The 57,671-nt window shown below is 66.6% G+C and carries 50 protein-coding genes (1 of these 50 running past the window's edge); 34 read left to right on the top strand and 16 right to left on the bottom strand.

What is annotated here, in order from left to right:
* The 5 genes from QBJ92_RS12845 to QBJ92_RS12825 form a co-directional block, all read left to right on the top strand.
* Positions 1 to 4,405: the 3' portion of a hypothetical protein gene (locus QBJ92_RS12845; protein ID WP_277970098.1), read on the top strand. The gene continues 620 nt to the left of window position 1, outside the view; only the last 4,405 of its 5,025 coding nucleotides appear in the window; its start codon lies off the left edge, out of view; its stop codon occupies positions 4,403 to 4,405.
* Positions 4,405 to 4,935, top strand: a complete 531-nt coding sequence (locus tag QBJ92_RS12840) for a hypothetical protein (protein WP_277970097.1) — start codon at positions 4,405 to 4,407, stop codon at positions 4,933 to 4,935. Before QBJ92_RS12845 ends, QBJ92_RS12840 begins: the two co-directional genes overlap by 1 nt.
* Complete coding sequence (locus tag QBJ92_RS12835) at positions 4,932 to 5,522, top strand: PilZ domain-containing protein (RefSeq protein WP_277970096.1); 591 nt, start codon at positions 4,932 to 4,934, stop codon at positions 5,520 to 5,522. The genes QBJ92_RS12840 and QBJ92_RS12835 overlap by 4 nt, the downstream gene beginning before the upstream one ends.
* Before the next feature lie 92 nt (positions 5,523 to 5,614).
* Positions 5,615 to 6,085 (top strand): transcription antitermination factor NusB, encoded by a 471-nt coding sequence (nusB, locus tag QBJ92_RS12830; protein ID WP_277970095.1) that lies wholly within the window; start codon positions 5,615 to 5,617, stop codon positions 6,083 to 6,085.
* 2 nt (positions 6,086 to 6,087) lie between these two features.
* Complete coding sequence (locus QBJ92_RS12825) at positions 6,088 to 6,264, top strand: DUF4169 family protein (protein ID WP_277970094.1); 177 nt, start codon at positions 6,088 to 6,090, stop codon at positions 6,262 to 6,264.
* Between the two features lie 28 nt (positions 6,265 to 6,292).
* On the opposite strand, the gene QBJ92_RS12820 is transcribed toward QBJ92_RS12825, so the two are convergent.
* Positions 6,293 to 7,072, bottom strand: coding sequence for a helix-turn-helix domain-containing protein (locus QBJ92_RS12820; protein ID WP_277970093.1), 780 nt, complete (start codon positions 7,070 to 7,072; stop codon positions 6,293 to 6,295).
* An 86-nt stretch (positions 7,073 to 7,158) separates the two neighbouring features.
* On the opposite strand from QBJ92_RS12820, the gene thiL reads away from it, so the two are divergent.
* From thiL to QBJ92_RS12760, 12 genes are all read left to right on the top strand, one after another.
* Positions 7,159 to 8,082, top strand: a complete 924-nt coding sequence (gene thiL, locus QBJ92_RS12815) for a thiamine-phosphate kinase (RefSeq protein WP_277970092.1) — start codon at positions 7,159 to 7,161, stop codon at positions 8,080 to 8,082.
* 110 nt (positions 8,083 to 8,192) lie between these two features.
* On the top strand, positions 8,193 to 10,343 hold the full coding sequence (locus QBJ92_RS12810) for a sodium-translocating pyrophosphatase (RefSeq protein ID WP_277970091.1): 2,151 nt from the start codon (positions 8,193 to 8,195) through the stop codon (positions 10,341 to 10,343).
* Positions 10,344 to 10,662: 319 nt separating this feature from the next.
* Complete coding sequence (locus QBJ92_RS12805) at positions 10,663 to 11,445, top strand: enoyl-CoA hydratase-related protein (protein WP_277970090.1); 783 nt, start codon at positions 10,663 to 10,665, stop codon at positions 11,443 to 11,445.
* Positions 11,445 to 13,796, top strand: a complete 2,352-nt coding sequence (gene scpA, locus QBJ92_RS12800) for a methylmalonyl-CoA mutase (RefSeq protein WP_277970089.1) — start codon at positions 11,445 to 11,447, stop codon at positions 13,794 to 13,796. Before QBJ92_RS12805 ends, scpA begins: the two co-directional genes overlap by 1 nt.
* Positions 13,793 to 14,926, top strand: coding sequence for a biotin synthase BioB (gene bioB / locus QBJ92_RS12795; protein WP_277970088.1), 1,134 nt, complete (start codon positions 13,793 to 13,795; stop codon positions 14,924 to 14,926). The genes scpA and bioB overlap by 4 nt, the downstream gene beginning before the upstream one ends.
* Entirely contained in the window at positions 14,917 to 15,279 is a 363-nt protein-coding gene (locus QBJ92_RS12790; RefSeq protein ID WP_277970087.1) for a lysozyme inhibitor LprI family protein, read from the top strand. Before bioB ends, QBJ92_RS12790 begins: the two co-directional genes overlap by 10 nt.
* 55 nt (positions 15,280 to 15,334) lie before the next feature.
* On the top strand, positions 15,335 to 17,467 hold the full coding sequence (locus tag QBJ92_RS12785; RefSeq protein ID WP_277970086.1) for an acetyl-CoA carboxylase biotin carboxylase subunit: 2,133 nt from the start codon (positions 15,335 to 15,337) through the stop codon (positions 17,465 to 17,467).
* 77 nt (positions 17,468 to 17,544) lie between these two features.
* Positions 17,545 to 19,026, top strand: a complete 1,482-nt coding sequence (locus QBJ92_RS12780; RefSeq protein ID WP_277970085.1) for an efflux transporter outer membrane subunit — start codon at positions 17,545 to 17,547, stop codon at positions 19,024 to 19,026.
* Entirely contained in the window at positions 19,027 to 20,424 is a 1,398-nt protein-coding gene (locus tag QBJ92_RS12775) for an efflux RND transporter periplasmic adaptor subunit (protein ID WP_277970084.1), read from the top strand.
* A complete protein-coding gene (locus QBJ92_RS12770) occupies positions 20,414 to 21,169 on the top strand; it encodes an ABC transporter ATP-binding protein (protein ID WP_277970083.1) in 756 nt (251 codons plus the stop codon). Before QBJ92_RS12775 ends, QBJ92_RS12770 begins: the two co-directional genes overlap by 11 nt.
* 190 nt (positions 21,170 to 21,359) lie before the next feature.
* Positions 21,360 to 22,568: an ABC transporter permease gene (locus tag QBJ92_RS12765; protein ID WP_277970082.1), complete on the top strand. Its 1,209-nt coding sequence runs from the start codon at positions 21,360 to 21,362 to the stop codon at positions 22,566 to 22,568.
* 185 nt (positions 22,569 to 22,753) lie between these two features.
* Entirely contained in the window at positions 22,754 to 23,686 is a 933-nt protein-coding gene (locus QBJ92_RS12760) for a 50S ribosomal protein L11 methyltransferase (protein ID WP_277970081.1), read from the top strand.
* 50 nt (positions 23,687 to 23,736) lie between these two features.
* Here the strand turns inward: QBJ92_RS12760 and QBJ92_RS12755 are convergent, their stop codons facing one another.
* Complete coding sequence (locus QBJ92_RS12755) at positions 23,737 to 24,069, bottom strand: EthD family reductase (RefSeq protein WP_277970080.1); 333 nt, start codon at positions 24,067 to 24,069, stop codon at positions 23,737 to 23,739.
* Positions 24,066 to 24,932 (bottom strand): phenylalanine 4-monooxygenase, encoded by an 867-nt coding sequence (phhA, locus tag QBJ92_RS12750; protein ID WP_277970079.1) that lies wholly within the window; start codon positions 24,930 to 24,932, stop codon positions 24,066 to 24,068. Before phhA ends, QBJ92_RS12755 begins: the two co-directional genes overlap by 4 nt.
* Positions 24,933 to 24,978: 46 nt before the next feature.
* Here phhA and QBJ92_RS12745 point away from each other — a divergent pair, with 46 nt between their 5' ends.
* Together QBJ92_RS12745 and QBJ92_RS12740 are read left to right on the top strand one after the other, a co-directional pair.
* On the top strand, positions 24,979 to 25,641 hold the full coding sequence (locus tag QBJ92_RS12745; protein WP_277970078.1) for a TIGR02117 family protein: 663 nt from the start codon (positions 24,979 to 24,981) through the stop codon (positions 25,639 to 25,641).
* Positions 25,638 to 26,342, top strand: coding sequence for an esterase/lipase family protein (locus tag QBJ92_RS12740; protein ID WP_277970077.1), 705 nt, complete (start codon positions 25,638 to 25,640; stop codon positions 26,340 to 26,342). The genes QBJ92_RS12745 and QBJ92_RS12740 overlap by 4 nt, the downstream gene beginning before the upstream one ends.
* 6 nt (positions 26,343 to 26,348) lie before the next feature.
* Here QBJ92_RS12740 and QBJ92_RS12735 read toward each other — a convergent pair whose 3' ends face one another.
* Both QBJ92_RS12735 and QBJ92_RS12730 read right to left on the bottom strand, forming a co-directional pair.
* Entirely contained in the window at positions 26,349 to 26,597 is a 249-nt protein-coding gene (locus QBJ92_RS12735) for a hypothetical protein (protein ID WP_277970076.1), read from the bottom strand.
* A complete protein-coding gene (locus tag QBJ92_RS12730; RefSeq protein ID WP_277970108.1) occupies positions 26,594 to 27,628 on the bottom strand; it encodes a glycerophosphodiester phosphodiesterase in 1,035 nt (344 codons plus the stop codon). Before QBJ92_RS12730 ends, QBJ92_RS12735 begins: the two co-directional genes overlap by 4 nt.
* Before the next feature lie 147 nt (positions 27,629 to 27,775).
* On the opposite strand from QBJ92_RS12730, the gene QBJ92_RS12725 reads away from it, so the two are divergent.
* From QBJ92_RS12725 to QBJ92_RS12690, 8 genes are all read left to right on the top strand, one after another.
* Positions 27,776 to 28,297, top strand: a complete 522-nt coding sequence (locus QBJ92_RS12725) for a 2Fe-2S iron-sulfur cluster-binding protein (RefSeq protein ID WP_277970075.1) — start codon at positions 27,776 to 27,778, stop codon at positions 28,295 to 28,297.
* A complete protein-coding gene (locus QBJ92_RS12720; protein WP_277970074.1) occupies positions 28,294 to 29,268 on the top strand; it encodes an FAD binding domain-containing protein in 975 nt (324 codons plus the stop codon). Before QBJ92_RS12725 ends, QBJ92_RS12720 begins: the two co-directional genes overlap by 4 nt.
* Positions 29,265 to 31,490 (top strand): xanthine dehydrogenase family protein molybdopterin-binding subunit, encoded by a 2,226-nt coding sequence (locus QBJ92_RS12715; protein ID WP_277970073.1) that lies wholly within the window; start codon positions 29,265 to 29,267, stop codon positions 31,488 to 31,490. The genes QBJ92_RS12720 and QBJ92_RS12715 overlap by 4 nt, the downstream gene beginning before the upstream one ends.
* Positions 31,491 to 31,515: 25 nt before the next feature.
* The gene (locus QBJ92_RS12710) at positions 31,516 to 33,723 is read left to right on the top strand and encodes a xanthine dehydrogenase family protein molybdopterin-binding subunit (RefSeq protein ID WP_277970072.1); all 2,208 of its coding nucleotides are present in this window, start codon (positions 31,516 to 31,518) and stop codon (positions 33,721 to 33,723) included.
* Positions 33,724 to 33,843: 120 nt separating this feature from the next.
* Positions 33,844 to 34,776, top strand: a complete 933-nt coding sequence (locus QBJ92_RS12705; protein ID WP_277970071.1) for an XdhC family protein — start codon at positions 33,844 to 33,846, stop codon at positions 34,774 to 34,776.
* A gap of 5 nt (positions 34,777 to 34,781) precedes the next feature.
* On the top strand, positions 34,782 to 35,357 hold the full coding sequence (locus tag QBJ92_RS12700; RefSeq protein WP_277970070.1) for a nucleotidyltransferase family protein: 576 nt from the start codon (positions 34,782 to 34,784) through the stop codon (positions 35,355 to 35,357).
* Between the two features lie 68 nt (positions 35,358 to 35,425).
* Positions 35,426 to 36,187: a hypothetical protein gene (locus QBJ92_RS12695; RefSeq protein ID WP_277970069.1), complete on the top strand. Its 762-nt coding sequence runs from the start codon at positions 35,426 to 35,428 to the stop codon at positions 36,185 to 36,187.
* Positions 36,188 to 36,389: 202 nt separating this feature from the next.
* Positions 36,390 to 37,199, top strand: a complete 810-nt coding sequence (locus tag QBJ92_RS12690; RefSeq protein WP_277970068.1) for a hypothetical protein — start codon at positions 36,390 to 36,392, stop codon at positions 37,197 to 37,199.
* 232 nt (positions 37,200 to 37,431) lie between these two features.
* Here QBJ92_RS12690 and xylA read toward each other — a convergent pair whose 3' ends face one another.
* The 8 genes from xylA to kdpF form a co-directional block, all read right to left on the bottom strand.
* Positions 37,432 to 38,742 carry a xylose isomerase gene (gene xylA / locus QBJ92_RS12685; RefSeq protein WP_277970067.1) on the bottom strand — a complete coding sequence of 437 codons (1,311 nt, stop codon included), beginning with the start codon at positions 38,740 to 38,742 and terminating at the stop codon, positions 37,432 to 37,434.
* A 20-nt stretch (positions 38,743 to 38,762) separates the two neighbouring features.
* Positions 38,763 to 40,217, bottom strand: coding sequence for a xylulokinase (gene xylB / locus QBJ92_RS12680; protein WP_277970066.1), 1,455 nt, complete (start codon positions 40,215 to 40,217; stop codon positions 38,763 to 38,765).
* Between the two features lie 8 nt (positions 40,218 to 40,225).
* Positions 40,226 to 41,335: a glycoside hydrolase family 43 protein gene (locus QBJ92_RS12675; protein ID WP_277970065.1), complete on the bottom strand. Its 1,110-nt coding sequence runs from the start codon at positions 41,333 to 41,335 to the stop codon at positions 40,226 to 40,228.
* 318 nt (positions 41,336 to 41,653) lie between these two features.
* Positions 41,654 to 42,346, bottom strand: coding sequence for a response regulator (locus QBJ92_RS12670; protein WP_277970064.1), 693 nt, complete (start codon positions 42,344 to 42,346; stop codon positions 41,654 to 41,656).
* Between the two features lie 10 nt (positions 42,347 to 42,356).
* Entirely contained in the window at positions 42,357 to 42,944 is a 588-nt protein-coding gene (kdpC, locus tag QBJ92_RS12665) for a potassium-transporting ATPase subunit KdpC (protein WP_277970063.1), read from the bottom strand.
* Positions 42,945 to 42,955: 11 nt separating this feature from the next.
* On the bottom strand, positions 42,956 to 44,977 hold the full coding sequence (gene kdpB / locus QBJ92_RS12660) for a potassium-transporting ATPase subunit KdpB (RefSeq protein ID WP_277970062.1): 2,022 nt from the start codon (positions 44,975 to 44,977) through the stop codon (positions 42,956 to 42,958).
* A gap of 11 nt (positions 44,978 to 44,988) precedes the next feature.
* Positions 44,989 to 46,692 (bottom strand): potassium-transporting ATPase subunit KdpA, encoded by a 1,704-nt coding sequence (kdpA, locus tag QBJ92_RS12655; RefSeq protein WP_277970061.1) that lies wholly within the window; start codon positions 46,690 to 46,692, stop codon positions 44,989 to 44,991.
* A 13-nt stretch (positions 46,693 to 46,705) separates the two neighbouring features.
* The gene (kdpF, locus tag QBJ92_RS12650) at positions 46,706 to 46,795 is read right to left on the bottom strand and encodes a K(+)-transporting ATPase subunit F (RefSeq protein ID WP_277970060.1); all 90 of its coding nucleotides are present in this window, start codon (positions 46,793 to 46,795) and stop codon (positions 46,706 to 46,708) included.
* Here kdpF and QBJ92_RS12645 point away from each other — a divergent pair.
* Together QBJ92_RS12645 and QBJ92_RS12640 are read left to right on the top strand one after the other, a co-directional pair.
* Positions 46,794 to 46,949: a hypothetical protein gene (locus QBJ92_RS12645; RefSeq protein ID WP_277970059.1), complete on the top strand. Its 156-nt coding sequence runs from the start codon at positions 46,794 to 46,796 to the stop codon at positions 46,947 to 46,949. The two genes, kdpF and QBJ92_RS12645, sit on opposite strands and share 2 nt — an antisense overlap.
* A 242-nt stretch (positions 46,950 to 47,191) precedes the next feature.
* A complete protein-coding gene (locus QBJ92_RS12640) occupies positions 47,192 to 49,819 on the top strand; it encodes a sensor histidine kinase (protein WP_277970058.1) in 2,628 nt (875 codons plus the stop codon).
* On the opposite strand, the gene QBJ92_RS12635 is transcribed toward QBJ92_RS12640, so the two are convergent.
* The gene (locus QBJ92_RS12635) at positions 49,816 to 51,297 is read right to left on the bottom strand and encodes a lipopolysaccharide biosynthesis protein (RefSeq protein ID WP_277970057.1); all 1,482 of its coding nucleotides are present in this window, start codon (positions 51,295 to 51,297) and stop codon (positions 49,816 to 49,818) included. The genes QBJ92_RS12640 and QBJ92_RS12635 overlap by 4 nt on opposite strands.
* A gap of 248 nt (positions 51,298 to 51,545) precedes the next feature.
* Here QBJ92_RS12635 and QBJ92_RS12630 point away from each other — a divergent pair, with 248 nt between their 5' ends.
* A complete protein-coding gene (locus tag QBJ92_RS12630; RefSeq protein ID WP_277970056.1) occupies positions 51,546 to 52,643 on the top strand; it encodes a glycosyltransferase family 4 protein in 1,098 nt (365 codons plus the stop codon).
* A 16-nt stretch (positions 52,644 to 52,659) separates the two neighbouring features.
* Here QBJ92_RS12630 and QBJ92_RS12625 read toward each other — a convergent pair whose 3' ends face one another.
* Together QBJ92_RS12625 and QBJ92_RS12620 are read right to left on the bottom strand one after the other, a co-directional pair.
* Positions 52,660 to 53,754, bottom strand: coding sequence for a glycosyltransferase (locus QBJ92_RS12625; RefSeq protein ID WP_277970055.1), 1,095 nt, complete (start codon positions 53,752 to 53,754; stop codon positions 52,660 to 52,662).
* A gap of 106 nt (positions 53,755 to 53,860) precedes the next feature.
* Positions 53,861 to 54,460, bottom strand: coding sequence for a transglutaminase-like cysteine peptidase (locus QBJ92_RS12620; protein ID WP_277970054.1), 600 nt, complete (start codon positions 54,458 to 54,460; stop codon positions 53,861 to 53,863).
* Positions 54,461 to 54,907: 447 nt separating this feature from the next.
* On the opposite strand from QBJ92_RS12620, the gene QBJ92_RS12615 reads away from it, so the two are divergent.
* From QBJ92_RS12615 to QBJ92_RS12600, 4 genes are all read left to right on the top strand, one after another.
* Entirely contained in the window at positions 54,908 to 55,459 is a 552-nt protein-coding gene (locus tag QBJ92_RS12615; RefSeq protein WP_277970053.1) for a polysaccharide biosynthesis/export family protein, read from the top strand.
* A 40-nt stretch (positions 55,460 to 55,499) separates the two neighbouring features.
* Positions 55,500 to 56,009: a hypothetical protein gene (locus tag QBJ92_RS12610; protein WP_277970052.1), complete on the top strand. Its 510-nt coding sequence runs from the start codon at positions 55,500 to 55,502 to the stop codon at positions 56,007 to 56,009.
* Positions 56,006 to 57,322 (top strand): outer membrane beta-barrel protein, encoded by a 1,317-nt coding sequence (locus QBJ92_RS12605; RefSeq protein WP_277970051.1) that lies wholly within the window; start codon positions 56,006 to 56,008, stop codon positions 57,320 to 57,322. Before QBJ92_RS12610 ends, QBJ92_RS12605 begins: the two co-directional genes overlap by 4 nt.
* A gap of 31 nt (positions 57,323 to 57,353) precedes the next feature.
* On the top strand, positions 57,354 to 57,671 hold a 318-nt coding region (locus tag QBJ92_RS12600; RefSeq protein ID WP_277970050.1), incomplete at its 3' end, for a Wzz/FepE/Etk N-terminal domain-containing protein.

Raw genomic sequence — 57,671 nt, 5'->3', positions numbered from 1 at the left:
CTATGTGTTCGATTCGGCCACCGGCGCGCTGATCGACGGCGCGACGGTGTCGCTGCTCGACGACAACGACCAGCTCGCGATGGTGTTCGGCGACGATGGCGTCAGCCGCTACCCGGCGACCGTCATCAGCGGTGCGCAGGCGACCGATGCGAGCGGTCGTCTCTACGATTTCCCGCAGGGGAATTACCGTTTCCCGCTTGTCGCGCCCGGCGTCTATCACCTGCGGATCGTCCCGCCCGGGGTCTATACGGCGCCGACCACGCGGTCGCTGACCGACCTCACCGCCTTGCGCGACCCCAAGGGGCTGCCGTTCATCCTGAACGACGCGTCCTTCGGCAAACGCTTCAAGATCGACACCCCCAACCCCTTCTATTCGGACATTCCGCTCGATCGCGCCGGGCCGAGCGCGCTGTTGCTCGCCAAGACCGCATCGGTGCGCGAGGCGTCGCCGGGGGATTTCGTGCAATATCTGGTGAGCGTGACCAACCGCGGCACCGACACCGCGCGCAACGTTCATCTGACCGACATCCTGCCCGCCGGCCTGCGCTATGAGCGCGGATCGACGCGTGGCGCGAGCGAGGCCGTGCCCGGTGCGGACGGGCGCACGCTCGATTTCGCGATCCCGCCGATCCCGGTCGGGCAGCGCGTCGACATTCGTTACGTCGTGTCGATCGCGCCGGGCGCGCCGACCGGCGAGGCGCTCAACCGCGTCCTTGCGGCGGGCAGCGCGGGCGCGACCAGCAACGAGGCGGCGGCATCGGTGCGGATCACGCCGTTGCTGTTCACCAGCGGCTTCACGCTGATCGGCCGCGTGACCGAAGGCGGCTGCGGCGATCCCGACAGCGGGCGCGTCGGTATTCGGGGAATCCGGCTGGTGCTCGAGGACGGGACCTTCGTCGTCACCGACAAGGACGGCTATTATCACGTCGAGGGCATCCGCCCGGGCCGGCATGTCGTCCAGCTCGACACCAACAGCCTCCCCGCCTCGCACGAGCCGGTCGCCTGCGACAGCGACACGCGCACCGCCGGCAGCGCGATCTCGCGCTTCGTCGAGGCCGAAGGTGGGCTGCTCAAGCGCGTCGATTTCCAGCTCCGCCTGACCGGCGTGAAGGCCGCCGCCGCCAATGCCCTGCCGATCACGGTGGCGAGCGACAGCGTGGCGGCGGGTGACCGCGACTGGCTGACCGGGCAAGCGGCGGGGACCGAGATCCTGTTCCCGACCGCCGACACCAACCCGCGCGCACCGGTGACGCGGGTCGCGATCAAGCATCTTCCCGGCCAGCGGGTGGCGCTGAGCGTCAACGGGACGCTGGCCGACGTGCTCAATTTCGACACCACCGACACCAGCCCGGACAAGACCTTCGCGGTGTCGCGCTGGTCGGGGCTCGGGCTCAAGGACGGCGACAACCGGATCGTCGCGCGCGTGCTCGACGACTCGGGGCGGCTCGTCACCACGCTGGAACGCACGGTCCATTCGTCGACCGCCGCCGTCCGCGCGACCTATGCCGCCGCGCAGAGCCGGCTCGTCGCGGACGGGCTGACGCGGCCGCTGATCGCGGTGCGGGTGACCGATCGCGACGGCCGCCCGGTCCGCGACGGGACCGTCGTCCCCTTCACCGTCGACCAGCCCTACATCGCCGCGCTCGACGCCGACCTGGCGCAGCAGCGCCCGCTCGAAAGCCGTGGCCGCGCCGCCGCGACCGCGCGCGTCACCGGCGACGACGGCCTCGCGTTCATCGCGCTCGAACCGACGACGCAGGCTGGCGCGGTGCATGTGTCGGTCGCGCTGGCGGAGAAGGAGCAGGTCCACACCAGCGACATCCGCGCCTGGCTGTCGGGCGTGGCACGCGACTGGATGGTGGTCGGCTTCGGCGCGGGGACGCTCGGCTACGATACGCTCAAGGCGCACAGCCGCATGCTCCCACGCGGGATGCGCGGCGGGGTCGTCACCGACGGGCAGCTCGCCTTCTACGCCAAGGGCCGGATCAAAGGCTCGTGGCTCGCGACGATCGCTTATGACAGCGACCGCAAGATCGACCGGAGCCGTGGGCTGCTCGGCACGATCGACCCGGATCGCTATTACACCGTCTATGGCGACGGCTCGCAGCAGGGCTATGACGCCGCGACCCAGCGCAAGCTGTACCTGCGGCTCGAACGCCGCAACCTGTACGCCATGCTCGGCGATTTCGAGACCGGGCTGACCGACACGCAGCTCACCCGCTACAGCCGCACGCTCAACGGCGTGAAGGCCGAATATCAGGGCAATCGCATCCTGTTCAGCGCGTTCGCGGCGAACACCGACCAGCTGTATGCGCGCGACGAGATCCAGGGCAACGGCCTCTCCGGCCCGTATCGCCTGTCGGGCCGCGACATCGTCCCCAACAGCGACAAGCTGCGGATCGAGACGCGCGACCGGATCCGGCCCGAGCTGATCCTGTCGGCCAAGACGCTGACTCGCCACATCGATTACGACATCGACGCGAGCGCAGGCACGATCCGCTTCCGCGAGCCCGTGCTGGGCCGCGACGGCGCGAACAACCCGGTGTTCATCGTCGTGGATTACGAAACCGAAGGCCGCACGCGCCAGCTTGCGGCGGGCGGGCGCGCCGCGATCCGGCTGGCGAAGGGGCGCGCGCAGATCGGCGCGAGCCTGCTGCGCGACGAGAGTGCGGGCAACGCGACCGTCGCCGGGATCGACCTCAAGGCCAAGCCGACCGCCAACACCGAGATCCGCGGCGAAATCGCGACCGGCGGGCGGCTGGGCATCGGATCCGGGCGTGCGTGGCTGGCCGAGGGCGAAGTTCACGTCCGGCGCGCCGACGTGCTCGTCTATGGCCGCAGCCAGGACCGGAGCTTCGGGCTCGGCCAGCAGAACGTGGTCGAGGCGGGGACGCGCAAGTTCGGGATCGACGGGCGCGTCGCGCTTGCCGACAAGCTCGCGCTGACGCTGACGGCGTGGAACGCGACGCAGCTCGACACCCCCGGCGCGCGCACCGCCGCCGAGACCCGGCTCGAATATCGCCGGACGCACGGGACGCTGTTCATCGGCGGGACCTATGCCGACGATCGCGGGATCGACGGGCAAGCGCGGCATTCGCGGCTGCTGACGCTCGGCGGGACGCAGGACCTGTTCGGCGGCAAGCTGGTGATCGGCGCGCAGGCGCAGATCGCGCCGGGTGGCGACAAGGAGAGCGTCGACTTCCCGCTCCGCCAGCAACTCACCGCCGCGTTGCGGGTGCGCGAGGGCATCCGCCTGCTCGCCGGCTACGAGATTTCGCAGGGGCGTGATTTCACCGCCAACACCGCACGCGTCGGGTTCGACGTCGCCCCCTGGTCGGGCGCCAAGCTGATGAGCACGCTCAACCAGCAGGCCGCAAGCCAGGCGGAGCTGCCGGTCGGCAACACCGCGTCGACCGGCGGCGAGAACGGCCAGCGGACCTATGCGCAATATGGCCTCAACCAATCGATCAAGCTCGGCAAGCGCTGGACCATGGACCTGACGCTCGACGCCAACAGCACGCTGCGCGGGCGGGTGCCGACCGGCGCGCTGGTCAACGCCTTCGCGAGCACCGCCAACACGCCGATCGCGGGGCAGTACGGCAATGACGGCGACTATGTCGCGGCGACGCTCGGGGCGGGCTATCGTGCCGAACGCTGGTCGTGGAACGGCCGTGTCGAATATCGCCGGTCTGACCAGAGCAACCGCTGGACGATCAACACCGACGCGCTGCGCTCGCTCGGCCAGGGCCGGACGCTGGCGGCGAGCGTGCGCTATTCGGACCTGACCGACACGCGCGGCGCGCGCGCCGCCTTCGGCACCGCCGACCTTGCGCTCGCGCTGCGCCCGCAGGACAGCCGCTGGTCGCTGCTCGAGCGGCTGCAGGTCCGCAACGAACATGCCGATGCCGGGATCACCGGCACCAACGTGATCGGCGTGCCCGCCTTCGGCGGCGGCTTCCAGTCGACGCTGCGGCTGATCAACAACGTCGCGGTCAACTATCGCACCGGGCCGGAAGGCGCGGGCCATGGGTTCGAGGCAACGGTCTATTATGGCGCGAAATGGGTGCGGGGCGCGTTCGGCGAGGACGATTACACCGGCTATATCGACGTGATCGGGTTCGATCTGCGCCGCGACCTGGGCCGCCGCTTCGACATCGGGGTGCAGGGTTCGGTCCAGCACGCCTGGGATCGCGGTAGCATCGCGTTCAGCGGCGGGCCGTCCGCGGGCGTATCCCCTGCCAAGAACGTGTGGGTTTCGGTCGGCTACAACATCACCGGCTATCGCGACCGCGATTTCGAGGCGGATCGCTACACCCGCTCGGGTGCCTATGTCACCGCGCGGCTCAAGTTCGACCAATGGTCGCTCGGGCGCGCGGGTCGCACGATCTTCGGGGGGGCGAAGTGATGCGGCGGATGATGGCCGGTCTCGCGGCGCTGGGTGTTGCCATCTTGCCCGCTGCGGCACGCGCGGATCCGCTGACCGTGACCAAGACCGCGGCGGTCGTCTCGGACCAGATCAGCACCGTCGCGCCCAAGGCGCTTCCCGGCGCGACGGTCGATTATCGCGTATTGTTCAGCAACCCGTCGGGCAACCTGCTGACCCCGGTGCGCAACATCACCATCGACGACGTCTTGCCGACGCGCGTGGTGCTGCGCGTCGCGGATATTGCCGCTGCGGGGAAGGGGCCGGTCGAGTTTCTCGACGGCAGTCTGCTGGGGCTCGGGCTGGGGGGCAGCGGGCTGAGCTGCGGCTTCACCTCCTATGCCAGCACGACCGACTGCATCGACTTCTTCGACGGGACGAGTTGGAGCTACGTCCCGAGCCCCGACGCCGACGGCTATGACGCGCGGGTCCGCGCGATCCGGGTCAAGCCGGTCACCACTTTCGCAACCAACGGTTCCTTCCAGATCCGATACAGGGTGAAAATCCAATGACCTACATGCCACCGATCGCGAAAATGGGCATTGTCGCCGAACGCCGCGAGGACCAGCGCTACCGGCGTGTCCTTGCGACCGGCAAGCTGATCCTCAACGATTGCGAGATGTTCTGCTTCGTCCGCGACTTGTCGGTCGGCGGCGCCAAGATCGAGACGCTGACGGTGCCGCCGATCGGGCAACGGCTCGTCTTCGAGATGCGTGGGCTCGGCCCGTGTAGCGCGCGCGTCGTGTGGAACCGGGAGCATCTGGTCGGGCTGGCGTTCGATACGCCGCAGGATCTCGCCACGGTGTCGGATCGCGGAACGCGGCAGGGCTATTGCGCGCGTGCGCCGCGCTTCGCGACCGATCGGCTCGCGCACCTGCGCGTCGCGGGGGCGACGGTCGCGGTCGAGCTGGTCGATCTGAGCGCGGGTGGCGCGCGGCTCCGCGGGGTCGAGGGGCTTCGCTGCGATACGCCCGCCAGCCTGATCTTCGATCACATCGCGCCGCGCCCGGGTTTCATCCGCTGGGCGCGCGACGGCGACGTCGGGTTGCAATTCACGCCCATCCTGGACTTGCCGACGCTGATGCAGATCCTGCGCTGACGACGCCGCCGATGCGGGGGGCTTTGGGCGCTTGGCCCCCCGCGTAAAACCCACGGTTCCCGTCCGCGGCTTTTTCGCTTAAGGGCCGCGCAATGTCTTCCCATTCCACTCCCCGCACCGCCCCGCGCTCGAAGGCGCGTGCCGCCGCTCGCCTTGCCGCCGTCCAGGCGCTGTACCAGCACGACATGGAAGCCACCGCGATCCCGGTGCTGCTCCACGAATTCCACAATCACCGCCTCGGCGCGACGATCGAGGATGCCGAATATGCCGAGCCCGAGGTCGATTTCTTCGACGACGTGGTGAAGGGCACGACCGCGCGCCTGTCCGAGATCGACACCGCGATCGCGGGCAAGCTGGCGGCGGGGTGGAACCTCGCGCGGCTCGACAAGGCGATGCGCGCGATCCTGCGCGCGGGGACGTATGAATTGCTGGCGCGTGCGGACGTGCCGACCGGCGCGGTCATCACCGAATATGTCGACGTCGCGCACGCGTTCTTCGACAAGCGCGAGTCGGGGTTCGTCAACGGCCTGCTCGACGCGATCGCCAAGGACGTGCGCGGCTGAGCATGGCGGAGGTGATCAACCTCCGCCGCGCGCGCAAGGCCCGCGCGCGCGATGCGGCGGCGGAAGGGGCCGCCGTCAACCGCGCCGCGTTCGGGCGGACCAAGGCGGAGCGCGATGCCGCGGCGGTCGAGGCCGAGCGGCAGGCGCGGCTGCTCGACGGAGCGAAGCGCGAGGAGTGAGCCCTCGCGCCCGATCTGCCAGCGATCGCTAGTCGATGGTCACTGCGACGATGCGCCAGCCGCCGTCTTCCTGTTCGAGCGTGACCGTCTCGATCGCCTCCGCCTTGTTCGCGAAGGCGGTGCGGAACTTGACCACCTGATAGCCTTCCGGCGGCGCCGGGAAATATTGCTGGCTCTCCAGCACACGCGAAACCATTCCGCCGAGCGGGACCCGCGCCGTGTTCGACGCCGCCGTCCACATCTGGACCGAGTTGACCTTGCGGAAGGCCTTGCCGGTCAGGCGATAGCTGTCGTCCCAGCGGGACTGGTCGAGCAGCGCCAGCCAGTTGCGCGCGGTGTCGACCACCGCTGCATTGGGTGCCTTGGCGCTATCTGCTGGGGGCGGCACGGGGGGCGCACTGTGCGGCATTGCGAGAAGCGCAAGGAGCGCGAGGGCAAGCGTCATGACGAGGACTCCGATCAGCATTGCGGGGCGGCGCACGGCCGGCCCGACGCCCTTGCCGGGCGCCTCGTCCTGATCCGGCGCGGAGGAGGGCGCGTCTTCCCCGATTTGCGTGTCCCCGGACAATTCGGGGGTGGGCGGCGCGCTTCGCTCGCCCTCGGCTTCGAACAGGATTCGCGCGGCCTCGCGGCTGCTCGACACCGCCATCTTGCGGCGCGCATCGCGCAGGCGTTCGTTGATCGTGTGGACCGAGAGGTTGAGGCTCCGCGCGGTGGACTTGGCGTCATGACCGCGCACGATCAGCCGAAGGGTTTGCTTCTCCTTCTCGGTAAGCGTGCCAATTCCGTCTCTTGCCGTCATGGTCATGGCGAAGACCCTAGTTGCGGGGCGTGGCGCGGCTACCCCGAAAAATTCGTACCTGCAGGGCTGGCACTCCCGCTAGACCCCATTGCATGACCGAAGCCGAATTCCTCGTGGCGCTGCGCCGCCTCCCGCTCCATCCGGGCGCGCTCGACCTGCGCGACGATGCGGCGCGGCTGGGGGATCTGGTGCTCACCACCGATACGCTGGTGGAGGGAGTGCATTATCTTCCCGACGATCCGGCGGGGGACGTGGCGTGGAAGCTGGTCGCGACCAACTTGTCCGATCTCGCCGCCAAGGGGGCGGTGCCGCTGGGGGTAATGCTCAACTATCCGCTGCGGGCGGTACCGTCTTCGCCGGAGGGGGCGGGACACTGGGACGCCGCTTTCCTCGAAGGCTTCGCGCACGCCCTGACGATGCTCGCCGCGCCGCTCCTTGGTGGCGATACCGTATCGCTGCCGGCGCATGCCCCCCGAGTCATCACGCTGACCGCGATTGGCCAGGCCAGCGCCGCACCGATCCGGACCGGCGCGCGCGCCGGGGACATGCTGTACGTGACCGGTACGATCGGGGACGCCGGGGCCGGACTCAGCGTGGCGCAAGGGACGGTCGGTCCCGCCGCGCTGCTCGCCGCTTATCGCCGCCCGGAGCCACGTCTCGTCGAAGGTCGTGCTCTGGCCGGCGTCGTCACCGCGATGATGGACGTTTCCGACGGTTTGCTGATCGACGCGCAAAGGATGGGCGCGGCAAGTGGCCTTGCCGTCACGGTCGATCTTGCCAAAGTCCCGCTCTCCGACGCCTATCGCACCTTTGCCGGGGATGACCGCGCCGCCAGGCTCGCAGCAGCGACGGCGGGGGACGATTACCAGCTGTTGTTCGCAGCCCCCCCCGGCGTCGCTGTCCCTTGTGCGGCGACATGCGTAGGCCTGTTCGCCGCCGGCAATGGCCTGATGCTCGTCGATGAAACCGAAGCCGTTCCGATCCCCGGCAATCTTGGGTTTCAGCACAACCGGTAAGCCCAAGCCGCGCGCGCTTGCCAACCCGTCCTCCACCTGTAGGATGACCCCCAAGAGCGGGGACGAGACCGCAGTCACGATCCTTGCCAACCCTCAGGGAAAGGAAACGCATGACGATCGTCTATGCCGCCATCATCTGTGGCCTGATCGCCGTCGCTTACGGCGCGATCACCAGCCAGCAGGTCCTCCGAGCGCCCGCGGGCAACGAAAAGATGCAGGATATCGCCGCCGCGATCCAGGAGGGGGCGAAGGCCTATCTCGGGCGGCAATATCGCACGATCGCGGTGGTCGGTGTCATCGTCCTGCTGCTGGTGTGGGTGTTCCTCGACGGGATGCGGACGCCCGTCTCCGCGCTGAGCTTTGCATTGGGCGCGGTGCTGTCGGGCGTGGCGGGGTATGTCGGGATGAACATCTCAGTCCGCGCGAACGTGCGGACCGCCGAGGCGGCGCGGACCTCGCTCCAGGGCGGGCTGACGATGGCGTTCCGCTCGGGCGCGGTGACGGGGTTGCTCGTTGCGGGGCTCGGGTTGCTGTCGATCTCGGGGACGTTCCTGTATCTCGCGGGGCCGAACGGTGCCGACGCGGGCGCGCCGGTGGTGGTCAAGGCGCTGACCGCGCTGGCGTTCGGCGCATCGCTCATCTCGATCTTCGCGCGGCTGGGCGGCGGCATCTTCACCAAGGCGGCGGACGTCGGCGCGGATCTGGTCGGCAAGGTCGAGGCGGGAATTCCCGAGGACGACCCGCGCAATCCCGCGACGATCGCGGACAATGTCGGCGATAACGTCGGCGATTGTGCGGGGATGGCGGCGGATCTGTTCGAGACCTATGTCGTCACGATCGGCGTGACGATGATCTCGGTCGCGCTCGCGCTCAAGAATGCGGATCATTTGCTGAGTGTGATGACGCTGCCGCTGATCGTCGGTGGGGTGTGCATTTTGACCTCGATCCTTGGCACCTATGCGGTGCGGCTTGGGTCGGGCACGATCATGGGGGCGCTCTACAAGGGGTTCTGGCTGAGCGTGGGCCTGTCGATCCCGGCGATTTATATCGTCACGCGCTACACACTTGGGGACATGGATGCGCGGATCGGCGGCAACGCCTTCCTTGACGCCGCCACCCCCGAAGCGATCGCGGGGATGGCGGCGACGAGCTTTACCGGCATGCAATTGTTCTGGTGCATGATGATCGGGCTGGCGGTGACTGGCTTGCTGGTGTGGATCACCGAATATTATACCGGCACCAACTTCCGCCCGGTCCGCTCGATCGCCAAGGCGTCCGAGACGGGGCACGGCACCAACGTGATCCAGGGGCTCGCGATCAGCCTCGAATCGACCGCGCTGCCGACGCTGGTGATCGTCGTCGCGGTGATCGCGGCGTATCAACTGGCGGGGGTGATCGGGATCGCCTTCGCCGCGACCGCGATGCTCGCGCAGGCGGGGATGGTGGTTGCGCTCGATGCGTATGGACCGGTGACCGACAATGCGGGCGGGATCGCCGAGATGGCGGGGCTGCCCGATGACGTGCGGCATCGCACCGATGCATTGGACGCGGTCGGCAACACCACCAAGGCGGTGACCAAGGGGTATGCGATCGGGTCGGCGGCGCTAGCAGCGCTGGTGCTGTTCAATGCCTATACGTCGGATCTGGCGCGTGATTTCCCGACGCTTACGGTCAATTTTGCTTTGTCCAACCCTTACGTCATCGTCGGGCTGCTGCTCGGCGCGTTGCTGCCCTATCTGTTCGGCGCGATGGGGATGACCGCGGTCGGGCGCGCGGCGGGCGCTGTCGTCGAGGAGGTCCGCGCGCAGTTCCGCGACAATCCGGGGATCATGCTCGGCACCAGCCGCCCGAATTATGCGCGGACGGTCGATCTCGTGACGCGCGCGGCGATCCGCGAGATGATCGTGCCGTCGTTGCTCCCGGTGCTGTCGCCGATCCTGGTGTATTTCGTGATTACTTTCGTCGCTGGGCAGGCCGAGGGGTTTGCTGCCTTGGGCGCGATGTTGCTGGGCGTGATCGTTTCCGGGCTGTTCGTTGCGATCTCGATGACGTCGGGGGGCGGCGCGTGGGACAATGCCAAGAAGTTCATCGAGGATGGCAATTACGGCGGCAAGGGGTCCGAGGCGCACAAGGCGGCGGTGACGGGGGATACGGTGGGGGATCCGTATAAGGATACCGCGGGGCCGGCGGTGAATCCGATGATCAAGATTACGAATATCGTGGCGTTGCTGTTGCTCGCGGCGCTGGCGGCGGCGGGGTGAGGGGTGCGTGTCGTCCGCCCTGCCCCCCGGCGAAGGCGAGACCTTTGCAAGGCAATCGAAGGTTTGATCGTGCCCCCTTGCCCCACAAGCTGCCGTCATGCTGAACTTGTTTCAGCATCCACCGCGCAACGGGCTCAGTCCGGACTCGTGGAGGGCTGGATCCTGAAACGAGTTCAGGATGACGGACAGTTTTGCAAACCTCTCGTCTTCGCGGGATGACGGAAGGAGGCGGCGATCCCGTTTTCTTCAACCAATGGATTTGCGTGAACAAAGCCCCGCCTTACGCTACCACGCGGCCAACGTTTCCAAGGACAAACCGATGCCCGACCCGATGATCCAGACCGAGCGGCGCGGCGATGTGCTGATCGTGACGCTCAACCGCCCGGACCGGCTCAACGCCGCCCCGCCGCAGATGTTCGCGGACCTCCGCGCCGCGCTCGCCACGCTCGACGGCGCACGCGCGGTGCTGATCGCGGCGGCGGGGCGGGGGTTCTGTTCGGGCGCCGACGTCGGCGGCGGCGCGCTCGGGAGCGACGACCCCGGCAACACTACCTTCAAGGCATTGACCGAAGCGTATAACCCGACGATCGCCGCGATCGCCGACCTGTCCGTCCCCGTCGTCAGCGCGGTGCGCGGGCCCGCCGCCGGGATCGGGTGCAGCCTCGCGCTCGCCGCCGATTTCTGCGTCGCGAGCGAGGCCGCTTATTTTCTCCAGGCGTTCGTCAACATCGGGCTCGTCCCCGATGGCGGCGCGTCGTGGATGCTCCCGCGGCTGATCGGCCGTGCGCGCGCGACCGAGATGATGCTGCTCGGCGAACGCGTTCCTGCTGAAAAGGCGCTCGATTGGGGGATGATCCACAAGGTCGTGGCCGACGACGTGCTCGATGCCGAAGCGGTCGCATTGGCGGAACGGCTCGCCGCCGGGCCGACCGTCGCTATGGGGCTGATCCGGCGCCAGATCCGGCATGCTTACGAAGCCGATTACGCTGCGGCGATGCTGCAAGAGGCCGAAAACCAGCGGCATGTCCGCGGGACCGCCGATTCGATCGAAGGCGGCATGGCCTTCTTGCAGAAACGAAAGCCACAGTTCACAGGAACCTGATGGTAGAGATTGAAACCAATTCGGGTGAGGATGCCGGCAGCACGCCGGCCCCGCGCGATCTTCCCGAGCCGAGCACGCGCCCGACGCTGGACGCCTGGGCGGCGGCGGCGGCGAAGGAGGTCAAGGGCAGGGACCTGACCTGGCACACGCCCGAAGGGATCGACGTCAAGCCGCTGTACACCGCGGCGGACGTGGCGGAGATCGACCCCGGTCTCCCCGGCTTCGCGCCGTTCACGCGCGGCGTGCGCGCGTCGATGTATGCGGGGCGGCCGTGGACGATCCGGCAATATGCGGGGTTCTCGACCGCGGAGGCGTCCAACGCCTTTTATCGCCGCAACCTGGCCGCTGGGCAGAAGGGGCTGTCGGTCGCGTTCGATCTGGCGACGCATCGTGGCTATGACAGCGACCATCCGCGGGTGACCGGCGATGTCGGCAAGGCGGGGGTCGCGATCGACACGATCGACGATATGAAGATCCTGTTCGACGGGATTCCGCTCGACAAGATGTCGGTCTCGATGACGATGAACGGTGCGGTGATCCCGATCCTCGCCTTCTTCATCGTCGCGGGCGAGGAGCAGGGCGTGCCGCAGCATCTGCTCGACGGGACGATCCAGAACGACATCCTCAAGGAGTTCATGGTCCGCAACACGTATATCTATCCGCCTGCGCCGAGCATGCGGATCATCTCGGACATCATCGGTTATACGTCGGCGCATATGCCGAAGTTCAACTCTATCTCGATCTCCGGCTATCACATGCAGGAAGCGGGCGCGACGCAGCTTCAGGAGCTGGCGTTCACGATCGCGGACGGGCGCGAGTACGCCAAGGCGGCGATGGCGTCGGGGCTCGACCTCGATGCGTTCGCGGGACGGCTGAGCTTCTTCTTCGCGATCGGCATGAACTTCTTCATGGAAATCGCCAAGCTGCGCGCAGCGCGCAAGCTGTGGCACCGCGTGATGACCGATCTCGGCGCGAAGGACGAACGCTCCAAGATGCTGCGGACGCACTGCCAGACGAGCGGCGTCTCGCTGACCGAGCAGGACCCGTATAATAACGTGATCCGCACCACGGTCGAGGCGATGGCGGCGATGCTGGGGGGGACGCAGTCGCTCCACACCAACGCACTCGACGAGGCGATCGCTTTGCCGACCGACTTCTCCGCACGGATCGCACGCAACACGCAGATCGTGCTGCAGGAAGAGACGGGGATGACCAAGGTCGTCGATCCCCTGGGCGGCAGCTATTATATCGAGAGCCTGACCGAGGAACTCGTTGAGAAGGCGTGGGAGATCATCCAGCGCGTCGAGGCCGAGGGCGGGATGGCGCAGGCAGTCGCGGCGGGCTGGCCCAAGGCGATGATCGAGGAAGCGTCTGCCGGTCGTGCCGCGCGGGTCGACAAGGGCGAGGACGTCATCGTCGGCGTCAACAAGTACAAATTGTCCGAGCAGGACCCGATCGACATTCTCGACGTCGACAATGTTGCGGTGCGCGAGGCGCAGATTGCGCGGATTGCACGGTCGAAGGCCGGGCGTGACGAGGCGAAGTGCCAGGCGGCGCTGAACGCTTTGCGCGAGGGTGCGCGCAAATCCTCCCCCGCCATGGCGGGGGAGGGGGACCGTGAGCATTCAGCGAACGGTGGAGGGGTCGATCCGGGCGCGGCACCTGCGGCAGAACCCCTCCACCACCCGGCTGAAGAAGCCGGGCGGTCCCCCTCCCCCGTTGGGGGAGGATCTAATTTGCTCGCACTGGCGGTCGAATGCGCTCGCCAGCGCGCCACGCTCGGTGAGATTTCTTCCGCGATGGAGGATGTGTTCGGACGCTACGATACCGTGCCGACGCCGGTTTCGGGCATCTACGGCGGCGCGCATGAGTTCGACGCGGCGTGGCAGGGGCTGAAGGAAGGCGTCGTCTCGCTCGAGACGCGCAATGGCCGTCGCCCGCGGATGCTCGTCGCGAAGATGGGGCAGGACGGGCATGACCGCGGCGCGAACCTCGTGTCGTCGGCGTTCGGCGATCTCGGGTTCGAGGTGGTGCCGGGGCCGTTGTTCCAGACGCCCGCCGAGGCCGCCGCGCTCGCGATCGCGCGCGATGTCGACGTGGTCGGCGCGTCGTCGCTCGCGGCGGGGCACAAGACGCTGATCCCCGAGCTGATCGGGCATCTGCGCGAGGCGGGGCGCGGCGACATCAAGGTGATCGCAGGCGGGGTGATCCCCGCGCAGGATTATCAGGTGCTGCGCGATGCGGGCGTGCGGGGGATTTTCGGGCCCGGGACCAATCTGGTCGAGGCGGCGGGCGAAGTGTTGCGATTGCTGGGGCATAACATGCCCCCGGTTGAGGGAAATGTGGAATGACTGATGGACTGACCGCCGTTCGAAGCCCCTCCCCCTTGGGGGAGGGGTTGGGGTGGGGCCGTGCAGCGGACTCAACCGACGTCGGGCTCGGTGAGACTTCCCCCACCCCCATCCTCTCCCCTGAAGGGGAGGGGCGGACCAGGAACGACTGGACGCGCCAGGAAATCGCCGCGTTGTTCGATCTTCCCTTCGACGAACTGATGTTCCGCGCGCAGACCACGCACCGCGCGCATCATGCCGCGGGGCAGGTGCAGCTGTGCACTTTGCTGTCGATCAAGACCGGCGGTTGCCCGGAGGATTGCGGCTATTGCAACCAGTCCGCCAGCGCCGACACCGAGCTGAAGGCCAGCAAGCTGATGGACGTCCGCGCTGTCCTGCAATCCGCCGCGCAGGCGCGCGACGCGGGGTCGCAGCGGTTCTGCATGGGCGCGGCGTGGCGCAACCCCAAGGACAAGGACATGCCCGCGATCATCGAGATGGTGCAGGGCGTCCGCCAGATGGGGATGGAAACCTGCATGACGCTGGGCATGCTGACGCCCGCCCAGGCCGAGCAGCTCGCCGATGCGGGGCTCGATTATTACAACCACAACATCGACACGAGCCCAGAGAAATACGCCGAGGTCATCACCACGCGAACCTTCCAGGACCGGCTCGATACGCTCGAGCACGTCCGTGAAGCTGGCATCAACGTGTGCTGCGGCGGGATCGTCGGGATGGGCGAGACGCGCGGCGATCGCGTCGGCTTCATTCATGCGCTCGCCACTTTGCCGCGCCACCCGGAGAGCGTGCCGGTCAATGCGCTGGTGCCGGTCAAGGGCACGGTGCTCGGCAACATGCTCGCCGATACGCCGCTCGCCGCGATCGACGAGATCGAGTTCGTCCGCACCGTCGCGGTCGCGCGGATCACGATGCCGCTGAGCATGGTGCGCTTGTCCGCTGGGCGCGAGAGCATGTCCGATGCGACGCAGGCGCTGTGCTTCATGGCGGGCGCGAACTCGATCTTCACCGGCGACAAGCTGCTCACCACGGGCAATGCCGGCGACGACAAGGACGCCGCGTTGCTGGCCAAGCTCGGGCTTGTCCCGATGGTTGGGGAAGAACCGATGCGGAAGGAAAAGACATGCTGTTGATCACGTTGCTGATGGCCACGGCCGCGCCGGTCCAGACTCAGGCGGCGATGAACCGCACCGCCGGGTCGAGCTATGCGCAGGCGGATGCCGGGATGACCGCGCAGTGGAAGCGGACCTACGCGTACATGAAGCGCCGCGACGCGCAGGACACGTCGCGCGGCGGCGGGTTCGGTTATGCGGGCGCGCTGCTCGAGAGCCAGCGTGCTTGGCTCAAGTTTCGCGACACGCAGTGCGTGATCGAGGGCGGGCAATATGCGGGCGGGTCGGCGCAGGGCATGACGATGGCGGCCTGTCGGACCAGCATGACGCGGGCGCGCACCGCGCAGCTCAAATCGATGATCTGGTACCAATAACGATCAGTCCGCACCCGGCATCCGGTCGGGGAGACGGCACAGTTTAGGGCGAGCGATGTTCAAGAAAATCCTGGTTGCGAACCGCGGCGAAATTGCCTGCCGCGTGATGCGGACCGCAAAGAAGATGGGGATCGCCACGGTCGCGGTCTATTCCGACGCGGACGCGCGCAGCCCGCATGTGCTGATGGCGGACGAAAGCGTGCGTCTTGGGCCGCCGCCGGCGGGCGACAGCTATCTGCTCGCCGACCTGATCCTGCTTGCGGCCAAGGAAACCGGCGCGGACTGCATCCATCCCGGCTACGGCTTCCTGTCCGAGCGCGAGAGCTTTGCGCGCGCTTGCGCCGATGCCGGGATCGCGTTCGTCGGGCCGCCGCCCAAGGCGATCGCCGCGATGGGGGACAAGATCGAGTCCAAGAAGCTCGCCAAGGCGGCCGGCGTCAACGTCGTCCCCGGTTTCCTCGGTGAGATCGCCGACACCGAGGAAGCGGTGAAGATCGCCACCGACATCGGCTATCCGGTGATGATGAAGGCCAGCGCGGGCGGCGGCGGCAAGGGGATGCGGCTTGCTTATGCCGAACAGGATGTTCGCGAGGGCTTCGAGGCGACAAAGCGCGAGGGCCTGGCGTCGTTCGGCGATGATCGAGTGTTCATCGAGAAGTTCATCGAATCGCCGCGCCATATCGAAATCCAGGTGATGGGCGATCAGCACGGCAACATCGTCTATCTCGGCGAGCGCGAATGTTCGATCCAGCGGCGGCACCAGAAGGTGGTCGAGGAAGCGCCGTCGCCGTTCGTCACGCCGAAGATGCGTAAAAGCATGGGCGAGCAGGCGGTCGCGCTCGCGCGTGCGGTCGGGTATTTTTCGGCGGGGACGGTCGAGCTGATCGTCTCGGGCGCGGATACGACTGGCGAGGGGTTCTACTTCCTCGAGATGAATACGCGGCTGCAGGTCGAGCATCCGGTGACCGAGGCGGTGACCGGGCTGGATCTGGTTGAGCTGATGATCCGGGTGGCGGCGGGTGAGGCGCTGCCGTTTTCGCAGGACGATGTGACGCTCAAGGGGTGGGCGATCGAGAACCGGGTTTATGCCGAGGATCCGTATCGCGGGTTCTTGCCGAGCACGGGGCGGCTGGTGCGGTATCAGCCGCCGGAAAGTGTGGGGACGCCGTATGCCGCGCTTAGCCCCTCCCCCTCGGGGGAGGGGTTGGGGTGGGGCCGTGCAGCGGACTCTACCACCGGCAGTCTCGGTGAGACCGCCCCCACCCCCTACCCCTCCCCTGAAGGGGAGGGGCAAGAAGGAGAAGAGGGAGCTTACGTTCGTGTCGACGATGGCGTGCGCGAGGGGGGCGAGGTCAGCATCTTCTATGACCCGATGATCGCCAAGCTCATCACCTGGGCGCCGACGCGCGAGGAAGCGATCGACGAGCAGATCGCCGCGCTCGATGCGTTCGAGATCACCGGCCCCGGCAACAACATCGACTTCCTATCCGCGTTGATGCAGCACCCGCGCTTCCGGTCGGGCACCATCACGACCGGGTTCATCGCCGAGGAATATCCCGACGGCTTCCACGGCGCGCCTGCATCGCCCGAGCTCATCCGCGACTTGTCCGCGATCGCTGCCTTCGCCGCGACCGCCGAGGCGGATCGGGCGCGCCGCATCGACGGCCAACTCGGCAAGCGGCTGCGCCCGCCCGCGCAATGGGCGGTCAAGATCGGCGAGGCCACGCATGTCGTCGACATTTCGACCGACGGCGTCACGGTTGATGGCGAAGAGCTGGATATCGCGCTGGAATACACCCCGGGCGACCGGATGGTGCACGCCGAGATCGAGGACACCGACCTGAGCGTGAAGATCGTCCGCACGCGCGGCGGCTTCCGCCTCACCACGCGCGGCGCGAGCCATGATGCGCGCGTACTTCCCGCGCATGTCGCACCTTTTGCGCAGCATCTGATCGAAAAGATCCCGCCCGATCTGTCCAAGTTCCTGCTGTGCCCGATGCCGGGCCTGCTGATGCGGCTCGACGTCGGCGTGGGCGACAAGGTCGAGGCGGGGCAACCGCTCGCGGTAGTCGAGGCGATGAAGATGGAGAACATACTGCGCGCCGAAAAGGCCGGGACGGTCAAGGCGGTCAACGCCAAGACCGGCGATAGTCTGGCGGTCGACGCGGTCATTCTCGAAATGGAATGACAGAAACGGGCCCCGCCGCGACACATTGCGACAATTAATCGATGGACCGCGACCGGTGTGTTAGTCACACAGGACGTATGCGGCTTCGATCCCTCCTGTTGCTCTCGCTGACGGTGCCGATCGCGGCGTGTACGGTCGGTCCGGATTACCATCCGGCGACCCCGACGGCGCTGGGCGTGCCCGATACCTATTCGGTCCCGCTTCCGGCGCAGGCGAGCGGCGACCTGACCGCGTGGTGGACTCGGTTCGACGACCCGCTGCTCACCAGCGTGGTCGAGCGCGCGCGCGCCAACAATCTCGATATCGCGCAAGCGGTCGCGCGGTTGCGGCAGGCGCGCGAGGCGCTGGTCCAGTCGCGCGCGCAATTGTTGCCTACGGTGAATGGCTCGTCGGGCTATACCCGCTCGCAAAGCATCGTCGGCGGGACGACCACCTTGCCCGGCGGGGCGACGGTCATCACCGGGCGCGGATCGGGCGATACGCTGTCGCTCGGGCTCGACGTGCAATATCAGGTCGGCCTGTTCGGCGAGGTCCGGCGGACGGTCGAAGCGAGCCGCGCGCAATATGAGACGTCGGGCTATGATCTGGCGACGGTGTTGCTCTCGACCGAGGCGGAGGCGGCGCGCAACTACATGTTGGCGCGGCTGTATCAGGCGCAACTCGCCAATGCGCGGGCGTCGCTGCGCGTGCAGGACGACAATCTCGAGATCGCGGGCTTCCGGGTCCAGGCCGGGCTGGTGTCCTCGCTCGACGCCGAACAAGCGCGTTCGCAGCGCGCCACCACTGCCGCGACGATCCCGACGATCGAGCAGAATTACAACGCCGCGGTTTCGCGGATCGGCGTGCTGACCGGGCAGGCCCCGGGCGCGCTCAAGGCCGAGCTGGCGGCAACGCGATCGATCCCGACCGGCCCGGACAGCGTCGCGGTTGGGGTGCCGCTCGACACGCTGCGCCAGCGTCCCGACGTTCGCGCCGCCGAACGCCAGCTTGCCGCGACCACCGCGCAGATCGGCGTAGCGAAGGCGCAACTCTATCCCGCGTTCGCGATCAGCGGGAGCCTGTCGACCGACGCCTCCAAGATCGGCAATCTGTTCCAGACGATTGCCGGGCAGGTGTTCGCCGGGCTGACGCAGGCGATCTTCAACGGCGGGCGGCTGCGGTCGCAAGTGCGGAGCAGCGAAGCCGCGGCGGACGGGGCGTTCTCGGCGTACAAGTCGACCGTGCTGCAAGGGCTGGAGGACGTCGAGAACGCGGTCGTCGCGCTCGATTCGGCCAAGCGCCGTGCCGAACAGTTCACGATTGCGCTCGATGCCGCCAACACCAGCGCGATCCTGTCGCGCAGCCAGTATCGCGCGGGGCTGACCGATTTCGTCACGCTCAACACGACCGAAACCGCGCTGCTCAACGCGCGCAACGGATTGAGCCAGGCGCAATCCGACCGCGCGACCGCGTTGGTGCAACTGTTTCTCGCGCTCGGCGGCGGGTGGGACAGCCGCGCCGATCCGACCGCGCTGATCGCACCCCCCGCGTCCAACCCCATCGTCCGGCAGGAACGCTAAATGGCCACCACGCCCCCGACCGCACCCAGCCCCGATCTGGATGCCTTCCTCGGCACCAAGCTCGTTCCCGCGTGGAAGCGTTGGGGCAAATGGGTCCTGGTCGCGCTCGGCGTGATCCTGCTGCTGCTGGCGCTCAAGAGCTGCTTTGCCGGCGACGCCAAGCCCGAGTACGCGACCGCCGCGGTCGAACGCGGCGCGCTGTCGGTCAGCGTGTCGGCGACGGGGAAGCTCGCGCCGACCAATCAAGTGCAGGTCGGGTCGGAATTGTCGGGGCTCGTCACCAAGGTGGTGGTCGACGTCAACGACCGGGTGACCAAGAACCAGCCGCTCGCGCTGGTCGATCCGTCGCGGTTCCAGGATGCGGTCAATCAAAGCCAGGCCGCGCTCGACGCGGCGGTCGCCACGGTCGCGCAGAATCAGGCGACGCTGGCGCAGGCGAATGCCACGCTGTCGCGGTTTGAGGAAGTCAGCCGCCTGTCGGGGGGACGCGTGCCCGCCAAGACCGAGCTCGACCAGGCACGCGCCGACCGGGATCGCGGGATCGCCAACGTCCGCGCCGCGCAGGCGAACGTGGTGTCGGCGCGCGCGACGCTCTCGTCCAACGCGACGCAGTTGGTTAAGACGGTGATCCGCTCGCCGGTCAACGGCGTCGTGCTCGCACGGCAGATCGAACCGGGGCAGACCGTCGCGGCTTCGTTCAGCACGCCGACGCTGTTCGTGATCGCCGAGGACCTCAGCCGAATGAAGCTCGCGGTCGCGATCGACGAGGCGGACGTGGGGTCGGTCAAGGAAGGGCAAAACGCGACCTTCACGGTCGATGCCTTCCCGGGGAAGACCTTCCCGGCGGATATCACGCGCGTCGATCTCGGGTCGAACCTCAGCGCGTCGACCAGTTCGTCGGGCAGCACGACGACCACCACCTCCACCGCGGGGCAGGTCGTTTCGTACAGCGCGACGCTTTCGGTCGCGAATGCCGGGCTGCAGTTGCGCCCGGGCATGACCGCGACCGCCGATATCGTGACGACCGCCAAGCCCAACGTCCTGCTCGTCCCCAACGCTGCCTTGCGGTTCAAGCCCACTGATACCGGGGCGTCGAGCGGCGGCAGCGGGATCGCGGGAGCGCTGGTTCCCCGTCCACGCCGTCGTGGCGGCGCGGGCAGCGGCAAGGGCGAGACGGTCAAGCGCGGGGGCGCGCAGACAGTCTATGTGCTTGCCGCAGACGGGACGCCAAAGGCGGTCGACATCACCACCGGCGAAAGCAATGGATCGATGACCGAAGTCCTCGGCGGTGCGCTCAAGCCCGGCGACAAGGTGATCACCGGACAGCTTGCGAAGGATTCCACTGGCGGGGCGAGCGGGCAACGGCGGCGATCGGGCGGGCAGGGCGGTGGCCAGTAATTCCGCCTCCCCGGCGGTGTCGGAAGCGGCTGCGGTCGCGCCGATCATTTCGCTCCGCGACGTTACCAAGCGCTACGGCGACGGCGCGACAGCGTTCCTCGCATTGAAGGGGATCGACCTCGACATCGCGCAGGGCGACTTCGTCGCGGTGATGGGTGCGAGCGGATCGGGCAAATCGACCACGATGAACATCCTCGGCTGTCTCGACGTCCCCACGGGGGGGACGTTCGCGTTCAAGGGCGTCCATGTCGAGACGCTCGATCGCGACCAGCGCGCGTTGTTGCGGCGCAAGTATCTGGGGTTCGTGTTTCAAGGGTTCAATTTGCTCGCACGGACCACCGCGCTCGAGAATGTCGAACTGCCGCTGCTGTATCGCGGCGACGCCAAGGGCGCGCGGCGGGCGGCGGCGATGGCGGCGCTCGACAAGGTGGGCCTCGCGAACTGGTGGGACCATACGCCCGCCGAACTTTCGGGCGGGCAGCAGCAGCGCGTCGCGATCGCGCGGGCGATCGTCACCAGTCCGGCGGTGCTGCTGGCGGACGAGCCGACGGGGAACCTCGATTCGGAGCGTTCGGTCGAGATCATGGAATTGCTGGCGGGGCTCAACCGCGACAGCGGGATTACGGTGATCATGGTGACGCACGAGCCCGACATGGCGGCGTTCGCGCGGACGATCGTGCATTTCAAGGACGGGCTGGTGGAGCGGATCGACACGCAGCATCATCAGGGCGAGGTGGCGTTGTGACGTGCGCAACGCAAAAGCCCCTCCCCTTCAGGGGAGGGGTTGGGGTGGGGCCGTTCCGCGAGCCTAGAGCGATGTGGATGCTGGACTGCCCCACCCCCAACCCAGTGTCGGGTGAAGGATGCCCCGCATCCTTCAGGCCATGCCGGGGGCATGGCCGACCCGACACTCCTGAAGGGGAGGGGCTAGAGTAATGTTCGGCACAACCCTCTCCCTCGCGCTGCGCTCGATCGCGCGGCACAAGCTGCGCTCGTTCCTCACCACGCTCGGGATCATCATCGGCGTTGCGGCGGTCGTGACGATGGTCACGCTCGGCAAGGCGACGACCGCTGCCGTGCAGAAATCGATCTCTTCGCTCGGCACCAATATCCTCCAGGTCCGTCCCGGACAGGGGTTCGGACGCGGTGGCGGCGGCCCGCGTCCGCCCGATTTCAAACCACAGGATGCGATCGCGATCCGCGATCAGATCGCGGGCGTCACCGCGGTCGCCGCGCAGGCGGGGACCACCGCGACCGCGATCTACGAGGGCGCGAACTGGTCGACCACGCTCAACGGCACGACCAACGCCTATTTCCAGGTCCAGCCGTGGCCGCTGACCGAAGGCCGGTATTTCACGCCGGCGGAAGAAGCCGCGGGCAAATCGGTGTGCATCATCGGCAATACCGTCAACACCAACCTCTATCGCGGCGGCTCCCCGCTCGGCACGCGGATGCGGATCGGCGGGATTTCGTGCGACGTGATCGGACGCCTGTCGGCGCGCGGGCAGGCGGGGTTCGGCGGCGATCAGGACGATGTGGTGATCATGCCGCTCAAGGCGGTGCAGCGCCGCTTTACCGGGTCGACCGATCTCAAGCTGATGCTGGTCGGGGTCGACCAGGCCTATGCGACATCCGCGGTGCAAGCGTCGATCGAAGATCTGCTGCGTGAACGTCGCAACATCACCGGCGGCAAGGACGATGACTTCAACATTTTCGACACCGCGCAGATCTCGGCGACGCTGACGCAATCGACGACGCTGCTGACCGGGATCGTCACCGCGGTGGCGGGGATCAGCCTGGTTGTCGGCGGGATCGGAATCATGAACATCATGCTCGTCTCGGTGACCGAACGGACGCGCGAGATCGGCATCCGCTTGGCGATCGGCGCGGTGGCAGGGGAGGTGCTGTTGCAGTTCCTGGTCGAGGCGATCGCGCTGTCGATGCTCGGCGGGGTGATCGGGCTGGTCGTTGCGCAGGTCGCGGTGCTGTCGCTGACGGGGGTGATGAAAGTCGATTATCTGTTCGACCCGCAGATCAACATGATCGCCTTCGCCATCTCGGCGGTGATCGGGGTGGTGTTCGGCTATTTCCCGGCCCGCCGCGCCGCCGCGCTCAACCCGATCGACGCCCTCCGCCACGAATAGCCGCGCGCAGCGCAACAACCTTCTCCCGCTTCTCTTCGCGGCTTTGCGCCTTTGCGCGAGTCCCTCTTCTTCTCCTTCGCCGGGAAGAAAAAGAAGGATTGATCACGCAAAGGCGCAAAGGCGCTAAGAGAAGAAGGGGGTTGGGGACGCTTGCGCGTCGGTTCGTGCGCGGGCAGGAGCGGGCAATGACTAGCTGGAAATTGAGCCTGCCCTGCACCCGCGCCGAGGCCGAGGCGATCGATGCCGCCGAGGACATTGCGGACGGCGTCGTGCTGATGACGACCGAACTCGAGGAGGACGATCGCGAGCATTGGCGGCTCGACGCCTATCTCGAGGCCGAGCCCGATGCCGCGACGATCGCCGCGATTCAGGCGCTCGTCCCCAGTGCGGTGGCGGTGGTGCCCGAGATCGAGGCGCTGCCCGAAGAGGATTGGGTAACGCTCAGTCAGCAGGGACTCGAGCCGATCACCGAGGGGCGCTTCGTCGTCCATACCAGCGTGCATCCGGTGGACGTGCCCGTCGGCGGACGGGCGTTCCTGATCGACGCCGGGCAGGCGTTCGGAACCGGCCATCACGCGACCACGTCGGGCTGTCTCGCGATGCTCGACCGGATGGCGGGACAAGACGTCACGCGGGCGATCGACATCGGCACCGGGACGGGTCTGCTCGCTTTCGCGGCGCGGCATCTGTGGCCGCAGGCGGAGATCGTCGCGACCGACATCGACCCGCGCGCGATCGTCGTCACGCGCGAGAATGCCGAGCGCAACGCGGTCGAAGCGATCGACCTGATCGTGGCGGACGGGACGCTCGACGACGGGATCGTTGCGCGGGCGCCGTATGATCTGGTGATCGCCAACATCCTGGCGGGACCGCTCGTCTCGATGGCGCCCGAGATCGCCGCGATCGCCGCGCCGCGCGCGACGATCGTGCTGGCGGGGCTGCTGGAGACGCAACGTGCCGACGTGGTGGCTGCGTTCACGGCGTGCGGTTGCACGCTGGAGGAGACCGATCGCCGCGGCGACTGGAGCGTCCTGCGGCTCGTGGCAGGGGCGGAGCGCCATGTTCCGACCGCGCCGATCGACCCCAAGGGTCGCGATGGCTGGGCGCTGGACCTGTAGCGTCCGGAGGCGTGCTCCGCGTCCCCTTTGGCGGGACGCGGATCAGACCGTCAGCCGATCACTTCGCTGATCATCTGCTTGGGCTTGGCGTCGGTGAAATTGGCGACGTCCCCGAAAATTTCTGCGGCATGCGGGCCGGTCATCGCCTGCTGGACGTCGCCCATCGTGGCAAAGGACAGTTCGGCGACGATGATGAACGGCGGCGGGCTTCCATCGGGCCCCGGCATGCCCTTGAGCACGCGCGTGCCCGACAGCTCGGCTTTCCAGCGTTCGCGGACCAGCGGCATGTGCTGGTCGAGATAATAATCCTCGTCGAACCGGCCCGCCGATTCGTACAGCACGCTGACGACGATCATGGTGGTTTCCTTGTGCGTATCGGTCATTTTTTTCCTAACGCGTAAGCCTGCGTTCCGGTGGTGATCATCGTATCCTGCGGCAGAATTTCTGCGACGGGAATGTCGGGCAAGGTCGCGAGCGTGCGATACAGCGGTGCGAAATCGGTCTCCACCGTCACGCGCAGCAATTCCTCGAAGCTCGGAATAACGAAATAATTCTGCTGGAAGTCGTCGATGCGATAGTCCGTGCGCATCACGCGTTCCAAATCGAAGGCGATGCGGTTCGGGCTCGCGTCATCGAGCGCGAAGCGGCTTTCGGCGAAGCTCGATACGATTCCCGCGCCATAGATGCGCAAACCCTCAGGCTCGGCGATCAACCCGAATTCGACCGTGTACCAATAGAGCCGCCCGAGATATTTGAGCGCGTCGAGCCCATGCGCGCGCTGCCCGCCGCGGCCGTAGGCCGCGAGATAATCGGCGAATACCGGATCGGCGAGCATGGGCACATGGCCGAACACGTCGTGAAACACGTCCGGTTCCTGGAGATAGTCGAGCTGATCGGCGCGGCGGATGAAGTTGCCGGCGACGAAACGACGGTTCGCCATATGGTCGAAGAACACGTCGTCCGGCACCAGGCCCGGCACCGCGACGACCTGCCAGCCGGTGAGCGCCATCAACCGTTCGGACAGTTCCTCGAAATCGGGGATGCCCGGTTTGGACAGCTTCAGTACATCAAGCCCGCGTAGATACGCGTTGGAAGCACGTCCCGGCAGCAGTTTTGCCTGGCGTTCGAACAAAGTATCCCACACGCGGTGGTCTTCGTCGGTAAACGCGCTCCAGTTCTGCGGAATGGTCCAGTCGGCATTGGCCCCCGCGGGAGGGGCGTCGAGAACATGCGTATCATCGGTCATACATCGCCTCTATCATAGCGATTGCTGCGGTTGAAACAGGAAGCGAATGCGACAGTTACGCCTATCGGTCGGAGCCGGCCTCCTCATCCTGCTTCTTGCGCTGGGGAGTTACGGCATCGCGGGTCTGGTCGGCGGCATGATCGCGACCAATAGCGGCTCGGTGCGCCCGGCGGACGGTATTCCGGTGATCGTCGAGAGCAACGGAGTCCATACCGGGCTGGTTCTACCCAAGGTCGCAGCGGGTGTGGATTGGCGCGGTGTGTTGCCGGCGGGGGATCTCGCCGATCCGCGTTATGCCGCTTATGACCACGTCGCGATCGGCTGGGGCGACCGCAAATTCTACGTCGAGACGCCGACCTGGGCGGACGTCCGGCCGATGACGGTGCTATGGGCGGCGCTTGGAAGCGGGCAAACCGTCATGCACGTCGAGCATATCGCCCCGCCTCAAGCAGGGGCCGATTCGCGCGTCGTCTTGCTGCGCCCGGAGGAATATCGCCGCTTGGCCGCGTTCATTCGCGCGAGCTTCGCGCCACGCGGCTGGCATCGGACGGGATACGGGATGGATGATGCCTTTTACGCCGCGGTCGGCCATTATGACGCAATCCACACCTGCAACGACTGGACAGGCGACGCCTTGCGCGCGGCCGGCGTGCGGATCGGGGCGTGGACGCCCTTTGCGATGACGGTGCTCGAATGGTTCCCGGCGTGAAGCCGCCCTCTCGCTTCCTCTGGGCAGCTGAGTTGCCGCGCGCCGCGTTCGGGCTGGCGTCGTTGCTGGGCGCGCGCCGCAAGCTCGGCACCGCGCCGCGCGGAGACGGGCGGCCGGTTCTGCTGCTTCCGGGGATGATCAACAGCGATCGGTCGATGGCCGTGCTGCGGCGGTACCTGCGCCACCTCGGCTATCGCGCGGAGGGCTGGGGGCTGGGGCGGAACCTCGGGGTGCGGGCGATCGGCTATGAGGGGACGCTGCTGCTCGACCGGATCCGTGCACTGCATGCCGAAACCGGCAAGCCGGTCACGCTGATCGGGGTCAGTCTGGGCGGGATCATGGCGCGCTATGCCGCGCACCGTCTTCCATCGGAAGTGGCTGAAGTCATCACGATCAGCTCGCCCTTCGCGGGATCCCCCCGCGCGACCAACGTGTGGCGCACGTTCCAGCTGTTGACCGGCGAGCAGATCGATTCCCCCTCGGTGCTGGCGCAACGCAAGCTGGTGGCCGAGCCGCTTCCGATGCCGTCGACCGCGATCTGGAGTCGCAGCGACGGCTTCGTCAACGGCATGATCTGTCACGATGCAAACGGGCGGACGATCGAGGTTCGCAGCAGCCATGTGCTGGTGCAACTGCGCCCCGAAGTGCTGCTCGCGGTTGCGCGCGTGCTTGGGGAGAGCGTGCGTACGTCCGCCGCCTGATCCCGATCAGCAGTCGTTCCGGCGCTCCTCGCGGCATTCCCGCTGCGCGCGCTTGCGCTCGCGGCCTTCGCGTTCCTCCTGCTTGCGCATCTTCTTGCCGTAATTGCGGTCGGCTTCGGACTGGCTGGTCGTCGTCCAGTCGACGGTCTTGCCGACGGCCTTGACCGGGAAGGTGACGATGCTGGCGGCGGTGCGGACGCAGCCTCCGGCAAGCAACGGAAGCATCGCGGTGGCGAGCAACAGGCGGTAGTTCATCGGTTTTCCTTCACGGCGTCGCGGACCTTTACCCCAATTCCGGGGAAATCGGTGAAGAAACCGTCAATACCGAGCGCCAGATAGCGACGCATTGCCTCCTCAATCTTGCCATGCGTGGCCAGATCGACGCCGTTTTGCAGGCTTTTCGGCAGGAAGACATTCTCCGCGCGGAAGGTCCAGGGGTGGAGCCGCAGCCCGGCGGCATGCGCATCTGCCACCAGCGTCGTCGGGGCAGCATCGCCATTCTGGATCATCGCGAGCCCGGGACCGATCCCGTAAGCATAGCTTGCAACGGTCTTGAGCCCGGCGGGGGTGACCATCGCGGCATAGCTGGGGGTGGCGCGGTCGGCGGGGCCGCCGCTTGCGTCCATCAGCTGGATCAGGCGCAGTCCGGTCATGCCGTGCAGCCGTTTCAGATTGTCCACCTCGAACGACTGGATGAACACCGGATCGGTCGGCTTGCTCCATCCGGCGGCCTTGAGTTGCGCGATCAGCAGGGCTTCCATCGGATGGCCTATGCTCGCGAAATAGGTCGGATGCTTGGTCTCGGGATAGATGCCGACGACCCGCCCGCCGACCGAGTGCCGCTTGGCCAGCGCAATCACTTCGGCCAGCGTGGGGACTTCGAACTGGCCGTCATATTGGACGTTGTCGGGACGCAGCTTCGGCAACCGCTCGACCGCGCGGAGCGTCTTGAGCTCGGCAAGCGTGAAATCCTCGGTGAACCAGCCGGTGTGGCTCTCGCCATCGATCAGCTTGGTCGTGCGGCGCGCGGCGAATTCGGGGTGGGTCGCGACGTTGGTCGTGCCGGTGATGTCATTCTCGTGGCGCGCGACGAAGACATTGTCCTTGGTGAGGACGAGGTCGGGCTCGATGAAATCAGCCCCTTGGTCGATCGCAAGCGTATAAGCGGCGAGGGTATGTTCCGGGCGCAACCCGCTGGCGCCGCGATGCGCGATCACGATTGGCGGGGAGAGCGGGCGGGCGAGCGGTTGCGGCGCAGGAGATTGCATTGGCGCACCGTGCGCCATTGCGGATGCCACCGCCAGCAGCGACAGTGCCGCCAGCCGCGTCACCCCGCGCCGAACGGGGCGAGAATAAAGCCGAAACCCGCGCGTTTCTGCGGAAACCAATTCATTCATGTTCGTTAACCCGTACTGAAAAGGAGGCGCTGCCCCATGCAATTTACCATCAACGGCGAAACCCACGACGTCGAACCCGATATCCGCGCATCGTTGCTCGACGTGCTGCGCGAACACGTCGGTCTGACCGGCACCAAGAAGGGCTGCGACCATGGCCAGTGCGGTGCGTGCACCGTTCTGGTGAACGGGCGCCGGATCAATTCGTGTCTCACGCTCGCGGTCATGCATCAGGATGATGACATTCTGACGATCGAAGGGCTTGGCAGCGCGGACAATCTGCATCCGATGCAGGCGGCGTTCGTCAAGCATGACGGCTATCAGTGCGGTTACTGCACCCCCGGGCAGATCTGCTCGGCGGTCGGGATGCTCGACGAGGTCAAGAAGGGCTGGCCGAGCCATGTCAGCGACAAGCTCGACAGTGTTTCGCTTAGCAACGACGAGATTTCGGAGCGGATGAGCGGCAACCTTTGCCGTTGCTCGGCCTATCCCAACATCGTGGATGCGATTTCAGAAGTTTCCGGGCTGACGCCCGCGCAGAAAGAGGCGGCGGACGCATGAAAACCTTTGCCTATAGCCGGGCGGAAAGCCCTGAAGCCGCGGTCGCCGCGGGTGGTCGCTTCATCGCGGGCGGGACCAATCTGCTCGACCTGATGAAACTGCAGATCGAGACGCCGGAATCGCTGGTCGACATCAGCCGGCTCGACCTTGCGAAGATCGAGGAGCGCGAGGATGGCGGTCTGACGATCGGCGCGCTGGTTCCCAACAGCGACCTTGCCGCCGATCCGCGCGTGATCGCGGGCTATCCGGTGCTCAGCCGTGCGCTGCTCGCAGGGGCATCGGGTCAGTTGCGCAACAAGGCGTCGACCGGGGGTAATTTGCTCCAGCGGACGCGCTGCTATTATTTCTATGACAAGGCGACTGCCTGTAACAAGCGCGAGCCGGGCACCGGTTGCTCCGCGATCGGCGGGGTCAACCGCATTCTGGCGATCCTCGGCACGAGCGAGCATTGCATCGCGACGCACCCGAGCGACATGGCGGTCGCGATGCGGGCGCTCGATGCGACGATCGTCACGTTGAAGTCAGATGGTGATCGCCGCCGGATCGCGATCGGCGAATTCTACCGGCTTCCGGGCGACACGCCGCAGATCGAGAACGTGCTCGAGGCGGGCGAACTGATCACCCACGTCGAATTGCCGACGCCGCCCAAGGGTGAGCAGCTGTACCGCAAGGTGCGCGATCGTGCGTCCTATGCGTTCGCGCTCGTTTCGGTGGCCGGGATCGTCTCGGTCGAGGACGGCAAGATTGCTTCCGCGGCGCTCGCGTTCGGTGGTCTCGGCCCGATGCCGTGGCGCGACCCTGCGGTCGAGGCTGCGCTGATCGGGCAGGCGCCTTCGGATGCCGCGTTCGCCGCGGCGGCCGATGCGCTGCTCAAGGATGCCAAGGGCTATGGCACCAACGATTTCAAGATTCCGCTTACGCGCCGCACCCTGATTGCGAGCCTGCGTGAGCTGACGGGAGTGTCCGCATGAGTACCACCAACGCACTGAAGATGGACAAGCCGGTTCCCGACAGCTTGCTCGATACGAGCACGCAGGGGATCATTGGAAAGCCGCTCGACCGCAAGGAGGGGCCGCTCAAGGTCTCGGGCGCGGCCACCTACGCCGCCGAATATCAGATCGAGAATCTGGCGTACGGCGTGCTGGTCGGTGCGCCGTTCGGCAAGGGCAAGATCACCGGGATCGATTCGGATGTTGCCAAGGCCTTGCCGGGCGTGATCGACGTGGTGACGGATTTCGACAAGTTCCTCACGACGCCCGCGCAGGGACTGGCCCCCAAGGCACCTCAGGGCGTGGAGAACGTTCAGTATTTCGGCGAAATCGTCGCGATCGTACTGGCGGAGAGCTTCGAAGCCGCGCGCGATGCAGCGCAGCAGGTCGTGATCAACCACGAAGCGGCGGACGATGGCCGGTATGATTTCGAGGCGCTGAAGGGCGAGGCCGAAAAGCCCGCCAAGGGCGATATTCCCTCGCATTTCTCGCAGGGCGATCTCGACAAGGCGATGACCGATGCGCCGGTGACGCTCGACGTCACCTTTACCACGCCGAGCCAGAACAGCGCGGCGATGGAGCCGCATGCCAGCATCGCGACCTGGGATGACAGCGGAATGCTGACGCTTCACGGTTCGTATCAAATGCCCGGGAACGACGTGGAACAGCTCGCGGCGGCGCTGGGTGTCAGCAAGTCCAAGGTGCGGATCGTCGCGCGCTATGTCGGCGGCGGCTTCGGGTCGAAGCTCGGCATTGCGCCGGAATCGGTCGCTGCGGCGCTTGCAGCCAAGGCGCTCGGTCGCCCGGTCAAGGCGGTGATGGCGCGCCAGCAAGTGTTCGATGCGACTGTGCGCCGGTCCAATACCGAGCAGCGGATTCGTCTCGCTGCGACCGCGGACGGCAAGCTGACCGCGATGGGGCATGAAACGCTGACGTCGAACCTGCCGGACGATGATTATTTCGAGCCGACGGGTCAGGCGACGCACTTTATGTATGCGGCCGAAAACCGCGAGATCAACCACGACATCGTCCGGCTCGACTGGTTGTTGTCGGGTTCGATGCGCGCACCGGGTGAAGCGGTCGGGATGCTGGCGCTGGAAGGCGCGATGGATGAGCTGGCGGAAAAGCTCGGGATCGACCCGATCGAGTTTCGCAAGATCAACGAGCCCGAGATGGACCCCGAAAAGGGTGTGCCGCATTCGTCGCGTGAACTCGTGCGGTGCATGGACGTCGGTGCGACCAGCTTCGGCTGGGACAAGCGCAACGCGACCCCGGGAACGCGCCGCGAAGGCGAGTGGCTCGTCGGCATCGGCATGGCAGCAGCAGCGCGCGCGAACATGCTCCAGCCTTCGGAAGCGCGGGTTACCTTGTCCGCGACGGGGCGTGCGACGGTCGAAACCGACATGACCGACATCGGGACGGGAACGTACACGATCCTCGGGCAGATCGCGGGTGAAGTGCTCGGGCTTCCGCTCGAACATGTCGACGTCGAGCTGGGGGACACCAATTTCCCGACCGCAGCGGGGTCGGGCGGATCGTTCGGCGCCGGGTCGAGCGGGACCTCGGTGTATCTCGCCGCGGAAGCGATCCGCGAGAAGATTGCCAAGGCGATGGGGGTCGATGTCGACGCGCTGACGCTCAAGGACGGCCATGCGGTCGCCGACAATCGGCGCGTGCCGCTCGGTGAGCTGGCGGGCGAGGGGATCGTCGCGATCGGCTCGATCAAGCCGGGCAAGCAGGAGAAGGAAAAGACCCAGTCGTCCTACGGTGCGCATTTCGCCGAAGTTGGCGTCAATGCGGTGACGGGCGAAGTCCGTGTCCGCCGGATGCTCGGGGTATTCGCGGCTGGGCGCATTCTCAATGCAAAGACCGCGCGATCGCAGTGCCTTGGGGGCATGACCTTCGGGATCGGCACTGCGCTGACCGAGGATTTGATCCACGATCCACGCAACGGGAAGTTGGTGAACCGCGATCTGGCGGAATATCATCTGCCGGTGAACGCGGACGTCCCGCAGCTCGAAGTCGAGTTCCTCGAGGAACGCGACATCCATGCCAACCCGATGCACGCCAAGGGTATCGGCGAGCTGGGGATCTCGGGCGCAGGTGCGGCGATCGCGAATGCGGTGTACAACGCCACTGGCATCCGTGTGCGGGACTACCCACTTACGCTCGATAAGATCTTGGAAGGCCTGCCCGAACTGTAAGGGCAGGCCGCGCGCGGGGAACATCATGGCCGATTTCAAAATGGACGCCGATCACTCCGGTCTCGCGCTGGAGCGTGGCGTCCAGGGGGTGCTCGGCGCCGGGCTCGACCGGAGCGAGGGCGCGCTCAAGGTCAGCGGTGTCGCGCGCTATGGCTATGAACATCCGCTCGCGGGGGAGGTAGCGTACGGCTATCTGATCACCGCACCCGCTGCCAAGGGTAGGATCACCGGCTTCGATACCGATACCGCGCGGGGTTTGCCGGGGGTTCTCGACGTGATCGTCGACGACCCCCGCATTCCGCGTCAGGCCGCCGCCTTCGTCCCTGCGCACGCCGGCAACGACGAAATTGACCATTGGGATCAAATCGTTGGCGTCGCAGTCGCAACCAGCTTCGAGGCAGCGCGCGACGCGGCGAAATCGGTGACGATGACGATCGCGCCCGAACAGGGACATTTCGATACGATGGCGGGGGTCGGCGATGCCAGCGGTCCGCCGAAGGACTCGCGCCTGCAGGATATGGCCAAGGGCGATATCGACGCGGCGATGGCCGATGCCGCGGTGACGATCGACCAGGTTTATACCACGCCGAATCAGGTACATGCGGCGATGGAGCCGCACGCGTCGGTCGCGGTGTGGGAGGGCGACACGCTCACGCTCCATTCCAGCTTGCAGATCCTGCATGCCGCCAAGGGCATTCTGGCAAAGTCGGTCGGGATCGAAGCGGACAAGGTTCGTATCCTATCGCCTTATATTGGCGGTGGTTTTGGCGGGAAAATGCTCGGGCCGGAGGCGGTGCTTGCGGCGATCGCGGCGCAAAAGGTCGGGCGCCCGGTGAAGATCGCGATGGCGCGATCACAGCTGTTCCACAACGTCTATCGTCGCACCGATACGCATCAGCGGATCCGCTTAGCCGCTGATAAGGATGGCAAATTGACCGCGCTGGCGCATGACAGCGTGGTGAGCCAGGGGCCGGATGGCGGGTTCATGGAGCCGGTCGCGCTGGGGTCGATCGCCTTGTACGATGCGCCGGTGCGGCACTTCACGCACAAGATCGTCACGCTCGACATGGTGCAGGCGGGCGCGGTGCGCGCGCCGGGTGAGGCAGTCGGGATGCTCGCGCTCGAGACCGCGATCGATGAGCTGGCCGAGGCGCTCGGGCGCGATCCCATTGATTTTCGCAAACTTAATGAGCCGCCGGTCGACCCGATGACAGGCGCGCCGTTCTCGACACGCGCGCTGGTGGAGTGTCTCGACAAGGGCGCGGAGCGGTTCGGCTGGGCCAACCGTGCGTCGCAGCCGGGGCAAGTGCGCGACGGCGAATGGCTGATCGGGATGGGGATGGCGGCCGCGGTCCGGATCAACCTGCTGGTCGATTCACAGGCGCGCGTGACGCTTTCGCCCGACGGACGCGCGCGAATTGAGACCGATATGACCGATATTGGTACCGGAACGTACACGATTCTCGGCCAGATTGCGGCGGAATCGCTCGGTTTGCCGATGGATTGCGTCGACGTGATTCTGGGCGATACCGATCTGCCGCCGGGCGCCGGATCGGGCGGGTCGTTCGGCGCGGCGAGCGCCGGATCGTCGGTCGCGCTCGCGTGCGAGGATATCGTCGCGACGCTCGCCGAGCGGATGCAGGCGGACCCCAAGGACATGACGCTCAAGGACGGCCATGCGATCGCGGGCAACCGCCGGGTGCCGCTGTCCGAGCTGGTCGGGAGCGAGCCGCTCGCGGCGCTCGGCAAGATTAGCCAGGGGAGCAATGCCAAGACCTTCAGCCAGGCCGCGCACGGCGCGCAATTCGCCGAGGTCGCGGTCAACAGCGTGACCGGCGAAGTCCGCGTGCGGCGGATGCTCGGTGTGTTCGAGGCGGGGCGGATCCTTAACGCCAAGCTTGCGCGGAGCCAGGCGATCGGCGGGATGATCTGGGGGATCGGTTATGCGCTGATGGAAGAAGCGGTGCTCGACCAGCGGCACGGCGCGTTCGTCAATCATGACCTCGGTGAGTATCACATCCCCAGCCATGCCGACGTGCCGCCGCTCGACGTGCTGTTCGTCGAGCATATCGACCGGCACGCCAACCCGATCGGGGTGAAGGGGCTGGGCGAATTGTCGATCTCGGGCGCGGGGGCCGCGGTGACCAACGCGATCTACAATGCGTGCGGGGTGCGGGTGCGCGATTTCCCGTTGACGCTCGACAAGATCCTCGGCGGATTGCCGGATATGTGATTTCTCCCTCTCCCGCTTGCGGGAGAGGGGCGGGGAGAGGGCAGGGCGAGAAGGGCGACGGTGGGTAACCGGCACGCCCCTCTCCCCGGCCCTCTCCCGCAAGCGGGAGAGGGAGTAGAGATGGCTGACAATGATTCCGTGCTGAATGCCGCCACCCAGTGGAAGGGCGCACCGCTCGCGCTCGCCACCGTAGTGTCGACCTGGGGCTCCGCGCCGCGTCCGCGCGGGAGCCATATGCTGGTCCATGCGGATGGGCGGTTTGAAGGCTCCGTGTCGGGCGGGTGCGTCGAGAACGACATCCTCACGACCGCCGCCGAGGTGATCGCGGGCGCGCCGTTCCAGCTCAAGAACTACGGCATCGCGGATGCCGCCGCGTGGGAAGTCGGGCTACCGTGCGGGGGCGAGATCTCGGTGCTGGTCCAGCCGGTGTCGGCGGAAGGCTTCGACCCCGAACTGTTCGACCGGATCGCCGAAGCGCGCGATGACGGCAAGGCGTTGCAGGTCGTGACCGATCTCGCGTCGGGCCAGAGCTCGCTGCGCCCGCAGGAGGGCGCGGCGTTCGTCAACCGCTATGATCCCCCGCGCCGGTTGCTGATCGTCGGCGCGGTGCAGATCGCGCAGGCGCTCGCGGGGCTGACGCGCGAGATGGGGATCGCGACGACCGTGATCGACCCGCGTGCGCGCTTCCTCACCGAGGAGCGATTCCCCGGCGTCACGCTCGACGATCGCTGGCCCGACGAGGCGGTCGAGGCACTCGATCCCGGCCCCGCAACCGCAGTGGTAACGCTCAGCCACGATACCAAGATCGACGATCCCGCGCTGATCGCGGCGCTGGCGCATCCGACCGCCTATGTCGGGGCGCTCGGCTCGCGCCGAAGCCATGCCGCGCGGCGCGAGCGGCTTGCGGCGGCGGGCGTGTCCGAGGCGGACCTCGACCGGATCGACGCACCGGTCGGGATCGACATCGGCGCGGTCGGCCCGGCAGAAATCGCGCTGTCGATCGCGGCGGCGATGGTCGGCGCGTTCAATGCGGATCAGCGCAAGAAGGGATGACCGCGATGCTGACCCCCGAACAGTGCGTGCTGATTCTCCTCGCGGCGGGGCGATCGGTGCGGTTCGGGGATGTGGACAAGCTCCAGCAGGACTTCCTCGGCAAGCCGCTCGCCTTCCATGTCGTGACTGCGCTGGAAGCGATGCCGTTCAAGGCGCGGCTGGCGGTCTGCTCGGGGTCGGACCTCGACTTTGCCAGCCGTGGTTACCGCGTGATCCACAATGACGATCCGGGGGACGGCATGTCGGGCTCGGTCAAGCTCGGCGTAGCGGCGGCGCGCGAGATCGGGTGCGAGGCGGTGGTGATCGCGCTAGCGGACATGCCGCGCGTGACCGCAACGCACATCTACCGACTGCTGGAGGCGGCCGCGGGACGGGATGCGGTGATCGCATCGAGCAACGGCGTGCATCCGACGCCGCCTGCGGTGTTCGGGGCGGATCAGTTCGAGGCGTTGCTGACGCTGGAAGGCGACGAAGGCGCGCGCGCGATGGTGCGGGCGGGGCGGCACGTGATCGCGCCCGAAGCGGAGTTGCTCGACGTCGACCGGCCCGAGGATCTGGCGCGGTTGCGCAGCTTGCGGTGAGGTAGGCCGCGTAACTCCGGTGTAGCCGATCGCGACCCTGATGCCGTAGGGTCCCCGTGTCGCGGCCGATGGCGATCCCACAGGCGCGCGATGCCGACGGTCTCAACGACGAGTATGCCATGCGCCGTTTTCTTGCTTTCCCCGCGATCAGCCTCGCCCTGCTCTCCGCGTGCAGCCACAAGCCGCGGATCGTCACGGCGCTCCCACCGCCGCCCGTGCCTGCGCCGCTGCAACCGACCATGCCGGCCGGGGCCTATGTCGGCATGCGGACTCCCCCGCGCATGAGCGATGGCCGCTATCTCACGCCCAATCGCAATCTTTCCGCCGACGGCACGGTCTGGCATTTGCGGGCTGCGCTGAACGTCGCCGCGCTCGCGTGCCGGGGGGCGGACGAAGACAGGATTGTGGCGAGCTACAATGCGCTGCTGACCCGTCAGAAAGCGCTGCTCCAGACGGCGCAGGCGCGGCTGTCCGCCGAGTATAAGGCGCAAGGCGGCGCGTGGCAGGACCGCTACGATGACCAGATGACGCGGCTCTACAATTTCTTCTCCCAGTCCCAGGTCCGCGAGCCCTTCTGCCGCGCCGCCGCCGCCACCCTCGCCGACAGCGCGACATCGACGCCAGCGACCTTTCCGTCCTTTGCTTCGGACCGTCTGCCGGTGCTCGAGAAGCCTTTCACGGATTTCTTCGCCGCCTATGACGCGTGGCGCGCCGCAAGCGTGCCGGCCAACCGCATGGCGAGCATGGGGGGTGCGCCGGGGGCTTCGGCCTCGGGCGGGGGGCAAACGGGTTCGGCGATGGTTGCAACAGCCGCGCGGCGAGGGAAGTGAGACGGGCGTTGCGCGTTTTGCGCGCGACGGTTTCCGAACAGCTCGTCACGACGTCTGGAATTGGCGGATCGGGGAATGAGGCGTTCTGACTGGAAACGCCCAGATGCGGACGTCGTCGCCCAAAATCATGATGCCCGAAAGCGGTTGTCCGCGAAGTTGCAATGAAGTCTGTTTTGCAACGCCTAAATAGGTAGGAGGCAGAATGCAGATCGTTACGATGTCATCAAAATGGGGCGTTCAACTGGAAGGGGATACATTCAACCTCACGAACCTCGCGAGCAAGATCAACCACTCGATCAAATCCCCCGCCAGCTTCTTTTTCGCGATGATAAATAATGTTCATGTTCTTCGGACTCAAAGGTGGGGCGGGGCGGCGACGGCAATAGACGCGTTCCAGTTGGCGGTCGGTGACATAAACCTAATTAGGGGCTGTTTAGACGCTATCGACGGATGCCATGCGATCGAGCCCGGCACTGTGTATAGGTTTAAAGCTGATGGACGTTACGACATGTCTCGGCAAACACACCTACTATCGATCTTTGCCCACAAGCGGATGGAGGACTGGGCTAGCCCGGACGAGTTCAGCGAGCTGCTCGCAAAAGCAGAAAGCGATCGCAGGCTCCGAGCAGCTTTTTCCGACCTGACACCAGACACACCTTGGATCGACATCTATCGGTCGTGGGAGTCCCTCAAAGATTTCCACGGCGGCGAACATAAGATGCATCGGGCGTTCAAGGCGGAACAGAAGCGCATCAAGCAATTGACCCGGACAGCGAATAGCTTCCGGCATGCTAAAGCTTACAATGTCGTCCCCGATCCAATGCCGCGTGAAGAAGCGATTATCTATTTAAAGGATCTCCTGCTGCGAACCGCCGTCGTGCGTGGCGTTCCGCCCGTATCTCAGGCTTTTGAGCCGGGGCAACAGGTGCAATTGACGAACTACGAACCGGACCCGGGCCAGCCTGCGTCGCTGAACAAATTGTCCCTCGGACGTCCAATTAACAATATATAGTTATCGTATAATGGTTCGCTTTTGCACGACCACCGACCAGCCTCCACCAGCTCGCGTCCCTTTTCAGTCGGCAGCGAGGATACGGTGCGGACGGGTAGGAAACGCCCATCGTCGTTCATCCGCGCGAAACGAACGGGTCAAGCTGAAGTCCTCGCTCGCCGACCACCGCAAAAAAAGGGCCGCGAGCATGTCTGCTCGCGGCCCTTTCCGTTTGCCCGATCGGGGCGACCGATCAGATGAAGCGGTTGATCAGATTCTCGATCCGCTCCTGGCGACCCGAGCGCGGCTGCGGGTCGATGCTGTGCTCGACCGCGAGATCCGCGATGCCTGCCAGATCGAGACCACCGACCTTCTGGCCGAAGTCCGCATCCCAGCCGGCATAGCGCTCGGTCTTGATCGCATCGAGGCGACCGTCCTCGATCAGTGCTGCCGCATTGAGCAGGCCCTTGGCGACGACGTCGATCGCGCCGACATGACCGTGGAACAGGTCGACCGCGTCCATCGACTGACGGCGGACCTTGGCGTCGAAGTTGAACCCGCCGGTGGTGAAGCCGCCCGCGCGGATGATTTCGAGATTGGCGAGCGTCAGTTCCTCGACCGAGTTGGGGAACTGGTCGGTATCCCAGCCATTCTGCGGATCGCCGCGGTTCGCGTCGATCGAGCCGAAGATGCCGAGCGCGGCAGCGGTCGCGATCTCATGCTCGAAGGTGTGGCTGGCGAGGGTCGCGTGGTTCGCCTCGATGTTGACCTTCACTTCATTCTCGAGGCCGTAGCGCTTGAGGAAGCCGTACACCGTCGCGGTGTCGAAATCATACTGGTGCTTGGTCGGCTCGAACGGCTTTGGCTCGATCAGGATCGTGCCGGTGAAGCCGATCTTGTGTTTATGCTCGACGACGAGCGACAGGAAGCGCCCGAAATTGTCGAGCTCGCGCTTCATGTCGGTGTTGAGCAGCGTCTCGTAACCCTCGCGACCGCCCCACAGGACGTAGTTCGCGCCGCCGAGGCGATGCGTCGCTTCGAGCGCGTCACGCACCTGCATCGCGCCGAACGCGTACACTTCCGGGTTGGGGTTGGTAGCACCACCGGCGGCGAAGCGCGGGTGGCTGAACAGGTTGGCGGTGCCCCACAACAGCTTGCGGCCCGACGAGGCCTGGAGCTTCTCGAGATGATCGACCGCTTCTGCGAAGTTGCGGCGATGCTCGGTGATGTTGGCGGCATCCGCCATCACGTCGACGTCGTGGAACGCGTAGAAGGGGATGTCGAGCTTGGTGAAGAAGTCGAACGCGACTTCACGCTTGGCCGCCGCTGCTGCCGCGTCGTTCGCGCCTGCATGCCACGGGCGGTTGAACGTGCCGCCACCGAACACGTCCGACCCCGGCCAGCAGAAGGTGTGCCAGAAGCACGCGGCGAAGCGCAGATGGTCTTCCATCCGCTTGCCCATGACGACCCGGTCCTTGTCGTAATAGCGGTACGCCAGCTCGTCGTCGGTCTCGGGCCCCTTGAAGCTGATCTGGGGGATGTCGGCAAAGAAATCATTGGCCATTGGGGCGCTCCTTCGAAAGGTCAGTTGGATGCGGTGAGGGGGGAAATTGCGGCGTAGGCGGCACGGAACGCAGCTTTCTTGGGGGCGAGCCGTGCGGTCAATTCCGCATTGGGGGTGATGCGGTGCGAAACGGGTGGGGCGACGCAAACCTCGGCTGGGGTGCCGCCGTCGACCGCGAGTTGCGCGAGCCGCGCCGCGCCGAGCGCGGGGCCGACTTCGCCGCCCTGGAGATAGACGAGGGGTACGTCCATCGCCGCCGCGAGCGTCTCGCCCCAGTAGCGCGAGCGGGCGCCGCCGCCGATGACCGCGAGTTCGGCGACTTCGGTGCCCGCTTCGCGCAGCACGTCGAGCCCGTCGGCGAGCGCGAAGGCGACGCCTTCGAGGACCGCCTGCGCGAGCCGGTTGGCGTCGGTGTCATTGTCGAGGCCGTAGAACGCGCCGCGGACCTGCGCATCGTTGTGCGGCGTGCGCTCGCCCGAGAGATAGGGGAGGAAACCCTCGGGACCGTTCGCGACGCCAGCCGCCTCGGCGCGCTGGAACAGTTCGGCGGCGCCGGTCGCGCCGGTGAGGCGGGCGACCCAGTCGATGCACGAGGCGGCGCTGAGGTGGACCGACATCTGGTGCCACATGTCGGGCAGGCAGTGGCAGAACGCATGGACCGCGCGCGCCGGGTTGGGGCGGAACTGATCGTTGGCGACGAAGATCACCCCCGACGTGCCGAGCGACAGCAACGCCTTGCCATCGGTGACGACGCCGACGCCGGCAGCACCACCGGCATTGTCGCCAGCGCCACCCGCGACCGGGACCTGCGGAATGCCCCAGGCTTCGGCGATGTCGGCGCGCAGCGTGCCCGCAACGTCGGTGCCCTCGACCAGCCGCGGCATCTGCGCCTCGGTCAGCCCGCACGCGGCGAGGAGCGTCTCGCTCCAGCGGCGGCCCGCGACGTCGAGCCACAAGGTGCCCGCCGAATCCGACATGTCGGAGGCCTTCTCGCCGGTCATCCGCAGCCGGACGTAATCCTTGGGAAGCAGGACGGTCGTGACTTGCGCGAAGATCTCGGGCTCGTGGCGGCGGACCCATTCGAGCTTGGGGGCGGTGAAGCCCGGCATCACGATGTTGCCGCCGACCGTACGGAAGTCCCCCGTCGCCTCTTCCAGCGCGGCGCATTCGGCGAAGGAGCGTCCGTCGTTCCACAGGATCGCGGGACGCAGGGGCTTGTCGTCCGCGCCGAGCAGGGTCGCGCCGTGCATCTGCCCGGCGAGCCCGATCCCGCGCACCGAACGCCGGACGCCCGGATCGATCGCGAGGACCGCGGCGCTGGTCGCCTTCCACCAATCCTCGGGGTCCTGTTCGGACCACAAAGGCTGGGGACGCTGGACGGTCAGCGCGGCGACGCCCTGACCGACGACCGCGCCATGGGTGTCGAGGACGACGGCCTTGACGCCCGACGTGCCGATATCGATTCCGAGAAACATCGCCTGCCTTACTTTACCAGCGGATCGATCGTCTGGATCGTGCCGTCCGTGTTGAAGCGGAGTTCGGTGACCTTGACGTTGCGGAGGTGGTTCTTGTTGCTCAGCTGGGTGTCCGCATAGAACAGCCACCATTTGCCACCGGTCTGGATGATCGAATGGTGCGTCGTCCAGCCCTGCACCGGCAGCAGGAAATGCCCGCGATAGGTGAACGGACCGTACGGGTTGGTGCCGGTCGCATAGTTGAGGAAGTGCGTGTCGCCGGTCGAGTAGGTGTAGTAATATTGCCCGCCGCGCTTGAACACCCACGACGCCTCGAAGAAGCGCTTCTCATGGTCGCCGCCAAGGATCGGCTTGCCGTTCGCGTCGAGGATCACCGCGTCGCGTGGCGTTTCGGCGAGGCTCTTCATGTCGGGGTTCATCCGCGCGACCTTGCCGGTCAGCGCGGGCTGCGTGTCCTGCCCGAGATCGGTATCGCTGCCGTTGGGATCGAACTTGCCGTCCTTCCAGCGCTGGAGCTGGCCGCCCCAGATCCCGCCGAAGTACATGTACGCCTTGCCGTCGGTGTCGGTGAACACCGCCGGGTCCATCGAGAACGCACCCGCGATCGGCTTGGGGTCGGCCTTGAACGGACCCATCGGGTTCTTCGAGGTCGCAACGCCGATCATGAACTTGCCGAGGCCGTTCTTGTCCTTGGTCTTGTCACGCGCCGGGAAGTACAGATAGTACATTCCGTTCTTATAGGCGGCGTCGGGCGCCCACATCTGCTGCGAGGCCCAGGGGACCTGCTTCACGTCGAGCGCGACCGGGCCGATCGTGACCTTGCCGCCGATCCGGTCCATCCGCAGCACGCGGTAGTCGCGCATCGCATATTGGTTGCCGAGATCATCGTCCGCGGTCGGAGTCGGGATGTCGTGGCTGGGGTAGACGTAGATCTTGCCACCGAACACGTGCGCCGAAGGGTCGGCGGTGTAGATCGAGGTGACCAGCGGCTGCGACAGGAAACCCTTGGGGTCGGACGGCGTCGCGGCGGAATGATCCTGCGCGAGCAGCGCCGCACCGGATGCCAGGCCAACCACGGCCAAGCCGCTTGCCGCGGCTAAAAACAGGCCTTTCTTCATCGCACTTCTCCCGAATCTCGCGCTCGTTGGCGCGGGTTGGGGCAAAGGTAACGCTACCAAGATGGTTCGACAAGGATATTCGACGGGGGCGGGCTTGTGGTTGGTGTCGCCTGCTCTTCCGGCATCGCCGCGCAGGCGCAATCTTCGTATGAAGGCGAACGGCGACTTGATCGTCACCTGCGCCCCAAAGGTTGCCGTCATGCTGAACTCGTTTCAGCATCCACCGCGCAACAGGCAGAGTCCGGACTCGCGGAGGGCTGGATCCTGAAACACGTTCAGGATGACGGACGGTTTAGCAGAACGGGTACCGGGCACCGTCTACCGTTCCCCCGTCGCCAGCCGATACCCCACGCCGGGTTCGTTGATCAGCAAGCGCGGCGCGGCGGCGTCTTCCTCCAGCTTCTGGCGCAGACCGCGGATCACGATCCGCAGATAGTCGACGTGCATCTGGTGCGCGGGGCCCCAGACCGTGCGGAGCAACTGCGTGTGGCCGATGACGCGGTCCGGGCGCTTGGCGAGTTCCGCCAGCACGTCATATTCCTTGGGGGTCAGGTGGACGGTGTCGTCGCCGCGCCGGACGCGGCGATGGTCGAGGTCGATCTCGACATTGCCGGCCCGGACCAGCACGCGTTCGGCCTGAGTCGACAGCCGGTGGCGGAAAGCGGTGCGCAGCCGCGCCAGCAATTCCTCGGTATCGAACGGTTTGGAGACGTAGTCGTCCGCGCCCAGATCGAGCGCGGCGACCTTTTCGCTGGTGTCGTCGCGCGCCGACACGACGATGACCGTCGCTTGCGAGCGGGTCTTGATCAGCTGGATGAGCTCGAGCCCGTCGCGGTCGGGCAGGCCGAGGTCGAGCAGCACCGCGTCGGGTTTGGCGATGTCGACCAGCGACAGCCCCTCGCGCGCGGTGCCGGCTTCGGACACGCCGTAACCGGCGCGTTCCAGGGCGACGCGCAGCAACCGGCGGATGTGCGCGTCGTCCTCGACGATCAGGACTTTCTGGGCAGGCATGGCAGGCGTGTTACGGCCGCTTGGTCATTCGGTCGAGCGCAAGGTTGAGCGCGAGCACGTTGACACGCGGTTCGCCGAGGAACCCGAGCAACGGCGTCTCCGCGGTCTGCGCGACCAGCGCGCGCACCTGGGCTTCCGCGATCCCGCGCGCCTTGGCGACGCGGGCGGTTTGATAAAAAGCCGCCTCGGGGCTGATATGGGGGTCTAGCCCCGAGGCGGAGGTCGTCACCAGATCGGCGGGAACAGTTGAACCTGGTGCCGTAACTCTTGCAGCGGCGATGTCCGCCGAAACTCGATCGACCAGCGCCTTGCTCGTCGGACCCAGGTTCGAACCGGACGAAGCGGCGGCGTCATAGCCCTTGCCGGCCGCGGACGGGCGGCCGTGGAAATAGCCCGCGCCGGCAAAGCCTTGGCCGATCAGCGAGGAGCCGATCACGGTCCCCTTTGCGTTGCGGAGCAGGCTGCCGTTGGCGGCGGACGGCGCGATCACCTGGCCGAGGCCGGTGAGCGCGAGCGGATAGAGGATGCCCAGCAGCAGCGCGAACAGGAGCGTCAGCACGATCGCGGGGCGAAGCGCGGATTTGAAATCGGTCAGCATGGTGCAGATCCTCAGGCGAGGTGGAGGCCGGCGACGACGAGGTCGATCAGCTTGATCCCGATGAACGGCGCGATCAGCCCGCCGAGGCCGTAGATCGCGAGGTTGCGGGCGAGCAGCGGGCCGGCCCCCATCGGGGTGTATTTGACGCCCTTCAGCGCGAGCGGGACGAGCAGCGGGATGATCAGCGCGTTGAAGATGATCGCCGACAGGATCGCGCTGTTGGGGCTGGACAGGCCCATCACGTTGAGCACGCCCAATCCGGGGTACAGCGCGATAAAGATCGCGGGGATGATCGCGAAATATTTGGCCACGTCGTTGGCGACCGAGAAGGTCGTCAGCGCGCCGCGCGTCATCAGCAACTGTTTGCCCAAGCCGACGATCTCGATCAGCTTGGTCGGATCGCTGTCGAGGTCGACCATGTTGCCCGCCTCGCGCGCAGCCTGGGTTCCCGTGTTCATCGCCACGCCGACATCGGCCTGGGCGAGGGCGGGGGCGTCGTTGGTGCCGTCCCCGCACATCGCGACGAGCTTGCCGCCTTGCTGTTCCTTGCGGATCAGCGCAAGCTTGTCCTCGGGGGTGGCCTCGGCGAGGAAATCGTCGACGCCGGCTTCGGCGGCGATCGCGGCGGCGGTGAGCGGGTTGTCGCCGGTGATCATCACCGTGCGGATTCCCATCCGGCGCAGCTCGACGAAGCGTTCGCGCACGCCCGCCTTGACCACGTCCTTGAGCGCCACCGCGCCGAGCAGCCGCCCGTCGCGGAGCACCGCGAGCGGGGTCATCCCGCCGCGCGCGATCTCGTCGGTGATGCGCTTGAGTTCGACCGCACCCGCAGCGTCGGCGGGGAGCGTCTTGAGGATCGAATCGACCGCGCCTTTCAGCAGGGTGACCCCGCCGATCTTCACGCCCGAGGCGCGCGTCTGCGCGGTGAACGGGATGATCTCGGCGTCGTCGGGCAGGGTGGCGGTCTGGTGGAACGTGTCGCGCGCGAGCACGACGATCGAGCGGCCCTCGGGGGTTTCGTCGGCAAGGCTCGCGGTCATCGCCGCTTCGGCCAGCGTCGCGACGTCGATCCCGGCGAGCGCGCGGAATTCACTCGCCTGACGGTCGCCGATCGTGATCGTGCCGGTCTTGTCGAGCAGCAGCACGTCGATGTCGCCCGCCGCCTCGACCGCGCGCCCCGACTTGGCGAGCACGTTGAAGCGGACCAGCCGGTCCATCCCCGCAATGCCGATCGCGGACAGGAGGGCTGCGATCGTCGTCGGGATCAGCGTGATGAGGAGCGCTGCCAGCACCGCGACCGAAATCCCGCCCCCGGCATAGTTGGCGAAGCCGGGGATGGTCGCGACCGCGATCAGGAAGATGATCGTCAGGCCGACGAGCAGGATCGTCAGCGCGATTTCGTTCGGGGTCTTCTGGCGTTCGGCGCCTTCGACCAGCGCGATCATCCGGTCGAGGAAGCCCTGGCCGGGTTCCGCGGTGACCTGCACCGTGATTTGGTCGGAGAGGACGCGCGTGCCCGCGGTGACCGCGGACCGGTCGCCGCCGGCCTCGCGGATGACGGGTGCGCTCTCGCCGGTGATTGCGGCTTCGTTGACCGAGGCGACGCCGATGATGACTTCGCCGTCCGCCGGGATCAGGTCGTTCGCCTCGACCAGGACCGTGTCGCCCTTGGCCAGCTGCGTCGCGGGGACGAGTTCCCACGCGCCCGCCACGCCGATCAGCCGCTTGGCGGTCAGTTCGGACTTGGCGGCGCGGAGGCTGGCCGCCTGCGCGCGCCCGCGGCCTTCCGCGAGCGCTTCGGCAAACGTGCCGAACAGCACCGTCAGCCACAGCCAGACGATCAGCTGGATCTGGAACGCGGCAGCGAGCGGCTCGCCCCCCATCGCCAGCAGGATGGTGAGCAGCAGGGCGACCACCGCCGTGGTGAAGAGCACGGGGTTCTTCACCAGCTGGCGCGGATCGAGCTTCTTGAAGGAGTCGCCGATCGCCGGGACGATCAGCTTCGCCGAGAACATGGAGGATGCGGTTGCCATTGTCAGGACCTTCAGGAGAGCTGGCCGTGGATCATCGCGAGATGATCGGCGATCGGGCCGAGGGCGAGGCTGGGCAGGAAGGTGAGGCCGCCGAGGATCAGGATGATCCCAACGAGCAATCCGATCCACAGCCCGCCCGTGGTCGGGAACGAGCCCGCGCCGGCAGGAATGTGCTTCTTGGCGGCGAGGCTGCCTGCGATCGCGAGCACCGGCACGATGATGAAGAACCGCCCGAGCCACATCGCGATCGACAGCATCCCGTTGTACCAGGGCGTGCCAGCGGAGAGCCCCGCGAAGGCGGAGCCGTTGTTGGCGGTCGCCGAGGTGAAGGCGTAGAGGATCTCCGAGAAGCCGTGCGGCCCCTTGTTGAGCGGCCCCGCGAGACCCGCGGGCATCACCGCGCTCAGCGACGTCAGCCCGAGAATGCACAAGGGCAGGATCGCGATGGCGAGGACCGCGAGCTTGACTTCGCGGCTCTCGATCTTCTTGCCGACATATTCGGGGGTACGCCCGACCATCAGCCCGGCGACGAACACCGCGAGGATCGCGAACAGCAGGAAGCCGTAGATCCCGGCGCCGACGCCGCCGATGACGATCTCGCCGAGCTGCATGTTGAACAGTGGGATCATCCCGCCGAGCGCGGTGAAGCTGTCATGCATCGCATTGACCGCCCCGCACGAGGCGGCGGTGGTGACGACCGCGAACAGCGAGGACGCGACGATGCCGAAGCGGACTTCCTTGCCCTCCATGTTGCCACCGGCGACGCCGATGTGCTGGAGGATCGGGTTGCCTTGCGCTTCCTGCCAGTAGCAGACGGTGATGCCGGCGAGGAACAGCACGGTCATCGCGCCGAGGATCGCCCAGCCTTGCCGGGTGTTGCCGACCGCCTTGCCGAAGGTCCAGGTCAGCCCGACGCCGATCGCGAAGATCGACAGCATCTGGACGAGGTTGGTGAGCGCGGTGGGGTTTTCGAACGGGTGCGCGCTGTTGGCGTTGAAGAAGCCGCCACCGTTGGTGCCGAGCATCTTAATCGCTTCCTGGCTGGCGACTGGGCCGAGCGCGATCGTCTGCTTGACGCCTTCCAGCGTCGTCGCGTCGACCGACATGGCGAGCGTCTGGGGCACGCCGCTGACGATCAGGAACAGCGCATAGACGACGCAGATCGGGAGCAGCAGGTACAGCGTCACGCGCGTCAGATCGGCCCAGAAATTGCCGATCGTCTTGCTCTCGCGCCGCGCAAAGCCGCGGAACAGCGCGAAGCCGATCGCAATGCCGGTGGCGGCGCTGAGGAAGTTGTGGATCGTCAGCCCGAGCATCTGGCTGAGGTTCGACATCACCGCCTCGCCCGAATACCATTGCCAGTTGGTGTTGGCGACGAACGAGATCGCGGTGTTCATCGCGCCATCGGCACCGACGCCGGCAAACCCGCTCTGGTTGAGTGGCAGGAACGCCTGAAGGCGCAGCACGGCATAGGTCAGCAGCACGGTGACGAGCTGGAACAGCAGCATGTGGACCGCATAGCGGCGCCAGCCCTGCTCGACCGTCGGGTCGATCCCGGCGAGCTTGTAGAAGCCGGTCTCGACGGGGCCGAGCACGACGTGGAGCGGGGTGCGCCGCCCCTCGTAGAGCGCGAACAGCCATATCCCCATCGGCTTGGTGATCGCCGCCAGGACGGCGACGAAGAGCGCGATCAGCGCCCATCCCTGAATGGTCATCGATGCAGGTCCTTCAGAACCGCTCGGGCCGGACGAGCACGGCGACGAGATACAGCAGGAGGGCGACCGCGGTCAGCCCGGCGATGGCGAGGTGGAGTGTCATGGCAGCCCCTTCTTCAGGCTTCGTCGCACAGGCGGACGAAGGCGAGGGTCAGCAGGAACAGCCCGCCAAGAATGGCGAGCCAGAGAAGATCGGGCATGTTGGGGCCTTTCCCGGCGATGCCGCCCCGAATGGCGGCTTCCGAGGGGCGAGATAGGCGCGAGCCGCATTAAGGTGCGCCGGGTAAGGCGGGCGCGCGGCATTAAGAAAGCATAAGGATCGCGGCGTGGCGGTGGCGTTGTCGGGATGGGGTGCCTAGGCTTTGTTCGTGATTGCCCGTTGCCCCGCCACCGTCATTCCCGCGCAGGCGGGAATCCCTTCGTTCCGTTGGCCCGCGGGGGTAGGGGCGGGCCTTGACGAAATGACGAGGGCGTTGCGTCCTGCCGAAAGGGCTTCCGCGTGCCGGTAAACGACGATCGCCCATCCCCCGAGGCGCTGCTGCGCGCCGCACGGCGCGAGTCGCGCGGGAAGCTCAAGATCTTCCTCGGCGCGGCGCCCGGGGTGGGGAAGACGTTCGAGATGCTGCGCGAAGGCGCGGAGCGGCTGAAGGCCGGGACCGACGTCGTCATCGCGATCGTCGAGACGCACGGCCGCGCCGAGACGCAGGCGCTGGTCGCGCCGCTCGAGGTGCTTCCGCGGCGCCAGATCGCCTATCAGGGGCAGACGCTGGACGAGATGGACATCGACGGCCTGCTCGCGCGCGCGCCGCAGCTCGCGCTGGTCGACGAGTTCGCACACACCAACGTCACCGGCAGCCGCCACCCCAAACGGTGGCAGGACGTGATGGAATTGCTCGACGCCGGGATCGACGTCCACACCACGCTCAACGTCCAGCATGTCGAAAGCCTCAACGACGTGGTCGCCAGTTTCACCCGCGTCCGCGTGCGCGAGACGGTGCCCGACAGCGTGTTCGACGATGCCGAAGTCGAGGTGGTCGATCTTCCGCCCGACGAGCTGATCGAACGGCTCAAGGCGGGCAAGGTTTATATCCCCGCCGAGGCGACCCGCGCGCTCGACCGCTTCTTCTCCAAGGCGAACCTGTCCGCGCTGCGCGAAATGGCGTTGCGCCGCGCGGCGCAGAGCGTCGACCAGGCGATGCTCGAGCATCTCGACATCCACGCGGTCGGCGGCACTTATGCCGGGGGCGAGCGCGTGCTGGTCGCGGTCAGCGAACTCCCCGGCGCCGAGGCGCTGGTCCGCACCGCCAAGCGGCTGGCGGATGCGCTCAAGGCGCCGTGGCAAGCGGTGTCGATCGAGACGCCGCGCAGCGAGGGGTTCACCGACCAGCAACGCCGCCAGATCGCCGACACGCTGAGCCTCGCCGCCAGCCTGGGCGGGACGATCGCGACGATCCCCGCCGAAAGCGTTGCCGCGGGACTCCGCACCCAGATCGAGGAAATGCGCGCGACGCAGCTGGTGATCGGCAAATCGGTGCGCAGCCGGTGGTTCCGGCTCCGGCATGGCTCGGTGGTCGAGGCGATGCTGTCGGGGAATGCCGGGCTGGCGGTGCACGTCATTCCGGCGGGCGCCGCACCGCCGAACCAGCCGCGGCGCGTGGCGCTCGCGGATCGCGGAACCGCGCTCAAGGCCGCCGCGATCGTCGCGCTGATCGCGCTGACGGCGGGGCTCGGCACGCTGGTCGAGCCGGTGATCGGGGTCGGCGGGATCGACCTGATCTTTCTGCTGCCGGTCATCATCGCGTCGGGGGTGTTCGGCCTGTGGCCCGGCGTGACCACCGGGGTGCTGGCGGGGCTGACGTACAATTTCCTGTTCCTGCCGCCGCTCTACACCTTCACGATCGCGGACCCGCAAAGCCTGCTGACGATGTTCGTGCTGATCGGCATCGCCACCTTCACCGCCAACCTCACGGGACGGCTGAAGGCGCGGGCGACGCTGGGCGTGCGCGGTGCGCTGGAGAACGCCGCGGTGGCCGCCTTCGGGCAGGCGCTGACGCGCGTATCCGATTGGGAAGCCACGAGCCGGACCGTCAGCATCGAGATGGCCCGCCTGCTCGACCTCGACGTGATCGTGCTCGACGATCGCGAGGGGCAACTCGTGTGCAACGCGGCCTCGACCGAAGTCCTTCCGACCCTCGGCCCGGTCGATCGCGCCGCTGCCGACTGGTGCTGGAGCAAGGGCGAGGCGACCGGCGCGGGGACGGGTACGCTGGTCTCGTCCGACTGGCAGTTCCAGCCGCTCAAGACGTCGCTTGGAGTGCTGGCGGTGGTGGGGCTGTCCGCCTCCGATGGCGGGGATCCGGTCGGGGCGGGGCGGGCGGTGCTGCTGGCGACGCTGCTGGGGCAGGCGGCGCTGGCGCACGAACGGCTCAAGCTGGAGGACCAGGTGCGCGAAGTATCGGTCCTTCGCGAGCGCGATCGGTTGCGGGCGGCGTTGCTGTCGTCGATCGGGCACGATCTGCGCACCCCGCTGACGTCGGTGGGGGCGGCGATCGACGCGATCGCTCGAGATCATCCCGAGTCTCCGGCGGTGCCGGTCGCGCGGAGCGAAGTCGCACGGTTGCGGCGGTTTCTCGACAATCTGGTGGACATGGTCCGGATCGATTCGGGCGCGCTTCGGCTGGCGCCCGAGGCGATCGACCTGACCGATGCCGTCGCCAGCGCGGTGCACGACCTGAAGCCGCTGCTGCTCGCCAACCGGATCGCGTTGCGGGTTCCGCCCGATCTGCCGCTGGTGCAGGCCGACCCGACGCTGCTGCACCACATCCTGATCAACCTGCTGGCCAACGCCGCGGTCCACGGCGGCGCCGGGGCGATCGAGATCGGGGGAAGCCGGATTCGGGATGGGGTGACCTTGTCGGTGCGCGATCACGGACCCGGCCTGCCTGCGGGATCGGAAGCACAGGTGTTCGAGACCTTCGCGCAGGGGCGCGGCGGGGACCGGCATGGCGGGAGCGGTCTAGGCCTCGCGATCGCCAAGGGCTTTGCCGAGGCGATGGGCGTCGGGATCGCCGCGCAGAACGACCCCGACGGGGGCGCGAAGTTCACGTTGCGCTTCGTGCTGCCTTAAGCGGGATTGCGGGTCTGGCGCCGCGACCAAGCGGCGGCGACCCAGGTGGCGAGCATCGTCTCGATCCCCTTCGGTCGACCGGTCGATGTCCACAACAGCAGCAGGATCGCGCCGTACACCGCGAGCGCGCTGCCCGCGCAGACGGTCAGCCCGGCGGCGAGTGGAACCCCCGCGAGCCCGTGCAGCCGATCGCGCATGACGAGCAGCACCAGCGTCAATCCCGCCGCCGCGACCATTGCGCGCCACGGGCCGGCGAGTTGGCGGGCGACCGAGACGTGGAGCAGCCTGCGGACGAACAGCATCGTCACCAGCGCCATGACGAGGGCGATCGCGAGCCGGGCCGCGATCACGCCCGCAATCCCGTACAGCCAGGCGCAGACGATCACCGATGGCAGCCCGACCGCCAGTTCGATCAGGTTGCGCTTCAGGAAGATGTCGGTCCGGCCAAGCGTCGCCGACAGCGCGCCGAGCGGGGCGGTGAGGAGCGGCGGGATCAGCGTGAGCGCAAGCCATTGCAGCATCGGCGCGCTCGCTTGCCACTTGGCGGAAAGCGCGAGCCGAATGGCGGGTTCGGCGAGCAGGCTGAGCCCGAGCATGACCGGGACCCCGACCGCGAGCACTGAATGGACCGTCTGCAGATAGGCGGCGACCAAGCGGTGCGGATCCCGCTTCATCGTGCCGAAGGCCGCGAGCAACGGTCGGTCGATCGGCTTGAGCAGCGCTTGTTCGGGCACCGCGGCGATTTCCCCCGCAAGGACATAAGCGCCGAGGTCCGCGCGCGACACGATCCGGCCGAGCAACAACCGATCGGCTTGCCAGTTGAGCGCGCTGACCAGTTGCGCCGCGGTCGACCAGCCGACGTAGTGCGCGAAGTCGGGCCAGTGTTTGAGTGAAAGACGGGGGCGGTGCGGCGCGAACCCATAGCTTGCCAGCATCATGACGGTCGGGTTGACGACGGTGCCGATCGCGAGCGCCCAATAGCTGCGCGTCGAGAGCGCGAAGGCGACCGAGCAGCTCAATGCCGCGCTTTTCCCGAGCAGTTCGATCATCAGGTCCCGGCGAAAATCGATCGCCTTGGCGAAGCGAGTCATCGCTGGGCTGAGGAGCGACCGCGCGACCGGTGCCGCGCTCAGCACGCAGAGCAGCACCACCAGCCGAGGATCGTGATAGAGGCGCGCGAACGGTTCCGCCGCGATTCCGATTACCGCCGCCAGCGAGACTCCGCGCAGGAGGCCGATCGTGAAGGCGGTGTCGAGCAAGGCGCGGGTGACCGCATCCGACCGTAGCAGGACCTGGTTGACCGGGAGTTCGAACACCGCCTCGACGATCTGCACGACGGTCATCGCGACGGCGATCAGGCCAAAATCGGCGGGGACGAGCAGATTGGCGAGGATCAGCAGGCCGACGAAATCGATCGCGCGCGTGGCCAGACGCGCGGCGATCAACCACGCGGCACCGGCCGCGATGCGGTGCGCCATGGCGGGGTGCGGTTGCTCCGTCATCGGCGAACAGGCGGGGTCGTCTGCGTCTCGGGGGAGTGTGTCACGTCACGGTCTCGATCCCTATAATAAAGTCCTGTGGGCAGATTCGAGTAAAGGCTAACGTGGTATGGGATGAAATCCGATATTACTCTTGGTGCAAATGAGGTATTACAAATATAGACGCCTAGAGATCGGATCTATATTATGTGTATCCAGGAGCGCTACTAAGCTTTACCGATCTTTCCGTGAAAGAGGCGGTCGTCATCAACGGGAAGTTCCTGTCTGCACCGATGACCGGGGTTCATCGGGTGGCGACCGGTCTGGTCGAGCAGATCCATTGCCGTCAGGCCGAAATCGAAGAGATGTTCGGGACGCGTGCCACGATCGTAGCGCCGCGCACGGTCGTGCAATCGGATCGTTTTCCGGGGATAACGATCGATTCGCGCAGCGTTCTGAGCGGACAGGCCTGGGAACAGCTGGAGCTTCCCGTGCGAACGCGGGGCAAACTGTTGCTCAACTTCTGCAATCTTGCGCCGGTGGCATCGGCGGCGGCGATCACGATGATTCACGATACGCAGGTGTTTACCAGCCCGGACTCCTATTCACGCGCGTTCGTGCATTTCTATCGCACGGTGCAACCGCTGCTCGGTGCGCGGGCGGTGCGGATCCTGACGGTGTCGCGCTATTCCGCCGAACAGCTCGTCCGCTGGAAGGTGGCACCCGCGGAGCGGATCCGGGTGGTGCACAACGGCGTCGACCATGCCGTCCAGACGACGCGCGATCCCGCGATCCTGCGGGACCTTGGGCTTGGCGAACGAAGGTTCGTTCTCGCGCTGTCGAACGTGCAGGCGCACAAGAACCTCGCGGTGCTGCTGGAAGCGTTCGCCTCCGACCGTCTGGCGGATCTGACGCTCGTGCTGTTCGGCGCAGCGGGTCGCGCGGAGGCACTGGCGGCGGGGCTGGTGGTTCCGCCCAACGTGCGTTTTGCGGGGCGTGTCTCGGATGGCGCGTTGCGCGCGCTGACCGAGGCCGCGCTGTGTTACGCGATGCCGTCGCGGACCGAGGGCTTTGGCTTGCCGCCGCTGGAGGCGATGCTGTCGGGCTGCCCCGCCGTGGTCAGCCTCCGGGGTGCGTTGCCCGAAGTGTGCGGCGATGCGGCGCTCTATGCCGATCCGGATCGCCCCAAGGTCTGGATCGCCGCAATCCGCGCGTTGGCGGACGATCCTGCAAAGCGGGCGAAATATGCGGCGATGGGGCGAGCTCGCGCAGCGGGCTTCACGTGGGCGCGCGCCGGGGAAAGCCTGATGGACGTGCTGCGCGAGGTCGCGCGCGAGTGGCGCTGATCCGCGCGCGGACCGGTCATCCACGATCCGCAACCGCCTGCGCGACGACCGCGGCAAAGCCCTGGCGAAACCGTTCCGGATCGAACTGGAGCGCGCGGGCTATCGCCGTCAGGGGGTCGAAGTGCGGGAGCCACGCCTCGAACCGGTCGAGCCCCGCGATCAGCGAGTCGACCGTCTTACGGTCGAAGAACAGGCCGGTTTCCCCGGCGACGACGGTTTCCAACGCCCCGCCGCGCCCGAAGGCGAGCACCGGGCGTCCCGATGCCATGACCTCCACCGGGATCAGCCCGAAATCCTCTTCCGCCGGGAAGACGAGTCCGCGCGTGGTCGCATAAGCGGCGCGCAGGGCCGCAAAATCCGCGCGCCGGGTGAAGCGGATCGTCGGCCCCGCGCGGGCCTGCAACGCCGCCAGCATCGCGCCGTCTCCGATGACGTGGAGCTTGCGACCGGTGCGCGTGAACGCATCGACCGCGAGGTCCGGGCGCTTGTACGGGACGAGCTGCCCGACCAGCAGATATTCGTCGGTGACGTCGCGGCTGGGGGTGAACAGCGCCGTGTCGACCGGGGGATAGACGACCGTCGCGTCGCGTCGCCAGCTCTTTGCGATCCGCGCCTTGATATACGCGCTGTTGGCCATGATGCGGTCGGGGCGGGCGGCGCTGGTCGTGTCCCATTGCCGCAGCGACGGCGCGAACAGCGGCATCATCATCCGCACGGCCCAGCCTCCGGATGCGCGATATTGCGCATATTGATCCCAGACGTAGCGCATCGGCGAATGGCAATAGGTGAGGTGGATCGCATCGGGGCGGGTGATGACCCCCTTCGCCGGCCCCGCCTCGCAACTGATGACGAGATCATAGGCTTCGAGATCGATCAGCTCGAGCGCGCGGGGCATCAGCGGGAGGTACTTCTGATAGTGCCGCTTCGCGAACGGGAGCTTGGCGATGAAGGTGGTGTGAATGTCGTGGTGTAAAATCGTCGACGACATCGCCGTGCGATCGACGACATGCGTGAAGATGTCCGCGTCGGGATACATCCGGCATAGAATTTCGAGCACGCGTTCCCCGCCGCGCATGCCGACGAGCCAGTAATGAATGATCGCGACACGCACCGTGTTTCGAGCCCCCCCCCAGGACCGAAACAGTGTAAAACCCCTGGTGCGCCAGTCTATGCGATGAAACGAGTAGGCGATCCTTGGCGTGATCGCCAAGAACAGGTCACGATACGGCGTTCCACTGCGTTGGGGAGCCGGGTTGTTCTGCGATTACCCATTGATAGGGAGTTCTGGCCCAGGACTCGATGAAGCTGGACCGGCTGTCGAGCACCATGTCGCCACCATCCAGCCGGGCGACCAGCACCGTGTGCAGGCCGAGATCGGTGCGATAGACGATCGCGAGGAACAAACGTTCGGGCGGGAAGCCGGCCTGAAGCAATTCCAGCCGCTTTTGGATCGCCAGATCCTCGCAGTCCCCAACCGCGTTCCGGCCCACGCCACTGGGGCGCCACAGGTCGCCGACGCCATAGCTGGCGCGGTCGCTTTGCTGGCGGACATGCGCGTTGATCGTCGCGTCGACGCGCTTCAGCAGGCGTAGCCGCGCGCGATCCGCCTCCGGATCGGTCGCGGTAGCGGTCAGCATGGCGCTTCCTGCGCCCGCCATCGTCGCGCACACCGCGGGTTGCGACCGGCACAGTTCGTCGAGGCCCGTCGGCATGGCGGTCGCGGCGCCGAAGGATACTAACGGACGGGGCGCGGTCTTCGCGTGCGCGATGTTCGCCCCGAACAGCAGAAAGGCGACGCATAACCAGAAGATCCTCACGACACCTGCTCCACCGTTGAAAGTGGCGGAGCCTTGCTCAGGCGGGTCTTAGGATTTGGTTATGCGGTGCGAGTGCCTAATTCTAAATACCGGCGGGACAGACCTATGGATGAAGATCCCGATCGTCCAAAAGATATAGCTTCATTCTTGAGAATGAGGTCGTTTGAAGGAGGATGGTTTTTCTTTCGTTAGTCACGACTATAGCTCATGTTATTATACGTACATCGATGGGCGTCGCTTCCTTAGGAAGTGTCGCAAAGTTGCCAGCAGCAGTCGAGCAAGAAGAGGTGTTCACGAAATCTGGCTATAGACGCGACAATCTCATGAAGTTGCTCGGAACGGGTACGAAGTAATCTAAACGCAGTATTGTCATCCGGGGCATGGATATCCCAAATGGAGCGCACGAGGTGGTGCGTCGTGGGGTTCTTCCGAGGAAGTATAGTTGCGATGTCGATAAGTCTGGCCGTGCCGGCATCGCCAGCGACGTCGCCGTCCTTTGCGGCGCAAATGGAAACCGCCGTTGCGCAGGATCCACCCGAAACCGATTATCCGCTGGGGGTCGCCGACAAGGTCCGCATCATCGTGTTTGACGAGCCGTCCCTTTCCGGAGAGTTCACGGTCAACGCCAACGGTGCGCTGTCGCTGCCGCTGATCGGGGACGTGCGCGCGGTCGGCCAGACCGCGACCGAAGTGGCGACGGTGATCCGGCGGCACCTGATGGACGGGTATGTGCTCCAGCCCCGCGTCAGCATCGACATCCTGACGTTCCGACCGTTCTACATCCTTGGCGAGGTCAACAAGCCCGGGGAGTATCCTTACTCGTCGGGGCTCACCATCGATGGCGCGGTGGCGACCGCGCAGGGCTACACGTACCGCGCGGACAAGCGGAAAGTCTTCATCAAGCACGCTGGTGCGGCGCAGTCGGTCAAAGCCCGGATCGCGCCCGATCTCAAGGTGCGTCCGGGCGACACGATCAGGGTCGGGGAACGGTATCTGTGATGCGGCGACAGCGCGAAGACACTCATCGATGGAGGGCAATGTGATCAGGTCGACGGCAGTCCGAGCTCTCCTGCTGATTCTGTCGGGTGCGTGGCTTGGCAGCGATCTTCCCGCCACCGCCGCGGGTCTGCAGGACCAGGAAGCGCCGGTTCCCGGCGTCCCGGTGCCAGCGGCGCCGACGCAAGCCGATCGCGAGCGGCAGGTTTCTGCATTGGCCGCGGTGCTGCTCGCCGCGCTGAAAGCCGGCGGCACGCAAACCGCGCAGATCGAGGCGCAATTGTCGCTGCTGATCGGCCAGGCCCAGTCGGGCTGCGGGGATTCCAAATCCGCGCTGACCCAGGCGGCGGGGCAGGCCGGGGCGCTGAACGATGCGGCCAAGGTCGCGCTCAAGAACATCTCGGGCGCGCTGGAACGCTGCGAGACCGAAGGCACCGGCGCACTCGCCGATGCGCAATCCGTCCTCCAGCAGGGAACGACGCTGGGCCTGTCCGGGGGAAGCTCGAACTACACCCCGCCGCAGACCGCGACGACCGGCGGGGGAGGCGCGTGACCTGGTACGCGCCGTCTTGGGGACGCTCCCTCGGCGCGGGAATCGGCCTGATCGGGGCGCTGGGGGCGACGCCGGCGGTGGCGCAGAACGTTGGCGACAGCTTCGTCGTCCCCAACTTGCCGATCGACTATGATCGCGGGCGCAACACCGGCGTGCTCGATCGTTCGCGGCCGGAATTCGACGCGCTCGGCCTCAAGCTCGGCGGCTTTACGCTGTTTCCCCGGGTGGAAACCGCGTTTGGCTATGAGGACAACGTCTATCAGACGCCGTCCAACCGCAAGGCCGATGCCAGCGCGACGGTGGCGCCCTCCGCACGATTGACCAGCACCTGGTCGCGGCATTCGCTGACGCTCGAGGGCGGGGCCGACATCAAGCGGTTCCTGACCGAGACCCGGCGCAACCAGGACAGTTGGCGCGTCGCGGGAACGGGGCGCTACGACGTGGGTGGACAGATCACGGTGTCGGGGTCGGCGCGGACCGAACGCGCGACCGAGCCGCCGACCTCCGCCGCCTATCCCAGCGCCGCCGCAGCGGCATCGCAATATCAGAGCACGCAGCTTCAGGCGAACGCTGGCTATTCTGCTGGCCGGCTGCGGTTGCAAGGCGGGTTCACGTTCGCTGCGCTCGCGTTCGAGGATGTGCTCACGTTCGGCAATGGAATCATCAGCCAGAGCAACCGCAATTCGCACACCAAGAGCGGATCGGGCCGCGTGGAATATGCGATCAGCCCGGACACGTCGGTGTTCGTGCAAAGCAGCTACGACCGGATCGACTATGCCCGGCCACTGGCGACCGGCATCCCGAACCGGAGTTCCGACACGTTCCGCGCGCTGGGCGGCGCGACGTTCGATCTCAGTACCTTGCTGCGGGGGTCCTTGGGGGTTGGCTATATTCGGCGACGGTATGACGCGGCGCTCTACCGTCCGATCGGCGGGATCACCGCGGAAGCGCGGGTCGAGTATTTCCCGACGGCGCTCACCACCGTCACACTGACCGGGCGGCGTTTGATCGAGGATGCGTCGTTCTTCAATTCCGGCGGGTTCGTCAACACTACGGTCGCGCTGCGGATGGACCACGAGCTGCTGCGTTATTTCCTGCTGAACGCACAGGTCGGGTATGAGCATGACACCTTCAAAGGCACCAACGCCACGCTCGACATCGTCCGCGCGAGCGCGGGCGCGCGCTATGTGCTGACTCGCGTGTTCGGGGTCGGGGGGTCGGTCCTGCACGATCTGCGATCCGCGCATGGCACAGGCTCCGGGCCGTCCTATCACGAGACGCGGGTGCTCCTGTCGATCGTCGCGCAGCGATAACGGCCGCCATGACGAAAGCGCCCGCATGGATATGAAGACCGAATCAACGGTTTTGGTGCAAGGCAGTCGCCTCGATCAGAGCCGGCATATCGGGCGGAAACCGGTCACGCTGGCATCGCTGGGGGGGGGGCTTCGCCGTCGCTGGCGGATCATCGGCGCGATGGTTCTGCTAACGATGCTGGCGGCGGTTTCGGTCGCGGTGTTGATCACGCCGAAATACGATGCGGTGGCGCGGATCCGGATCACCCCGGCGCGACAGGCGCCGCTGGATTTCGAGACCGCGAAGGATCCGCCGCTCGACCAGGCGCTGGTCAACACCGAGATCGCGACGATCCGCTCCCGCGACATC

The organism is Sphingomonas echinoides (genome assembly GCF_029623395.1).
GTDB classification, from domain to species: domain Bacteria; phylum Pseudomonadota; class Alphaproteobacteria; order Sphingomonadales; family Sphingomonadaceae; genus Sphingomonas; species Sphingomonas echinoides_A.
The sequence above is the reverse complement of the archived record's forward strand: the minus strand, read 5'-3'. Positions and strand labels throughout refer to the sequence as shown.

Excerpts from the sequence above, each read along its gene's own strand:
- QBJ92_RS12840 (WP_277970097.1), top strand. The coding sequence starts at position 4,405 with ATGCGGCGGATGATGGCCGGTCTCGCGGCGCTGGGTGTTGCCATCTTG.
- QBJ92_RS12835 (WP_277970096.1), top strand. The coding sequence starts at position 4,932 with ATGACCTACATGCCACCGATCGCGAAAATGGGCATTGTCGCCGAACGC.
- nusB (WP_277970095.1), top strand. The coding sequence starts at position 5,615 with ATGTCTTCCCATTCCACTCCCCGCACCGCCCCGCGCTCGAAGGCGCGT.
- QBJ92_RS12825 (WP_277970094.1), top strand. The coding sequence starts at position 6,088 with ATGGCGGAGGTGATCAACCTCCGCCGCGCGCGCAAGGCCCGCGCGCGC.
- QBJ92_RS12820 (WP_277970093.1), bottom strand. The coding sequence starts at position 7,072 with ATGACCATGACGGCAAGAGACGGAATTGGCACGCTTACCGAGAAGGAG.
- thiL (WP_277970092.1), top strand. The coding sequence starts at position 7,159 with ATGACCGAAGCCGAATTCCTCGTGGCGCTGCGCCGCCTCCCGCTCCAT.
- QBJ92_RS12810 (WP_277970091.1), top strand. The coding sequence starts at position 8,193 with ATGACGATCGTCTATGCCGCCATCATCTGTGGCCTGATCGCCGTCGCT.
- QBJ92_RS12805 (WP_277970090.1), top strand. The coding sequence starts at position 10,663 with ATGCCCGACCCGATGATCCAGACCGAGCGGCGCGGCGATGTGCTGATC.
- scpA (WP_277970089.1), top strand. The coding sequence starts at position 11,445 with ATGGTAGAGATTGAAACCAATTCGGGTGAGGATGCCGGCAGCACGCCG.
- bioB (WP_277970088.1), top strand. The coding sequence starts at position 13,793 with ATGACTGATGGACTGACCGCCGTTCGAAGCCCCTCCCCCTTGGGGGAG.
- QBJ92_RS12790 (WP_277970087.1), top strand. The coding sequence starts at position 14,917 with ATGCTGTTGATCACGTTGCTGATGGCCACGGCCGCGCCGGTCCAGACT.
- QBJ92_RS12785 (WP_277970086.1), top strand. The coding sequence starts at position 15,335 with ATGTTCAAGAAAATCCTGGTTGCGAACCGCGGCGAAATTGCCTGCCGC.
- QBJ92_RS12780 (WP_277970085.1), top strand. The coding sequence starts at position 17,545 with ATGCGGCTTCGATCCCTCCTGTTGCTCTCGCTGACGGTGCCGATCGCG.
- QBJ92_RS12775 (WP_277970084.1), top strand. The coding sequence starts at position 19,027 with ATGGCCACCACGCCCCCGACCGCACCCAGCCCCGATCTGGATGCCTTC.
- QBJ92_RS12765 (WP_277970082.1), top strand. The coding sequence starts at position 21,360 with ATGTTCGGCACAACCCTCTCCCTCGCGCTGCGCTCGATCGCGCGGCAC.
- QBJ92_RS12760 (WP_277970081.1), top strand. The coding sequence starts at position 22,754 with ATGACTAGCTGGAAATTGAGCCTGCCCTGCACCCGCGCCGAGGCCGAG.
- QBJ92_RS12755 (WP_277970080.1), bottom strand. The coding sequence starts at position 24,069 with ATGACCGATACGCACAAGGAAACCACCATGATCGTCGTCAGCGTGCTG.
- phhA (WP_277970079.1), bottom strand. The coding sequence starts at position 24,932 with ATGACCGATGATACGCATGTTCTCGACGCCCCTCCCGCGGGGGCCAAT.
- QBJ92_RS12745 (WP_277970078.1), top strand. The coding sequence starts at position 24,979 with ATGCGACAGTTACGCCTATCGGTCGGAGCCGGCCTCCTCATCCTGCTT.
- QBJ92_RS12735 (WP_277970076.1), bottom strand. The coding sequence starts at position 26,597 with ATGAACTACCGCCTGTTGCTCGCCACCGCGATGCTTCCGTTGCTTGCC.
- QBJ92_RS12730 (WP_277970108.1), bottom strand. The coding sequence starts at position 27,628 with ATGGCGCACGGTGCGCCAATGCAATCTCCTGCGCCGCAACCGCTCGCC.
- QBJ92_RS12725 (WP_277970075.1), top strand. The coding sequence starts at position 27,776 with ATGCAATTTACCATCAACGGCGAAACCCACGACGTCGAACCCGATATC.
- QBJ92_RS12720 (WP_277970074.1), top strand. The coding sequence starts at position 28,294 with ATGAAAACCTTTGCCTATAGCCGGGCGGAAAGCCCTGAAGCCGCGGTC.
- QBJ92_RS12715 (WP_277970073.1), top strand. The coding sequence starts at position 29,265 with ATGAGTACCACCAACGCACTGAAGATGGACAAGCCGGTTCCCGACAGC.
- QBJ92_RS12710 (WP_277970072.1), top strand. The coding sequence starts at position 31,516 with ATGGCCGATTTCAAAATGGACGCCGATCACTCCGGTCTCGCGCTGGAG.
- QBJ92_RS12705 (WP_277970071.1), top strand. The coding sequence starts at position 33,844 with ATGGCTGACAATGATTCCGTGCTGAATGCCGCCACCCAGTGGAAGGGC.
- QBJ92_RS12700 (WP_277970070.1), top strand. The coding sequence starts at position 34,782 with ATGCTGACCCCCGAACAGTGCGTGCTGATTCTCCTCGCGGCGGGGCGA.
- QBJ92_RS12695 (WP_277970069.1), top strand. The coding sequence starts at position 35,426 with ATGGCGATCCCACAGGCGCGCGATGCCGACGGTCTCAACGACGAGTAT.
- QBJ92_RS12690 (WP_277970068.1), top strand. The coding sequence starts at position 36,390 with ATGCAGATCGTTACGATGTCATCAAAATGGGGCGTTCAACTGGAAGGG.
- xylA (WP_277970067.1), bottom strand. The coding sequence starts at position 38,742 with ATGGCCAATGATTTCTTTGCCGACATCCCCCAGATCAGCTTCAAGGGG.
- xylB (WP_277970066.1), bottom strand. The coding sequence starts at position 40,217 with ATGTTTCTCGGAATCGATATCGGCACGTCGGGCGTCAAGGCCGTCGTC.
- QBJ92_RS12675 (WP_277970065.1), bottom strand. The coding sequence starts at position 41,335 with ATGAAGAAAGGCCTGTTTTTAGCCGCGGCAAGCGGCTTGGCCGTGGTT.
- QBJ92_RS12670 (WP_277970064.1), bottom strand. The coding sequence starts at position 42,346 with ATGCCTGCCCAGAAAGTCCTGATCGTCGAGGACGACGCGCACATCCGC.
- kdpC (WP_277970063.1), bottom strand. The coding sequence starts at position 42,944 with ATGCTGACCGATTTCAAATCCGCGCTTCGCCCCGCGATCGTGCTGACG.
- kdpB (WP_277970062.1), bottom strand. The coding sequence starts at position 44,977 with ATGGCAACCGCATCCTCCATGTTCTCGGCGAAGCTGATCGTCCCGGCG.
- kdpA (WP_277970061.1), bottom strand. The coding sequence starts at position 46,692 with ATGACCATTCAGGGATGGGCGCTGATCGCGCTCTTCGTCGCCGTCCTG.
- QBJ92_RS12645 (WP_277970059.1), top strand. The coding sequence starts at position 46,794 with ATGGCAGCCCCTTCTTCAGGCTTCGTCGCACAGGCGGACGAAGGCGAG.
- kdpF (WP_277970060.1), bottom strand. The coding sequence starts at position 46,795 with ATGACACTCCACCTCGCCATCGCCGGGCTGACCGCGGTCGCCCTCCTG.
- QBJ92_RS12635 (WP_277970057.1), bottom strand. The coding sequence starts at position 51,297 with ATGGCGCACCGCATCGCGGCCGGTGCCGCGTGGTTGATCGCCGCGCGT.
- QBJ92_RS12615 (WP_277970053.1), top strand. The coding sequence starts at position 54,908 with ATGTCGATAAGTCTGGCCGTGCCGGCATCGCCAGCGACGTCGCCGTCC.